The sequence below is a fragment of the Oryzibacter oryziterrae genome, from assembly GCF_021864535.1.
Classification (GTDB): Bacteria; Pseudomonadota; Alphaproteobacteria; order Rhizobiales; family Pleomorphomonadaceae; genus Pleomorphomonas; species Pleomorphomonas oryziterrae.
Window position 1 is genome coordinate 114,730 of record NZ_JAKJIC010000001.1, and the last position, 54,578, is coordinate 169,307.

At 63.3% G+C, this 54,578-nt stretch carries 55 protein-coding genes (2 of these 55 only partly in view); 33 read left to right on the forward strand and 22 right to left on the reverse strand.

Features of this window, described 5'->3' with window-relative positions; genetic code table 11:
* A protein-coding gene (gene topA, locus L2I41_RS00495; protein WP_237151536.1) for a type I DNA topoisomerase crosses the window boundary here: on the reverse strand, positions 1 to 126 show its start. The gene continues 2,568 nt to the left of window position 1, outside the view; only the first 126 of its 2,694 coding nucleotides appear in the window; its start codon is at positions 124 to 126; its stop codon lies off the left edge, out of view.
* A gap of 381 nt (positions 127 to 507) precedes the next feature.
* Here topA and L2I41_RS00500 point away from each other — a divergent pair, with 381 nt between their 5' ends.
* Positions 508 to 744, forward strand: coding sequence for a hypothetical protein (locus L2I41_RS00500; protein WP_237151537.1), 237 nt, complete (start codon positions 508 to 510; stop codon positions 742 to 744).
* Positions 745 to 811: 67 nt separating this feature from the next.
* Here L2I41_RS00500 and dprA read toward each other — a convergent pair whose 3' ends face one another.
* The 4 genes from dprA to L2I41_RS00520 all read right to left on the reverse strand — a co-directional run bounded on the left by dprA (position 812) and on the right by L2I41_RS00520 (position 4,913).
* Complete coding sequence (dprA, locus tag L2I41_RS00505) at positions 812 to 1,927, reverse strand: DNA-processing protein DprA (RefSeq protein WP_237151538.1); 1,116 nt, start codon at positions 1,925 to 1,927, stop codon at positions 812 to 814.
* Between the two features lie 18 nt (positions 1,928 to 1,945).
* Entirely contained in the window at positions 1,946 to 2,551 is a 606-nt protein-coding gene (gene plsY, locus L2I41_RS00510) for a glycerol-3-phosphate 1-O-acyltransferase PlsY (protein ID WP_237151539.1), read from the reverse strand.
* Between the two features lie 86 nt (positions 2,552 to 2,637).
* On the reverse strand, positions 2,638 to 3,948 hold the full coding sequence (gene pyrC / locus L2I41_RS00515) for a dihydroorotase (RefSeq protein WP_237151540.1): 1,311 nt from the start codon (positions 3,946 to 3,948) through the stop codon (positions 2,638 to 2,640).
* Positions 3,948 to 4,913, reverse strand: coding sequence for an aspartate carbamoyltransferase catalytic subunit (locus L2I41_RS00520; RefSeq protein ID WP_237151541.1), 966 nt, complete (start codon positions 4,911 to 4,913; stop codon positions 3,948 to 3,950). The genes pyrC and L2I41_RS00520 overlap by 1 nt, the downstream gene beginning before the upstream one ends.
* A gap of 240 nt (positions 4,914 to 5,153) precedes the next feature.
* Here L2I41_RS00520 and L2I41_RS00525 point away from each other — a divergent pair, with 240 nt between their 5' ends.
* Positions 5,154 to 6,230 (forward strand): AbrB family transcriptional regulator, encoded by a 1,077-nt coding sequence (locus tag L2I41_RS00525; protein ID WP_255720052.1) that lies wholly within the window; start codon positions 5,154 to 5,156, stop codon positions 6,228 to 6,230.
* A 4-nt stretch (positions 6,231 to 6,234) separates the two neighbouring features.
* Here the strand turns inward: L2I41_RS00525 and L2I41_RS00530 are convergent, their stop codons facing one another.
* Both L2I41_RS00530 and L2I41_RS00535 read right to left on the reverse strand, forming a co-directional pair.
* A complete protein-coding gene (locus tag L2I41_RS00530) occupies positions 6,235 to 7,719 on the reverse strand; it encodes a protein adenylyltransferase SelO (RefSeq protein WP_237151543.1) in 1,485 nt (494 codons plus the stop codon).
* A 548-nt stretch (positions 7,720 to 8,267) separates the two neighbouring features.
* Positions 8,268 to 9,683 carry an aminotransferase-like domain-containing protein gene (locus tag L2I41_RS00535; protein ID WP_237151544.1) on the reverse strand — a complete coding sequence of 472 codons (1,416 nt, stop codon included), beginning with the start codon at positions 9,681 to 9,683 and terminating at the stop codon, positions 8,268 to 8,270.
* Positions 9,684 to 9,815: 132 nt separating this feature from the next.
* Between L2I41_RS00535 and L2I41_RS00540 the strand changes: the two genes are divergently transcribed.
* Together L2I41_RS00540 and L2I41_RS00545 are read left to right on the forward strand one after the other, a co-directional pair.
* Positions 9,816 to 10,676 (forward strand): DMT family transporter, encoded by an 861-nt coding sequence (locus L2I41_RS00540; protein WP_237151545.1) that lies wholly within the window; start codon positions 9,816 to 9,818, stop codon positions 10,674 to 10,676.
* A 107-nt stretch (positions 10,677 to 10,783) separates the two neighbouring features.
* Positions 10,784 to 11,341 carry a LysE family translocator gene (locus L2I41_RS00545; RefSeq protein WP_237151546.1) on the forward strand — a complete coding sequence of 186 codons (558 nt, stop codon included), beginning with the start codon at positions 10,784 to 10,786 and terminating at the stop codon, positions 11,339 to 11,341.
* Positions 11,342 to 11,369: 28 nt separating this feature from the next.
* Here L2I41_RS00545 and L2I41_RS00550 read toward each other — a convergent pair whose 3' ends face one another.
* Positions 11,370 to 11,738 carry a 4a-hydroxytetrahydrobiopterin dehydratase gene (locus L2I41_RS00550; protein WP_237151547.1) on the reverse strand — a complete coding sequence of 123 codons (369 nt, stop codon included), beginning with the start codon at positions 11,736 to 11,738 and terminating at the stop codon, positions 11,370 to 11,372.
* 96 nt (positions 11,739 to 11,834) lie between these two features.
* Here L2I41_RS00550 and L2I41_RS00555 point away from each other — a divergent pair, with 96 nt between their 5' ends.
* The 5 genes from L2I41_RS00555 to L2I41_RS00575 are packed head-to-tail and all read left to right on the forward strand — an operon-like array spanning position 11,835 to position 16,764.
* The gene (locus L2I41_RS00555) at positions 11,835 to 12,824 is read left to right on the forward strand and encodes a beta-ribofuranosylaminobenzene 5'-phosphate synthase family protein (RefSeq protein WP_237151548.1); all 990 of its coding nucleotides are present in this window, start codon (positions 11,835 to 11,837) and stop codon (positions 12,822 to 12,824) included.
* 23 nt (positions 12,825 to 12,847) lie between these two features.
* Positions 12,848 to 13,753 (forward strand): NAD(P)-dependent methylenetetrahydromethanopterin dehydrogenase, encoded by a 906-nt coding sequence (locus L2I41_RS00560; RefSeq protein WP_237151549.1) that lies wholly within the window; start codon positions 12,848 to 12,850, stop codon positions 13,751 to 13,753.
* Positions 13,753 to 14,874, forward strand: coding sequence for an ATP-grasp domain-containing protein (locus L2I41_RS00565; protein WP_237151901.1), 1,122 nt, complete (start codon positions 13,753 to 13,755; stop codon positions 14,872 to 14,874). Before L2I41_RS00560 ends, L2I41_RS00565 begins: the two co-directional genes overlap by 1 nt.
* The gene (gene mch, locus L2I41_RS00570) at positions 14,871 to 15,848 is read left to right on the forward strand and encodes a methenyltetrahydromethanopterin cyclohydrolase (RefSeq protein ID WP_237151550.1); all 978 of its coding nucleotides are present in this window, start codon (positions 14,871 to 14,873) and stop codon (positions 15,846 to 15,848) included. The genes L2I41_RS00565 and mch overlap by 4 nt, the downstream gene beginning before the upstream one ends.
* Entirely contained in the window at positions 15,832 to 16,764 is a 933-nt protein-coding gene (locus tag L2I41_RS00575) for a RimK family alpha-L-glutamate ligase (RefSeq protein WP_237151551.1), read from the forward strand. The genes mch and L2I41_RS00575 overlap by 17 nt, the downstream gene beginning before the upstream one ends.
* 375 nt (positions 16,765 to 17,139) lie before the next feature.
* Here the strand turns inward: L2I41_RS00575 and L2I41_RS00580 are convergent, their stop codons facing one another.
* On the reverse strand, positions 17,140 to 17,814 hold the full coding sequence (locus tag L2I41_RS00580) for a hypothetical protein (protein ID WP_237151552.1): 675 nt from the start codon (positions 17,812 to 17,814) through the stop codon (positions 17,140 to 17,142).
* A gap of 202 nt (positions 17,815 to 18,016) precedes the next feature.
* Here L2I41_RS00580 and L2I41_RS00585 point away from each other — a divergent pair, with 202 nt between their 5' ends.
* Entirely contained in the window at positions 18,017 to 18,853 is an 837-nt protein-coding gene (locus L2I41_RS00585) for a triphosphoribosyl-dephospho-CoA synthase (protein ID WP_237151553.1), read from the forward strand.
* A 269-nt stretch (positions 18,854 to 19,122) separates the two neighbouring features.
* Positions 19,123 to 19,629, forward strand: coding sequence for a formaldehyde-activating enzyme (gene fae / locus L2I41_RS00590; protein ID WP_237151554.1), 507 nt, complete (start codon positions 19,123 to 19,125; stop codon positions 19,627 to 19,629).
* Positions 19,630 to 19,674: 45 nt separating this feature from the next.
* Here fae and L2I41_RS00595 read toward each other — a convergent pair whose 3' ends face one another.
* Positions 19,675 to 19,884, reverse strand: coding sequence for a hypothetical protein (locus L2I41_RS00595; RefSeq protein WP_237151555.1), 210 nt, complete (start codon positions 19,882 to 19,884; stop codon positions 19,675 to 19,677).
* A 33-nt stretch (positions 19,885 to 19,917) separates the two neighbouring features.
* On the opposite strand from L2I41_RS00595, the gene L2I41_RS00600 reads away from it, so the two are divergent.
* The gene (locus L2I41_RS00600) at positions 19,918 to 20,511 is read left to right on the forward strand and encodes a LysE family translocator (RefSeq protein WP_237151556.1); all 594 of its coding nucleotides are present in this window, start codon (positions 19,918 to 19,920) and stop codon (positions 20,509 to 20,511) included.
* On the opposite strand, the gene L2I41_RS00605 is transcribed toward L2I41_RS00600, so the two are convergent.
* Complete coding sequence (locus L2I41_RS00605; RefSeq protein WP_237151557.1) at positions 20,504 to 21,202, reverse strand: HisA/HisF-related TIM barrel protein; 699 nt, start codon at positions 21,200 to 21,202, stop codon at positions 20,504 to 20,506. The genes L2I41_RS00600 and L2I41_RS00605 overlap by 8 nt on opposite strands.
* Before the next feature lie 22 nt (positions 21,203 to 21,224).
* Here L2I41_RS00605 and L2I41_RS00610 point away from each other — a divergent pair, with 22 nt between their 5' ends.
* Together L2I41_RS00610 and L2I41_RS00615 are read left to right on the forward strand one after the other, a co-directional pair.
* Positions 21,225 to 22,289 (forward strand): hydantoinase/oxoprolinase family protein, encoded by a 1,065-nt coding sequence (locus L2I41_RS00610; protein ID WP_237151558.1) that lies wholly within the window; start codon positions 21,225 to 21,227, stop codon positions 22,287 to 22,289.
* A gap of 504 nt (positions 22,290 to 22,793) precedes the next feature.
* Positions 22,794 to 23,555: a tetratricopeptide repeat protein gene (locus L2I41_RS00615; RefSeq protein ID WP_237151559.1), complete on the forward strand. Its 762-nt coding sequence runs from the start codon at positions 22,794 to 22,796 to the stop codon at positions 23,553 to 23,555.
* A 205-nt stretch (positions 23,556 to 23,760) separates the two neighbouring features.
* Here the strand turns inward: L2I41_RS00615 and xth are convergent, their stop codons facing one another.
* Entirely contained in the window at positions 23,761 to 24,543 is a 783-nt protein-coding gene (xth, locus tag L2I41_RS00620; protein WP_237151560.1) for an exodeoxyribonuclease III, read from the reverse strand.
* 198 nt (positions 24,544 to 24,741) lie between these two features.
* On the opposite strand from xth, the gene L2I41_RS00625 reads away from it, so the two are divergent.
* The 3 genes from L2I41_RS00625 (at position 24,742) to L2I41_RS00635 (ending at position 29,094) form a co-directional block, all read left to right on the forward strand.
* Positions 24,742 to 25,038 (forward strand): hypothetical protein, encoded by a 297-nt coding sequence (locus L2I41_RS00625; RefSeq protein ID WP_237151561.1) that lies wholly within the window; start codon positions 24,742 to 24,744, stop codon positions 25,036 to 25,038.
* 193 nt (positions 25,039 to 25,231) lie between these two features.
* Positions 25,232 to 28,696, forward strand: coding sequence for a DNA polymerase III subunit alpha (gene dnaE, locus L2I41_RS00630; RefSeq protein WP_237151562.1), 3,465 nt, complete (start codon positions 25,232 to 25,234; stop codon positions 28,694 to 28,696).
* A gap of 11 nt (positions 28,697 to 28,707) precedes the next feature.
* A complete protein-coding gene (locus L2I41_RS00635; RefSeq protein ID WP_237151563.1) occupies positions 28,708 to 29,094 on the forward strand; it encodes a tautomerase family protein in 387 nt (128 codons plus the stop codon).
* A 141-nt stretch (positions 29,095 to 29,235) separates the two neighbouring features.
* Here L2I41_RS00635 and L2I41_RS00640 read toward each other — a convergent pair whose 3' ends face one another.
* From L2I41_RS00640 to L2I41_RS00655, 4 genes are all read right to left on the reverse strand, one after another.
* The gene (locus L2I41_RS00640; protein WP_237151564.1) at positions 29,236 to 29,688 is read right to left on the reverse strand and encodes a deoxycytidylate deaminase; all 453 of its coding nucleotides are present in this window, start codon (positions 29,686 to 29,688) and stop codon (positions 29,236 to 29,238) included.
* A gap of 321 nt (positions 29,689 to 30,009) precedes the next feature.
* A complete protein-coding gene (locus tag L2I41_RS00645; protein ID WP_237151565.1) occupies positions 30,010 to 30,573 on the reverse strand; it encodes a GNAT family N-acetyltransferase in 564 nt (187 codons plus the stop codon).
* Between the two features lie 375 nt (positions 30,574 to 30,948).
* The gene (locus L2I41_RS00650) at positions 30,949 to 31,509 is read right to left on the reverse strand and encodes a GNAT family N-acetyltransferase (RefSeq protein WP_237151566.1); all 561 of its coding nucleotides are present in this window, start codon (positions 31,507 to 31,509) and stop codon (positions 30,949 to 30,951) included.
* A 205-nt stretch (positions 31,510 to 31,714) separates the two neighbouring features.
* Positions 31,715 to 32,383: a DJ-1/PfpI family protein gene (locus L2I41_RS00655; RefSeq protein WP_237151567.1), complete on the reverse strand. Its 669-nt coding sequence runs from the start codon at positions 32,381 to 32,383 to the stop codon at positions 31,715 to 31,717.
* A gap of 93 nt (positions 32,384 to 32,476) precedes the next feature.
* Here L2I41_RS00655 and L2I41_RS00660 point away from each other — a divergent pair, with 93 nt between their 5' ends.
* On the forward strand, positions 32,477 to 33,436 hold the full coding sequence (locus L2I41_RS00660; RefSeq protein ID WP_237151902.1) for a GlxA family transcriptional regulator: 960 nt from the start codon (positions 32,477 to 32,479) through the stop codon (positions 33,434 to 33,436).
* Positions 33,437 to 33,511: 75 nt separating this feature from the next.
* Here L2I41_RS00660 and L2I41_RS00665 read toward each other — a convergent pair whose 3' ends face one another.
* Positions 33,512 to 33,760 carry a hypothetical protein gene (locus L2I41_RS00665; protein ID WP_237151568.1) on the reverse strand — a complete coding sequence of 83 codons (249 nt, stop codon included), beginning with the start codon at positions 33,758 to 33,760 and terminating at the stop codon, positions 33,512 to 33,514.
* 30 nt (positions 33,761 to 33,790) lie between these two features.
* Between L2I41_RS00665 and L2I41_RS00670 the strand changes: the two genes are divergently transcribed.
* The 5 genes from L2I41_RS00670 to L2I41_RS00690 all read left to right on the forward strand — a co-directional run bounded on the left by L2I41_RS00670 (position 33,791) and on the right by L2I41_RS00690 (position 37,513).
* Complete coding sequence (locus tag L2I41_RS00670) at positions 33,791 to 34,708, forward strand: LysR family transcriptional regulator (RefSeq protein ID WP_237151569.1); 918 nt, start codon at positions 33,791 to 33,793, stop codon at positions 34,706 to 34,708.
* A gap of 179 nt (positions 34,709 to 34,887) precedes the next feature.
* Positions 34,888 to 35,541 (forward strand): alpha/beta family hydrolase, encoded by a 654-nt coding sequence (locus L2I41_RS00675; RefSeq protein WP_237151570.1) that lies wholly within the window; start codon positions 34,888 to 34,890, stop codon positions 35,539 to 35,541.
* A gap of 221 nt (positions 35,542 to 35,762) precedes the next feature.
* Positions 35,763 to 36,383 (forward strand): TetR/AcrR family transcriptional regulator, encoded by a 621-nt coding sequence (locus L2I41_RS00680; RefSeq protein ID WP_237151571.1) that lies wholly within the window; start codon positions 35,763 to 35,765, stop codon positions 36,381 to 36,383.
* Positions 36,380 to 36,700, forward strand: a complete 321-nt coding sequence (locus tag L2I41_RS00685) for a DnaJ family domain-containing protein (RefSeq protein WP_237151572.1) — start codon at positions 36,380 to 36,382, stop codon at positions 36,698 to 36,700. The genes L2I41_RS00680 and L2I41_RS00685 overlap by 4 nt, the downstream gene beginning before the upstream one ends.
* 285 nt (positions 36,701 to 36,985) lie before the next feature.
* Positions 36,986 to 37,513, forward strand: coding sequence for a GNAT family N-acetyltransferase (locus L2I41_RS00690; RefSeq protein ID WP_237151573.1), 528 nt, complete (start codon positions 36,986 to 36,988; stop codon positions 37,511 to 37,513).
* 8 nt (positions 37,514 to 37,521) lie between these two features.
* Here L2I41_RS00690 and L2I41_RS00695 read toward each other — a convergent pair whose 3' ends face one another.
* Positions 37,522 to 38,400: a LysR family transcriptional regulator gene (locus L2I41_RS00695; RefSeq protein ID WP_237151574.1), complete on the reverse strand. Its 879-nt coding sequence runs from the start codon at positions 38,398 to 38,400 to the stop codon at positions 37,522 to 37,524.
* Between the two features lie 134 nt (positions 38,401 to 38,534).
* On the opposite strand from L2I41_RS00695, the gene L2I41_RS00700 reads away from it, so the two are divergent.
* Positions 38,535 to 39,452 carry an NAD-dependent epimerase/dehydratase family protein gene (locus L2I41_RS00700; RefSeq protein ID WP_237151575.1) on the forward strand — a complete coding sequence of 306 codons (918 nt, stop codon included), beginning with the start codon at positions 38,535 to 38,537 and terminating at the stop codon, positions 39,450 to 39,452.
* Between the two features lie 6 nt (positions 39,453 to 39,458).
* On the opposite strand, the gene L2I41_RS00705 is transcribed toward L2I41_RS00700, so the two are convergent.
* Positions 39,459 to 40,106: a uracil-DNA glycosylase gene (locus L2I41_RS00705; RefSeq protein ID WP_237151576.1), complete on the reverse strand. Its 648-nt coding sequence runs from the start codon at positions 40,104 to 40,106 to the stop codon at positions 39,459 to 39,461.
* On the opposite strand from L2I41_RS00705, the gene L2I41_RS00710 reads away from it, so the two are divergent.
* The gene (locus tag L2I41_RS00710; RefSeq protein WP_237151577.1) at positions 40,105 to 40,248 is read left to right on the forward strand and encodes a hypothetical protein; all 144 of its coding nucleotides are present in this window, start codon (positions 40,105 to 40,107) and stop codon (positions 40,246 to 40,248) included. The two genes, L2I41_RS00705 and L2I41_RS00710, sit on opposite strands and share 2 nt — an antisense overlap.
* A 158-nt stretch (positions 40,249 to 40,406) precedes the next feature.
* On the opposite strand, the gene L2I41_RS00715 is transcribed toward L2I41_RS00710, so the two are convergent.
* Positions 40,407 to 40,979 carry a LabA-like NYN domain-containing protein gene (locus L2I41_RS00715; protein WP_237151578.1) on the reverse strand — a complete coding sequence of 191 codons (573 nt, stop codon included), beginning with the start codon at positions 40,977 to 40,979 and terminating at the stop codon, positions 40,407 to 40,409.
* A gap of 950 nt (positions 40,980 to 41,929) precedes the next feature.
* Here L2I41_RS00715 and rpoZ point away from each other — a divergent pair.
* From rpoZ to L2I41_RS00755, 8 genes are all read left to right on the forward strand, one after another.
* Entirely contained in the window at positions 41,930 to 42,313 is a 384-nt protein-coding gene (rpoZ, locus tag L2I41_RS00720; RefSeq protein WP_237151579.1) for a DNA-directed RNA polymerase subunit omega, read from the forward strand.
* A gap of 701 nt (positions 42,314 to 43,014) precedes the next feature.
* Complete coding sequence (gene parC / locus L2I41_RS00725) at positions 43,015 to 45,276, forward strand: DNA topoisomerase IV subunit A (RefSeq protein WP_237151580.1); 2,262 nt, start codon at positions 43,015 to 43,017, stop codon at positions 45,274 to 45,276.
* A 369-nt stretch (positions 45,277 to 45,645) separates the two neighbouring features.
* Complete coding sequence (locus tag L2I41_RS00730) at positions 45,646 to 47,004, forward strand: septal ring lytic transglycosylase RlpA family protein (protein WP_237151581.1); 1,359 nt, start codon at positions 45,646 to 45,648, stop codon at positions 47,002 to 47,004.
* A gap of 188 nt (positions 47,005 to 47,192) precedes the next feature.
* Entirely contained in the window at positions 47,193 to 48,296 is a 1,104-nt protein-coding gene (locus L2I41_RS00735) for a D-alanyl-D-alanine carboxypeptidase family protein (protein WP_237151582.1), read from the forward strand.
* A 97-nt stretch (positions 48,297 to 48,393) separates the two neighbouring features.
* Complete coding sequence (gene tmk, locus L2I41_RS00740; protein WP_237151583.1) at positions 48,394 to 49,047, forward strand: dTMP kinase; 654 nt, start codon at positions 48,394 to 48,396, stop codon at positions 49,045 to 49,047.
* 1 nt (position 49,048) lies between these two features.
* Positions 49,049 to 50,101, forward strand: a complete 1,053-nt coding sequence (locus tag L2I41_RS00745; protein WP_237151584.1) for a DNA polymerase III subunit delta' — start codon at positions 49,049 to 49,051, stop codon at positions 50,099 to 50,101.
* Positions 50,102 to 50,184: 83 nt separating this feature from the next.
* Positions 50,185 to 51,729: a methionine--tRNA ligase gene (metG, locus tag L2I41_RS00750; protein ID WP_237151585.1), complete on the forward strand. Its 1,545-nt coding sequence runs from the start codon at positions 50,185 to 50,187 to the stop codon at positions 51,727 to 51,729.
* Between the two features lie 620 nt (positions 51,730 to 52,349).
* Positions 52,350 to 52,562, forward strand: a complete 213-nt coding sequence (locus L2I41_RS00755) for an alkylphosphonate utilization protein (protein WP_237151586.1) — start codon at positions 52,350 to 52,352, stop codon at positions 52,560 to 52,562.
* A 92-nt stretch (positions 52,563 to 52,654) separates the two neighbouring features.
* Here L2I41_RS00755 and L2I41_RS00760 read toward each other — a convergent pair whose 3' ends face one another.
* Both L2I41_RS00760 and rimO read right to left on the reverse strand, forming a co-directional pair.
* Positions 52,655 to 53,194 (reverse strand): hypothetical protein, encoded by a 540-nt coding sequence (locus tag L2I41_RS00760; protein WP_237151587.1) that lies wholly within the window; start codon positions 53,192 to 53,194, stop codon positions 52,655 to 52,657.
* Positions 53,195 to 53,281: 87 nt separating this feature from the next.
* On the reverse strand, positions 53,282 to 54,578 hold the 3' portion of the coding sequence (gene rimO, locus L2I41_RS00765) for a 30S ribosomal protein S12 methylthiotransferase RimO (RefSeq protein ID WP_237151588.1). 29 nt of this gene lie beyond the right edge of the window; only the last 1,297 of its 1,326 coding nucleotides appear in the window; its start codon lies off the right edge, out of view; its stop codon occupies positions 53,282 to 53,284.

Sequence of the window (54,578 nt, forward strand, 5' to 3'; positions counted from 1 at the left end):
CACCGAACCGTCCTTGGCGGGAAGGTCTCGGACATGACCGTAGGACGCGAGGACCGTGTAGTCGCGGCCAAGGTACTTGTTGATGGTTTTCGCCTTGGCGGGCGATTCAACGACTACAACATTCATAGGGTCCGCCGATCTCTATGGCCTCTGTGCAACGGCCCTCTTTAAGAGCGTGGTTGGTTTTGTGCAAGAGCAAGTCCGGTGCGCCTGTTGCGAGAAACACGCTGGGAGCCCTGCGATTCGCAATTGCGCTCATGCCACGCTTGGGAAAAGTTGCAACAACTTGCAGCTATGAGTTGCTTTTCGCTCTCTGGTTCAGGCCCTCCGAGGCGATCAAGCTCGTTCATTCCAGCGATCCTTGATGCGATTTATCGCCTATTGATAGTTGCTGTTGCCGCTTAGCAATTAAATGGCGTATGTTGACTTTCGGTTGTGGTGACTTGGTGGTGGGGTGAATTTCCACGGTGTATCGTCATTCCGGTCGATCATTCATTGAGGGGTGGAATGAAAATGTTTAACAGTGGAGACGGTTCAGTGCAGACGCCGAACGAGAAGGCTGAGTTTATTGGGCGCATGAGTCAGGAACTTAGCCGATTGGCCAATGGAGCCGGATTTCCGTTTCTGGCCTTCATCTTGGACATGGCAGCCGAGGAAGCAGCGCTCTCACGCTCGTCCAACCGCTTGCAGGTGCGCAGCAAGCAGGGTGAGAATGTTGATATTCAGAGGCTCATTACACGCTGAGCACCAATCAAAAAATTGGTTCCGGAAAATCTGGTTGTATCGGATGCGGTAGAAGCGGCCTTGACCTTCAGTCTATGAGCGAAACGAGTTGATTTCCGTGACGCTCAAGTCGCCCGGCCAGATCGAGCTCCAGTAGAATGATTGATACAACCTTTGATTTAAGTCCGGTGTGCAAAATGATGTCGTCCACTGCAACCGGCGTCGGGCCCAGAGACGAAATGACCAGATTGCGTGCTTCCATGTCGATGGCGTCAGGCAATTCTTCGTCTCCCGCCGGTTCTTCGACATGTCCCCGGGACGATATGTCTCTGTGCATTTGCGGCCCAAGCACGGACAGCACATCGGCCGCCGATGTTACCAAAGTTGCGCCGTCGCGGATCAACCGGTTGGTGCCCTCGGCCCGCGGATCAAGCGGTGAGCCTGGAACGGCAAAGACCTCGCGGCCCTGATCGAGTGCAAAGCGCGCGGTGTGGAGCGTGCCTGAGCGGGCTGCAGCCTCAACGACGACGACACCCAGGCTCATGCCCGAGACGATGCGATTGCGCCGAGGAAAGTCCTTGGCTCTCGGGGCCCAGCCGAAGGGCATCTCCGTGAGAATGGCTCCGCCTGCGGCGACGATTTCGTCGATGAGCCCACGGTGCTCCTCGGGATAGACGTGATCGATGCCACCGGCCACTACCGCGATCGTTCCCCCCGTCAGCGAAGCCCGGTGGGCAGCGGCGTCAATACCGCGCGCCAATCCCGACACGACGACGACACCGGTATCGGCAAGGCCGCGACCGATCCGCTCGGCCATCTTCTGACCGGCGATGGAAGCATTGCGCGAGCCGACGATGGCGACGGTGGCTCGGCTCACAAGTTCCACCGAGCCGCCCTGCAGGGCGATCAATGGCGGTGGTGCGGCGATTTCCTTGAGATAAAGGGGGTACAGCGGTTCCCCAATTGCGACGATGCGTGCGCCGAAGCGAGCCGTCGTGTCCATCTCGCGCTCGGCATCCGCCCGAGAGGGTATGGAGATGCCGGAGTGCGCTCCGCCACGGCGGGCCATGGCGGGGAGGGCGTCAAGTGCGGCCTCTGCGGAGCCAAAATGGTTGATGAGGCTGCGGAAGGTTGCCGGACCGACATTCTCGGACCGGATGAGACGAAGCCAGGAGACCCGTTGGTCGTGAGACAGTTCAACCATGAGGCCTCCTGGATTGAATCATGATTTCTTGCCGATCTTGCCTTCGGTCCCGGCGAGAAGCCGCTCTATGTTGGCCTTGTGCTTGACCCAGACAATGATGGAGAGAATGCCGAACATGACGGCCATGCGAGGCTCGCCAAGTCCCCAGAGTGCAACCGGAATGACGACGGTGGCCGTCAACGCGGCCAGCGAGGAGTAGCGGAAGAAATAGGCCATGCCGAGCCAGACGCCGGCGAAGATCAGCACAGCAGGCCAGAACAGGCCGAGCAGGATGCCGATATAGGTGGCAACGCCCTTGCCGCCTTTGAATCCGAGCCAGATCGGAAAAAGGTGGCCGAGGAAGGCGCCGAAACCTGCGACAATGGCAAGGTCCATGCTGAACTGACGGGCGATGAGAACCGCGGCGGTGCCCTTGAAGGCGTCGAGCAGCAGCGTGGCAGCGGCGAGGCCCTTGCGCCCCGTGCGCAACACGTTGGTGGCACCGATGTTGCCCGAACCGATCGCGCGAACGTCGCCCAGCCCTGCCGCCTTGGTCAGCAGCAGCCCGAAGGGAATGGATCCCAGCAGATAGCCGCCTGCGAGGGCCAGGAGCAGAAAGGTCAGGGGTTCAGAGAACTCGAACATGGTTGCCTCAAGCAATCGAGAATAGAAATATCCGATGCACGGTTGTGTGTCACGGGAAATTGCAACGCACTTCCGGCTGCGAATGGTCAGCGCGCATAACGCTGGACCCCGCCAACGAATGTCCGCCGGACACGCCCGGTAAAGCGCGCGTTCTCATAGGGCGTATTCTTGGCGCGCGAGATGATGTCGCGGCTGGTCAGAACCCAGGGCTCTTCGGGATCGACGACGATCACGTCGGCCGGGCTGCCAACCTTCAGCGTGCCAGCATCGAGCCCCGCCAGCGCGGCAGGACGGGTGGCCATCGCTTCAATCAGGCGCGACAAGGTGAGGTCGCCCGCGTGAACCAGTCGGAGGCCGGCGGCCAGGAAGGTCTCCAGGCCAATGGCTCCGTCAGCGGCTTCGGCAAAGGGCAGGCGCTTGGTCTCGACGTCTTGCGGATCGTGGCCCGAGACGATGATGTCGATGGTGCCGGAGGCAACCGCTTCGACAAGCGCCTGACGGTCGTCCTCGCTGCGCAACGGTGGCGACAGTTTGAAGAAGGTGCGGTAGGCCCCGATGTCGATCTCGTTGAGCGTCAGGTGAGCGACGGAAACCGAACTGGTTGCCCTGATACCGGCATCCTTGGCCCAAGCCATCAGGGTAGGGGCCTCTGCCGTCGACAGCAGCGAAGCGTGGTAGCGCCCACCGGCAAGGCGCGCGATGCGCAGGTCACGCGCGAGTACCGTGGTTTCCGCTTCTGAGGGAATGCCGCCCAGTCCCAGGCGTACGGCAGCTTCCGACAGGTTCATCACGCCCGAGCCCTTGAGGTCCTGATCCTCCGGGCGATTGCAGATCAGGGCATTGAAGTCCTTGCCATAGGTCAGGGCGCGCCGCAGCACCTGGGCATTGGACACAGTGCCCCGCCCGGAGGTGAAGCCGACCGCCCCGGCCTCGCCAAGAAGGCCGAACTCGGTCAGTTCGCCGCCCTCCTGCCGCTTGGTGAGGGCTGCCATGACGCGGACGCGTGCGGCTGAGGTTTCCTGCGCACGGGCCTGAACGAAGTTGACGAGCGCAGGATCGTCGATGCACGGCTCCGTATCGGGCTGCACGACCATGGTGGTGATGCCGCCTGCGACCGCCGCACGACCTGCGGACGCTAGGGTTTCGCGATGCTCGTGGCCCGGCTCGCCCACATGGGCGCAGAGATCGACCAGACCGGGGGCGACCACCATGCCCTGGCAGTCGATCACTTCGGCTCCCTCGGGGGCGCCGTTGTTGAGGGCGCCTGCTCCGACGGCAACAATGCGACCGTCTTCCATGAGAAGGCCGCCGGGACCATCGAGATTCTGCGAGGGGTCGACGATGTGGGCGTTCGTCAGGAGAACGGGGCGGGTATCTGTTGTGCGCTGTCCAGCCATCACAGGGCCTCCCCGCCATTGCCGCTTGAGTGCACGACGGCACCGAGCACGGCCATGCGCACGGCAACCCCCATTTCCACCTGTTCGCGAATGAGGCTTTGCGGGCCATCGGCAACCGCAGGATCAATCTCGACGCCGCGGTTCATCGGGCCAGGGTGCATGACGAAGGCATCGGGCTTGGCATAGGAGAGCTTCTTCTCGTCGAGGCCCCAGTAGCGGAAGTACTCGCGCACCGACGGCACGAAGCTGCCTTGCATGCGCTCGCGCTGCAGGCGCAGCATCATGACGATATCAGCGTCCTGCAGCCCTTCCTTCATGGAGGTGGTGACTTCCAGCCCCATATCGCGGAAAGCGCCGGGCACCAGGGTCGACGGGCCGATCAGGCGAACGCGCGCGCCGAGGGCAGTCAGCAGAAGAATGTTTGAGCGGGCTACGCGGCTGTGGGCCACGTCGCCGCAGATGGCGACGGTCAAGCCTTCGATACGTCCCTTGTGTCGGCGAATGGTCAAGGCATCGAGCAGGGCCTGGGTCGGGTGCTCGTGGCTGCCATCACCGGCGTTGACGACCGAGCAGTCTACCTTCTGCGCCAGCAGTGCGACGGCGCCGGAGGCATTGTGCCGCACCACGATGACGTCGGGGTTCATGGCGTTCAGTGTCACGGCGGTGTCGATCAGGGTTTCGCCCTTCTTCACCGAAGAGGAGCCGACCTGCATGTTCATGACGTCGGCGCCGAGCCTCTTGCCCGCCAGTTCAAACGAGGACTGCGTCCGCGTCGAGGCTTCGAAGAACAGATTGATCTGCGTCCGCCCTCGAAGAAGATCGCCCTTTTTCTTGGGCTGGCGGCCGAGTTCGATGTTTGCTTCGGCTCGGTCCAGAAGGTCGAGCAGTTCAAGCTTCGACAGGCCTTCGATCCCGAGGAGATGCGGGCGGTTGAAGCCATAGGGGTTTGGCGCGGATTTCGTCATGAGTGAGCGTGATAGATGCCTTTGGCATCGGCGGCAAGCTGGCGCAAATCCCTTGAACAGAATTCTTGTCCGCGGGGACGAGTCCTGCGCCGGCGGAAGATCCGCTCGGCGCAATCGCCACTGGTTTGCAACAATGCTTGCGCTATACCGGATGCAGTCGGTGTTCGCCAGAGCGAGTGCCGGACGCCCTTCCTCGCTGGCGCAGTGCATTGCGCCGGCTCTGCCTTTGAGAATGCGGCCATGTCGATCGATCTGCCTAAGATTGGCAGTCCTTCCCCTCTGTTGCGCTGGTTGGTCTTGCTAGTGGGGTCGGCCCTGCTGGCGGGGGCACTGGAGTTTGTCCAGTTGCCTGCAGCCTTGTTGCTCGGCCCGATGCTGGTCTCCGTCTTTCTCAGTACGCGAGACATGGGCGTCGTGGTTCCGCGGCCTGTCTTCTTCATCGCGCAGGGCATCGTCGGAACCATGATCGGGCGGGCCATGCCTCCGGCCGTCTTTGGCGAGATCTTCAGCATCTGGCCCATCATTCTGACCGGCGTGTTGTTCGTGGTTGTCGCAAGCAACTTGCTTGGCTGGTTGATCGCAAGGTCGCAGGTGCTGCCGGGCACGACGGCGATCTGGGGGGCTTCGCCAGGAGCGGCGACCGCCATGGTCATCATGGCCGAAGCCTACGGCGGCGACATGCGGCTTGTGGCGATGATGCAATATCTCCGCGTGATCATGGTGGCGAGTGCGGCAAGTCTCGTGGCGCGCCTTTATCTTGGCGGTTCGCTGGCAGCACTGCCGTCGGTGAACTGGTTTGGTCCGGTCGACTGGCCAAACTTCGCCCTGACGATGGCGGTGATCGCCGCGGGGCTGATCCTGTCCAGGCTGCTCCGTATGGCCACCGGGCCAATGATCCTGCCGATGGCCCTTGCCATCGCCTTGCAGTACTTCGGTCTGGTCAAGATCGAGCTGCCGCCCTTGCTGCTCGCGCTCTGCAACACGGTGATCGGCTGGAGCATCGGCATGCGTTTCACGCGCGACATACTCGGCTATGCCGCGCGAGCGCTCCCAACGATGATCCTCTCCATCGCGGTGTTGATCGCAGTCTGCGCCTTGTTCGGCTGGGGGCTGGCGCATTGGGCCAACGTGGACCCTCTGACGGCCTATCTGGCTTCGAGCCCGGGGGGCGCCGATTCCGTCGCTATCATCGCGGCCTCCATCAAGGTCGACGTTCCCTTCGTCATGGCCATGCAGACGATGCGCTTCTTTGTCGTGCTGCTGACCGGTCCAGCGCTGGCCCGCTTCATTGCCGGGCGGGTTGCGCCGGCGGAATAGCCGGTCAGGTGCCGCAGAAGGTGGCCATGACGCGTTCGTGCGGCTTGGGCGGCATGGCCTGTCGTTCCGCATCCGGCTGATCCTCAAAGGGGCGGGACAGGATCTGGTGCAGCCGGTCGAAGGGCGCAAAGTCGTCGCGCTCTATGGCCGCCTCGATGATTTCTTCCAAGAGGTGGTTGCGTGGAATGAAGGCGGGGTTGATCCGCCGCATGGCCCTGCGGGTCTCTTCGGCGGAGCGCTGCTGGCCGGCAAGACGGTGACGCCATGTGTCAAGCCACGGAGCTATGGCGTCTCGACTCTCGAAAAGGTCGAACAGAGCACCGTCGGCGTCGGAGGCGACGGCGCAATCAGCCAAACGCCGGAAGGCGAGCGTGAAATCCGCATTGCCGGTGCGCATGGCTTCGAGCCAGACCTTGACGAGATCGAGGTCACCCTCCTGAGCCTCCGTCAGGCCGAGCTTTTCGCCAAGACCGTTCTGGTAGCACTGCTCGAAGGTAGAGGAGTAGTCGTTCAGAATCTCCATGACGGCGTCCATCGCGGGCTTCTCGCCAAGTGCCGGCACGATTAGCGGCAGCAAGCACTCTGCGAGACGGGCGAGGTTCCACTGGGCGATTCTGGGCTGATTGCCGTAGGCATAGCGGCCGCCCTGATCGATGGAGCTCAGCACCATCGAGGGATCGTAGGCATCCATGAAGGCGCAGGGGCCGTAGTCGATGGTTTCGCCGGATATGGCCATGTTGTCGGTATTCATGACGCCGTGGATGAATCCAACATTGATCCAGCGGGCAATCAGATCGGCCTGACGCGTTGCGATGGCCTTGAAGAGCGCAAGCGCCGGCACGGCTTCACTGGCAGCTTCTGGATAGAGGCGGGCGATCACGTGATCGGCCAGTAGCCCCAGCGCTTCGGTATCCTTGCGGGCCGCAAAATACTGGAAGGTGCCCACTCGAACATGGCTGAGGGCGACGCGGGTGATCACGGCGCCGGGCAGGACACGCTCGCGGTAGACTGAAGAGCCGGTCAACACCGCGGCGAGGGCGCGTGTCGTTGGCACGCCGAGTGCGGCCATGGCTTCGCTGACGATATATTCGCGCAGCACCGGGCCGAGTGCCGCCCTGCCATCGCCCCGGCGGGAGAAGGCTGTGCGGCCCGCGCCCTTGAGTTGGATGTCGCGCCGTTTGCCATTGCGGTCGATGATCTCGCCGAGCAGGATCGCCCGTCCGTCGCCGAGCTGCGGCACGAAGTTGCCGAACTGGTGGCCGGCATAGGCCATGGCAATCGGCTCCGAGCCCTCGAAGATCTGATTGCCGGAGAGCATCGCCAGACCCTGCTCAGACTGCAGCGCATCCGGATCAAGCATCAACTCCTGAGCCAGCGGCCGGTTGAGTGCGACGAGGCGCGGGGAGACCGCGGGTTCGGGGATTGCGGGCGCGAAGAAGCGATCAGGCAGTCGGACATAGGTGTTGTCGAAAGCGACCGAGAGCGTCATGCAACCCAACTCCGCAACATGGTTAAAATTCAGGCTTGCCAAAGCAGCCTCGGATTCCCTAGGTTCTTCAACGTATCACGGATGATTTGCGGGTATAGGCGAACCTTTTGGGCAGCCAGGAGGCTTTGAGGGATTCTGACTAAAATCTGATTGCTAAAACAACGTGTTGTCTGGCTATGAGCCGTTTGCGCCTTTTGCCTTCGATAACGCAGATTTGTTGGGCCAAGCTTGGCTTGGCTGAGGCAGTATTGTCGTCGATTTGCCGGGCTCTAGTGCTGGAAGTTGAGCTTCCACGTTAGCATGAGCGCATTGATGTTTTACATCAATACTTTAGCTGCTCGATACAACTCATTGATAAATAAATATAATTGCTTTTTGCTGTGATCTTGGTTGATATCAGCAGAATGCCGATTTTCTTTCCCCAAAATGCCATCGGCACACCGACGTTTTGGCCGATGTCTGGTCCGACTCCCTATACGTGATTTTCTGTAGCATATCCTTCGGCGAGGCCGCTGTTTCCTGAAGCCAGCTGGGGCATGGGCGGGGGCCTAGGCTGCGCGCCCGACCTCTTCCAGTGCTCGTCCAAGTACGTCGAAGATGCGGGGATCAGTGCATTGGGCGACATTGAAGCGCATGAAGCTGCTGCAGTCCTTGGCGAGGCTGAAGACGTTTCCGGGCGCAAAGACGACGCGCTGGGCGAGGCCAACCCGGGCCACTTCCGCAGCGTCGATGCCGCCTGGCAGGCGAGTCCACAGGAAGATGCCGCCACGCGGTTCGATCCATGGCACGACGCCGAGGGCGGCGAGCCGGCGGACGGTTTCCCCCGTCGCTTCGGCGAGGCGAGCCTTCATGGACTCTACATGGCGACGCCAAGCGTTGTCGGTCAGGATTGCATAGACGAGGGCTGCGCCGACGCGGGAGTTGCCGAAGCTGGTGGTCACCTTGAGGTCGATGAGCGGTTCAATCCAGCTTTCCTTGACGATGACATAGCCGGTACGGACTGCGGGCGTGATCGTCTTTGAAAAGCCGCCGACCTGGATCACACGATCGAAGCCGTCGAAGGTGGCGAGGCGCGGTGTCGGGGTGGTTTCGAAGGACGCGAAGATCTCGTCCTCGACGATCAGCAGCTCATGTTCCGCCGCCAGCTTCAACATGCGGTGCGCCACGTGAGGGGCGATGGAGGCGCCGGTAGGGTTATGGAACACCGAGTTTGTGAGATAGAGCCTCGGTCGGTTCTCGATCAGATTGCGCTCGAAGGCGACGAGGTCGGGGCCGGTAGGGGTGAAGGGTGTGCTGACGACGCGGACGCGATGGGCTTTCAGCGTGGCCAGGAAGTTGAAGTAGCAAGGGTCGTCGACGAGGACGGTGTCGCCGGGTTCCAAGAGGAAACGGCAAACCAGATCGATGGCCTGCGAGCCGGAGTCCGTCAGGATCACCTGGTCGGGTGATACGGTGACGCCACGTTCCACCATGCGCCTTGCGATCGACTGGCGCAGCGGTGGCAGGCCTAGCGGCTGATCGTAGTCGGACAGATTGAGGGAGGTGTCCCGGGACAGGGCGCGCATGGCCTTGCGGATTTCCGTTTCCGGGGTCCAGCTGGCGGGCAACCAGCCGCAGCCCGGTTTTAGCGATTCCTCGCGCGAATCCAGGGATTGGCGGGACACCCAGAGCGGGTCGACAGCGCGATCGAGTTTCGGACCGATGTCGGCCAGCGAGAGGGGTGGCATATGGCCGGCCACATAGAAGCCAGAGCCCGGACGGGCGGTGATGACGCCTTCGGCAACGAGCCGGTCATAGGCTTCCACCACGGTCGATTTGGAAATGCCAAGGCGGTCGGCGAGGGCCCGGATGGAGGGAAGGCGTGCGCCAGGAGTGAGGGATCTCGAGGAAATGCGGTCTCGAATTGAGTCTCCAACCCGCTCCACAAGGGTTTTTTCCTGTGGTGTCGACACTTTGTCCCGCATGTGTACTGCTCTTGTCTTGGTACAGTTTAATCGGACTGTATTGAAGTATACCTCGACGGTAAAGGTCGGACATGACACCTCTCGGCCAGGGTAGCCTCGGGAAAAATCCTGAGCGGGCAAAGTGAGGCAGCCATGGATGACGGTCGGAGCGGGTTTCTGAACGGATTGACGGGGGTGGCGATCTTTTCCGGGTCGCTGCCAGCGACACGAGTCGCGGTGCAGGCCTTCGACCCGTTATTTTTGACAGTTGCGCGGGGATCCATCGCCGCGCTTCTGGCGATCTCCTTTCTGGTCGTGACGCGCGCCAGGCGGCCCACGGGACCGCAGTTTGCGCTGCTGGCTGTGGTGTCCATGGGGGTGGTGATTGGCTTTCCGCTGCTGTCGGCGCTGGCGCTTCGCCATGTGACCTCGGCGCATGCCATGCTGTTCATCGGACTGTTGCCGCTGTCCACCGCGGCCTTTGCGGTTCTGTTCGGCAAGGAACGGCCGCAACCCGCGTTCTGGCTGTTTTCGCTCATGGGCAGTGCCCTCGTCGGAGCCTATGCGTTGCGCGATGGCTTCTCGGGATCGATGGTGGGGGACGGTGCCATGCTGGCCGCCGTCGTGGTCTGCGGTCTCGGCTATGCCGAAGGTGCCCGCCTGTCGCGTGAACTCGGCGGGACAGAGGTGATCTCCTGGGCACTCGTCCTGGCACTGCCGGCGATGGTGCCCTTGGCTTTGTACTTTGCGCCTGCCAGCCTCGATGTTCCCGCTTCCGCCTGGGTCGGCCTTGCCTATGTGTCTGTATTCTCGATGTTTGTCGGCTTTCTCTTCTGGTATCGCGGTCTGGCGCAAGGCGGGGTTGGACGCGTCGGGCAACTGCAGTTGCTGCAGCCCTTCATGGGACTGATCCTTGCTGCCCTGCTGCTGGGAGAGCAGGTGGGCTGGGCCATGGTGGCCGTGACAGCGGGCGTCGTGCTATGCGTGGCCGGCGCGCGTCGGTTCGCGGCCTGACGCCGGCCAGGGTCCGTTGAACTTCTTAGGGTGGCGCAAGTGACTTGATTGCGAAGCTTCGGCCCGTCTATCAAGCGAGAAAGTGGATTGCCTGCCGGAGGAATATGTTGGTCACGCTTGCCTTCGTTACAACCTCCCTGGTTCTGCTGCTGACCCCAGGGCCGACGAACACGATGCTGGCGACGTGTGGCGCGACCCTTCGCTTTCGCCATGCAGCCCTGATGCCTTTTGCCGAGGCCATCGGTTATGTGATTGCGATCTCGTTCTTTTTCGCGCTTGCGACCATCGTGCACGGCAACCCGATGGCCTATTCGGTGATGAAGCTGCTGGCGGCCTCATGGCTAGCCTACTCGGCCGTGAAGCTCTGGCGGACACCGTTTGAGGCGGTGGGGGCGTCGCCGGTCGGGGCGTTTGGCCGGGTGTTCCTGACCACGATCCTCAATCCGAAGGCCATGATCGTCGGCACGCTGTTCATCCCCGCGCAGCCTTTTGCTTCCGCTTCTGCCTGGATCGTCGTCTATGCCTTGCTGTCCATTTCTGCCGGCTTTGGCTGGGTGTTCCTGGGCGCGATGCTGCCTGCGGCGATCCGTCGCCACTCCTACAAGGGGGCGGCGGTGGTGTTGACGGGCTTCTCGATCGCCGCAGTGGCGAGTGTCGTGGGCTGATCGCAGCCGCGCTGAGGCGAGCGTAAGGTCAGTCGTATTTCACATAGGCAAAGCGCAGATCGGATTGTGGTGTCCCTTCAAGGCCTTTGCCCTCCTTGGCAGGTTGCCACTGCACGACATCCTCGATCTTGGCGGCCAGCGCGAAGTCCTTGTCAGTGATGCCTTTGGCCGAATGGGTCATCAGCCGCACCTCCACCCAGGCGTAGGAGGCGGTGATATCTGGATGTTGCCACGCCGCCTCGGCCAGATGGCCGACGGTGTTGATCACCATCATCGTGCCCTTCCAGGAGTTTGTCTTGTAAGTGCGGCGGATCCAGCCGTCGGAGTAAGCCCATTTCGGCAGCTCCTGCGCGAGGCGGAGGCTGATTTCCGTTTCGGAATAGGTGCGTTCGGGCATGATGGCTCCTTTCACGGTCGCCGACCGCGCGCTTGTGGATCGCGCGGAATGTTGATCATATAGCGCATCATTGTGGCGTGGGAGCAGCGTGGGCAGATGGACGGCAACGGTTTGGCTGAAACCCGGGCAATCGAGGCGATCCGAATCCATGCCCCGGCCAGGCTCCATCTCGGCCTGATCGACATGAACGGCAGCCTGGGGCGCCGCTTCGGCTCCATCGGGCTCGCCATTGATGCACCGGCGGTCGATGTGGAAGTACGCCGCGCCGCCAGCATGACAGCCAGCGGGCCGGAGGCCGATCGAGCGCTCCGTTATGCCCGCAACTGCGCGGAGATGTTCGGGTTCGGCGGCGATTACGCGATTGTCGTCAACGAGGTGATGCCGGCGCATGCGGGCTTCGGATCGGGGACGCAGATTGCCTTGGCACTGGCCGAGGCGCTTAGTCGGTTGAGTGGAAAAGCCATTGATTTGCGCAAGGTTGGCTCGCGTCTAGAGCGAGGTGCACGCTCGGGAATCGGAGTGGCGAGCTTTCTCGATGGCGGCTTCGTGGTCGATGGCGGCCGAGGGCCCAAGGGAGAAGTGCCGCCGGTGATTGCACGGCATCCCTTTCCCGAGGATTGGCGGTTGCTGTTGATCATCGATCCGAACATGGAGGGTGTGCATGGGCCGGAGGAGGCCGAGGCCTTCCGGCGTTTGCCGCAGATGCCCGATGCCGAAACCGCCCATCTCTGCCGTCTGGTGATGATGCAGCTGCTGCCTGGTTTGGTGGAGGCTGATATCAGCTCCGTCGGAGCGGCCTTGACCGAGATCCAGGCGCGTCTGGGCGATCATTTTGCGCCGGCACAGGGTGGCAGGCGATTTGCGAGCGCCAGGGTATCCGATTGTCTTGCCGAGGCTTTTTCGTCCGGGGCGGCGGGTGTCGGGCAGAGTTCGTGGGGGCCGACCGGCTTTGCGCTGGTTGGCTCGGAGGCTGAGGCCGAGGCGCTTCGAGAGCGCCTTGTGCGCAACTGTCACAGTGCCGAAGGGTTGAGATTCATCACGGCGCGCGGCAGAAACCGGGGAGCAACGGTGATCGTGAATCCCTGATCTTGCCGCGTTGGAGACGTAGAATGTCCAAGTCGATATTGCACATGATCACGCCGCTCAAGCATATGAGCCCGTTTGACGTGAACATGGCCGCCGATGCTGGCTATGATGTCATTGCAACTTATACAAATGTTACGCCGGATGAAGTGCGTGGACTTGTGCAGGACGCGATTTTCTCGCGTTCGCCGGCCGATGCTGTCCGGACCGGGTTTTTCATTGCCGGCAAGAATGCCGGGGCGTCGCTGGATATGCTGAAGACCATGGTGGACAGCTTCGTGCCGCCGTTCGAAATCAATGTGTTTGCCGATCCGGCCGGGTCTTTCACCACAGCGGCAGGCATGGTGGCTTCGGCAGAGAAGCTGCTGAGTGACAAATTCGCCAGCGATCTCAAGGGCAAGAAGGTTGTCATCTATGGGGGCACCGGCGTGGTTGCCTATTCGGCAGCGGTGATTTCGGCGCTGCAGGGTGCGTCCGTGACCATCACCGGCTATGACGGATTGAAGCGCGTTTCCGCCATTTCCGAGGATATGAAGCGCCGCTTCGGCGTGGATGTCGTACCGGCGGATGGTTCGTCGGCGGACATGAACTTCCAGGCGGCCGAGGGCGCGGAAGTGATCTTTTCGGCCGGGCCTGCGGGGGTGCAGATCCTCACGGAAGCGCAGATTCGCGCCATTCCGACGTTGCTGGTAGCCGCCGATGTGAATGCGGTGCCGCCGGCCGGGATTGCCGGGGTAGATGTTTTTGCCAATGGAGCGGGGATACCTGGGTCCAAGAATGCGGTGGCTCTCGGAGCCCTGGCGATTGGCAATGTCAAGTATCAGGCGCAGAACCGGTTGTTCCGGCGGATGCTGGAAACCGACCGTCCGCTGGCACTCGATTTCCGCCATGCCTTTGAAGAAGCTCGCAAATTCATCGCCGATGGCGCGTGATGGAGGGCTTGGGGGACAGGCCGGTTCTGGTGGTTGCCCAGTCGGCCCGCGCCCTGGCGGCTGCGGGGCGAAGGGCAGGGCAAGATATTGTTACCATTGACTTTTTTGCAGACGACGACACTCAGGCGCTGGCCCTTGAGGCGGTTCGTTATGAGGGGGACTGGGGCGAAGGGTTTAGGGCTGACCGGTTGCTGCCGCTGATCGAGGCGGTTGCCGCCCGGCGGGGGCCGCTTGCCGGCGTGGTTCTTGGGTCCGGCTTTGAAGATCGCCCGGAAGTGATTGATATAATAGCGAAAAGCTACCCGCTTTTCAGCATGACTGGCGCGGCGGTGCAGGCCGTCAAGGCGCCCGAGGTGCTGAGTGAGGCCTGCCGGGAGCTTGGTGTGCCCTTTCCCGAGGTCGCTCGCGAGGTGCCGGATGCGGGGTGCTGGGTGGTCAAGAAGGTCGGCGGAACGGGCGGCGTGCACGTCACAGTTAGGTCGCACGGGCCCATAGAACATGACGCATATGCCCAGAGATATGTCGCGGGATGTCAAATGGCCGCTCTCTGCCTCGGGAGCGGGGATAGCGCGGTCGTCATCGCCTTCAGCGAACAGTGGCCGGACCCGACACCCGAGATGCCGTTCCGCTTCGCCGGGGTGCTCGGACCGGTCGCGCTTGCAGAGCGAACTGCCGCAGAGGTTGCCGGTGCGGCTAAGGGTCTCGCCCGCCGCTTCGGCCTCAGGGGACTGTTCACGCTCGACCTGATGGTGGGCGACGGAGAATGGTGGCTGACGGAGATAAATCCGCGGATCGGCGCCTCGATCGACGTGCTCGACCATTTCGAGGTGCCCTTGTTCGCGGCCCATGTCGCGGCCTTCCAAGACAAGCCGGTGGTAATTGGTGCAGGTGATGCGACAATTCGCGCGAGCCAGGTGGTTTTTGCAAATGCATCCGTTCGCGTCATAACCGTGGACGACTGGCCGGAGTGGGTGAGGGATCGCCCGAAGTTTGGGTCGAGCATCGAGGCCGGGGCGCCGGTGGCGACGGTGGTTGCCGAAGCGCCGACGGCGGCCGAGTGTCGGCGGTTGCTCGACGAGCGAGCCCGGTGGCTGAAGACGATTGCAGGGGGAATGGAATGAGCGTCAGCACAGACAGGCCGAGCGTCGGCAGACAGGTGGAGCCGCTGGTGGAAGCACTGGTGGCGGACGCCACGGCGTTGCGGCTCAGGGTGTCGAGCGGCCCGCTTGGTTGCCGGCTGGTGGACGCTGGCGCGACGGTGCGCGGCGGCCTCGAGGTGGGGCGCCGGCTCACGGAGATCTGCCTCGGCGGTCTCGGCCAGGTGTCGATCGTGCCGTCGCTGCCTGAGCTCGGCGATTGGCCCTATTCGATCCAGGTGGGCTCGGCCGATCCGGTGACGGCCTGCCTCGGCTCGCAATATGCCGGCTGGGCGCTGGCCGGCGGCGAGGATGATCCCAACTGGTTTGCGCTCGGCTCCGGCCCTGGCAGGGCGACGGCCGCCGTGGAGGAGCTCTATGGCGAGCTCGGATACAAGGATGCGTCGGAGACCATCACGCTGGTGCTGGAAGCGGCCGCCCCGCCGCCCGAAAGCGTGGTGCGCAAGGTGCTGGACGCCACGGGCGTCGCGCCGAACAAGCTGACCTTCATCTACGCGCCGACACAAAGCCTTGCTGGCGCCACGCAGGTGGTGGGCCGCGTGCTGGAGGTGGCACTGCACAAGGTGCATACGCTGCATTTCCCGCTGGAACGGATCATCGACGGGATCGGCCTGGCACCGCTGTCGCCGCCGATCCCGGATTTCGTATCGGCCATGGGGCGCACCAATGACGCGATCATCTATGGCGGCAAGGTACATCTCTATGTGAGCGGCCCGGACGACGAGGCCGAGCAACTGGCCAAGGATCTGCCGAGCTCGAACTCGCGCGACTATGGCGCGCCCTTCGGCGAGGTGTTCAAGACGTTCAACGGCGATTTCTACGCCATCGACGGGGCGCTGTTCTCGCCGGCGGAAGTGGTGGTGACAGCGGTGGAAAGCGGGCGTAGCTTCCGCGCAGGTTCAATCGCCCCCGATCTCGTCAATGCCTCATTCAAATGACACCGCGCCGCTGCTGATCTTCACCGATCAGGCGGATTGGCACCTGAGAAAACTGAAGGCCGCGCTTACCCGGCGCGGCCTGAAGCCCGTTGTCGCATCGCTGCGCGACGTGGCCTTTGACAGCGCGCTGGCCTCGGGCCTCGCCATTCCCGGTCTGGACGGGCGGCTGCCTGCCACCGTGATGGTGCGCGGCATCGCCGCCGGGTCCTTCGAGGCGATCACGCTGCGGCTCGGCGTGCTGCACGAGCTGGAGGCGCGGGGGATACCGGTGTGGAACCCGCCGCGGGCGATCGAACGCTGCGTCGACAAGGCGGCGACGACGGCGGCGCTGGTGCGCCGGGGCATTCCGACGCCGCTGACGCTGGCGACCGAAAACACCGAGCGGGCGCGCGACTTCGTGGTGCGCGAGTGTGCGGCGGGCCATGAGGTGGTGGTGAAGCCGCTGTTCGGCAGCCAGGGCAAGGGCATCGTGCGCATCGCCCGGCTGGAGGATCTGCCGGAGCCGGAAGCCGTGCACGGCGCCTATTATCTCCAACGCTACATCGCGCCGCGCGACGGCCTGTTCCGTGACTTCCGGGTGTTCGTGTCGGCGGGGCGCGTGGTGGCGGGCATGATCCGCGCGTCGGGCACCTGGATCACCAACGTGCACCAGGGCGGGCGGCCGGAAGCGCTGGCGGTGACGGCCGAGGTGGAGCGTCTGGCGCTGGCGGCTGCGGCGGCGGTGGGGGCTGCCTTCGCCGGCGTCGACCTGATCGTCAACAGCGAGGGCGCATTCGAGGTGCTGGAGGTGAACTCCATGCCAGCCTGGACGGGCCTGCAGAAAGTGGCGCCCTGCGACGTGGCGGACGTGTTGGTGGGTGACTGGCTGCGCGAGACCGTGCCGGCGCTGGCGGTGGAGGGGACGGGCAGGGGGTGAGGTTTGCTCGTGGCTGCCGCGAGGCGAGGCGGTTGTCTGGGACTTTGCCGGTTTTGTTTTTTGTGTGATCGATGAGGGGCTGACCAAGTCGCGGGGTGACCTCTCGTCTTCCGGAGGGGCGCCTGGGGCGGATCTGCCAAAGCCCCTGGTTTTCGGTGGTTTACCCCTCTCTCCCCCTCTCCCCCGCAAGGGGGGAGAGGGCCTGTTGGAGGTTCCGTTCAGAGCCTTGAAGGTCAGTCGCCAGCGCAGTTTTCCAAACGGGAGTTGAGGATTTGGGGGAGGCGATCGGCGCTCTCTCTCCTTGCGGGAGACAGGGGGGCGACCCTGGTGATGAACTTCGATATCCGGTAGGCCGCCATCCGGCGAAGGCCGCTATCAGCTCTGGGTGCTCCGGCTTTTCACGCGCTGCTCGAGCCACCAGTCATTTTGCCAGTCTTCATAGCCTAGCAATGAGCCTTGAAGGCGCTCCAGATCATCATCCCAATCACGCGTGCGGTGGATGATCTGGTCTATGTACGCATCGACGCGCCATTCTTCTCCTGGAAGCGCGAAGAACACAGTTCTCATGCCTTCAAGGTCAGGGCGGTGCTGCTTGAGATGAGGCATAGGGACTTCGATGATCCGGCGGAGTATCTGGCCTGAAGCCACGAAGCGGTTGAATGGAGCGAGCAACTCTTCGAGCCAATCGGATGGGTAGCCATCCTCAAACACGGCCAAGGGCTTGCGGCCTTCCAGCATGAGTGGCAGTTCCAGGTTCGTATGGATCAAATACGGTACTTTATCGAAGGCTTCGGACGGCCGGCAGAGCCCGGTGAAAATTGGGTCAGGTACGATGGGAGGAAGGCAAAGCTTGCCGATCTGCAGCATATCATTTGCCGATAGATCAGAATATCGACGCGCAAGGTCAGGGTCGCCATCGCTTTCCGGTGCCAGTATCGACTTGAGCTGATCCATATCGCCGATGCGGACACGCCATTCGGCGCTGACGGTTTCTGTGTCGGCGTCGAAAGCCTGAAAGACAAAGAGGGTGTCGCAGGCGTCTTCAGTCATTGTGGCAATGCCTTGAGTGGAACGTCCCGGCCAAACTATTACGTCGGCAAGAAAATGCGAACGGGGTCGGACTGCAAGATTGTTGGAACTTTCGTCAGGTCATTGCACCTTGCTGATGCCATGGTAACAGGTCACCGAGGCAGATACCTATGGCAAGATGCTCGGCGTCAACTCGTCTGCCTGATTCACGAAAGTCTCTCCTGTGTCCTTTGATCCCCGTATCTCCAAAGCCTTCGAGGCGGCCTGTCGGGCTGAACTGGCGGCGCCCAAGCCGGGTAATGTGCATGTGTTTGCCGATGGGCACCGCATGCGCGTGGCGGATTTTGAGCGCAGTGCGGCGGCCGCGGCGCCGTTTGTGGCGGCGCGGGGGGCGAGCGTCGGGACGCGAGTGCTTGGGGGCATGCAGGCGACCTGGGAGGCGGTGGGGACCAATACCAATCTCGGCATCCTCCTGCTGGCCGCACCCCTGGCGTTGGCGGCCGAACGGGTGGGGGCGGCGAGCGTGGATCGCCTGAGAGATGAGCTCGGCAAAGTACTGGCCGCGACGACGGTGGACGATTCGCAGGATGTGTTCGCCGCGATCCGCCGGGCGTCGCCGGCGGGCCTCGGAGGGGCGGCCGAAGAGGACGTTTCGGGGGGAGCTTCGCTGCCCCTGATCGACGTGATGGGCCTTGCCAGGGAGCGCGACCGCATTGCGCGACAATACGTCACGACCTTCGAAGACGTGTTCGAAATCGGCTTTTCGACGCTTCTGACGGCGCGTGAAAGAGGTGCCGACCCGGCTTTTGCGACCGCTTCGGTCTATGTGAATTTCGCGTCAAGATTGCCGGATACGCATATCGAACGCAAATATGGTGCTGGGCTTGCGGAGGAAATTCGCCGGAAATTTGCGGAATTTGGGGCGATTGTCACGGCGGGCGATTTGCCTCGACTGCTGGCCTTCGATCAGGAGTTGAAAGGGCGTGGCGTCAATCCGGGGACGTCTGCGGACCTGACGGTGGCGACGGAATTCCTGGCCAGGCTGGTCGGGGACTTATGAAAATACGTAAGTGGAATGTCTTGCTCGCTTCATCTGCCCGCATTAGGCTCCCAATCCGTCTAGAGCCTTCGTCGACCGCGTTGCAGGACTTGGTTGGCGATCGAAGGTTCAAGATTTCAGACTTTGAGCAGCCGCGGCTGCTCGGGCAGTCCTCGTGTCCGGCAAACCGGTTTGGCGCTTCCAAACGCTGAAAACAAGGAAGAACGGGGGGAGTGGCGGATAAGACGGCCGTCACGCGTTCGGGTTTATTTTTTTGGGAGGTTGGACCTATGGCAAAGATTAACAAGGTTATGGTTGGCGAGGCTCTGGTCGGCGACGGCAACGAAGTTGCTCATATCGATCTGCTGATCGGACCGCGCGGCTCGGCTGTCGAGACCGCCTTCTGCAACAGCCTGACGAACAACAAGGATGGCTTCACGTCGCTGCTCGCGGTCATCGCGCCGAACCTGCCGTGCAAGCCCAACACCTGCATGTTCAACAAGGTCACCATCAAGGACGCCCGCCAGGCTGTCCAGATGTTCGGACCGGCCCAGTATGGCGTTGCCAAGGCCGTTCAGGATTGCGTTGCCGATGGCACCATTCCGGCCGCTGAAGCCGACGACGTCTTCGTGATGGTTGGCGTGTTCATTCACTGGGAAGCGGCTGACGACGCCAAGATCCAGCAGTACAACTACGAGGCCACCAAGCTGTCGATCAAGCGCGCCGTGGAAGGCAAGCCGACCGCTGCTGAAGTGACCGCGCAGAAGGACAGCGCCAAGCACCCGTTCGGTGCGTAGATCCGGGACAACCCTGGGCAGGCTTCTGCTCCGGCGATGCCGCGGTCACTGCTCCAGCGGTTGTTGGCCAAGTTCTTCGGCTGATGCCATGGCGCTGCCTTCGGGTGGCGCCGGCATTGCCTGAAAGAGGATCAGCGGGCGACGCAAGTCGCCCGCTTTTTCGTTTGTCGCGAGGGGCAGGAACCGCCCTTGCATCAATGGCTGGCATGAGCAGGTCAAATCTATTGATTGGACGTGGATGAGATAGGTCAGCATTATTGACCTTGTATCTCTCTCATCGGATGTGCCATGTCCATCGAAGTCCTCTCGGCTCTGATCGTTTTCGCTTTCGTCTCATCGGTGACGCCTGGTCCCAACAACATGATGCTGCTGGCGTCCGGAGTGAACTTCGGCTTTCGCCGGACCATTCCGCATATCTGCGGCATCGAACTCGGTTTTGCCGCCTTGGTGGCCGCGATGGCTTTCGGCCTCGGCGCTCTGTTCGAACTGGTGCCTGTGCTGCACACGCTGCTCAAGGTGATTGGCGGGGCCTATCTCGTGTGGATCGCCTGGAGCATAGCGTCCTCGCGCAGCCTTGGGCAGGGCGAAGGGGCGGGGCGGCCGATGAGCTTCTGGCAGGCCGCCGCGTTCCAATGGGTCAATCCGAAGGCCTGGGTGATGGTGATCTCGGCCATCACTGCCTATGCCGGGCCGAGCCCCAACCTGCTGGTGACGGGGCTGCTGGTCGCGGTGTTTGCCGGTGTCGGCTTTCCGGCCGTGTCGATCTGGGCGGCCTTCGGAGCGTTGCTGCGCGATTGGCTGGCAGACCCGCGTCGGCTCAAGCTGTTCAATCTGACCATGGCGGCGCTGCTGCTGGCGAGCCTCTGGCCGGTCCTCAGGTAAGGTCAAGGTGGCGGGCGATGTCGTCCGCGCTCAGGCGGCCGTCGTGCAGGGCGGAGGCGACGAGGATGCCGGCGATGCCCATGGCCGCGAGGGTGTCGAGATCGGCGGCATGGCGCAGGCCGCCGGCGGCGTAGACGCGGCGATCCGGTCCGGCGTGCGCCTGGATCGCCGTGAGGCGGTCGAAATCCGGGCCGGCGTCCATGCCGACGCGGGCGAGCGTCATGACGATGACCTCGCGCGGCCAGAGATCGGGGCGGGCGAGGAGGGCGGGCGGCCCGACGAAGCTGTCGCCACGGAAATCCAGCGAGAGCGGGGTGAGATCGGTGCAGGGCTGCAGGTCGTCGCCGGTTAGGGATTCGCTGCCGAGAACGGGGCGAGCCCGGTGGCTTTGCGCCCAGGCGGCGGCGTCGGTGGGGGCAGGCAGGCCGTTGTCGATCCAGAGGTCGATGTCCGGGAAGGCGGCGGCGAGAGCGTCGACGGTGGCGTCGTTGGCCGGGCGGCCTTCGATGGCGTCGAGATCGGCGATGTAGAGAACCGGAAAGGGTGCCAGCGACGCGAGGCCGCGGGCGACATTGAGCGGTGAGGAATCGGCACTGAGCGGTGTATGGATGGGGGCATAGCTCCGGCGGTCGCCGCGCCGGGCGCGCACGACCAGACCGTTCTTGATGTCGAGGACCGGGATGAGGCGCATGATGTCCCTCGGGGAGGTGTGAGTGAGTGCTTCTATAGACCAGGATGTGGTGGGTTGGGATATCGGCGGCGCACATCTCAAAGCGGCAAGAGCGCGCGGGGGCGTGATCGTCGAGGTGGTGCAAGTGCCCTGTCCGCTGTGGAAGGGGATGCATGAACTGGACGCAGCCTTCGCGGCGGCCGAGGCTGTGGTGGGGCGCGAAGGCCGGCATGCAGTGACCATGACGGGCGAGCTGGTCGATTATTTCGACAGCCGGGCAGCGGGCGTCGCCGGGCTGGCGGCGGCAGTGGCGGCGCGGCATCCGGACGCGGAGATCTATGCGAGCGGCGCGGGCTTCGTGTCCGCACCGGCGGCCGCGGGCCTGGTGGACGCGGTGGCCTCGGTGAACTGGCACGCGACGGCGGCCTGGGCAGCGCAGGCGCTCGGCGAGGGCGTGCTGATCGACATGGGCAGTACGACCACGGATATCGTGCCGTTCAAGGGCGGTCGCGTCGGCGCGCGCGGGCAGACGGACAGCGAGCGCATGGCGGCGGGCGAGCTTGTCTACACAGGCGCGACGCGGACGCCGCTGATGGCGCTGGCGAGCCGGGCTCCGGTGCGCGGCGCCTGGGCTGGGGTGATGGCCGAGTGGTTCGCCAATATCGGCGACGTCAACCGCATCCTGGGACTGATCGGTCCCGAGGACGACCAGCATCCGACGGCGGACGGCAAGGACAAGGGCGGCGTCAACGACGTGCGCCGGCTGCTGCGCATGGTGGGGCGCGACGTGGGCGATCTCAGCCAGGAAGAGGTGCGACTGCTGGCCGGCTGGTTCTCTGAGGCGCAGATACGGGCGGCGAGCGATGGGCTCGGGCTGGTTCTGTCGGTGGCGGGACTGGCCGCCGACGCTCCGGTGGTGGCCTGCGGCACCGGTTCGGCTGTGGTTGCCGAGGTCGCGCGGCGGGCCGGGCGGGCGCTCACGGACTGGAGTGCTCTGATTCCCCTGTCGTCCAGCGCTGATGAGGGATTATGGCGCCGCGCCTCGATTGCGGCACCGGCGGTGTCGGTGGCGCTGCTGCGGCAGCTGGGGAAAAACTCCCAACCTTAATCATTGGTGGACGATCTTGGTTAATATTCGGTAAGTTTTTGATATTGAAGGTTAATTTTAAGCAGAAATCCTTAACGTTCGGGGCTCTTGGCGGAGTTTCTGTGACGATTCCGCAACAGCAAGGCCAATCTCGCGAGGCAAGGATACGTTAGGCATAATTTGCCGCTATTCAGCCATAAACAAACCTGACCTTACTGCCATTGATACGGTGCTGGAGAAAAGGTCTCGTAAGTGGGCGTCGCGTTGCGATGCTTGCAAACGCCGAATTTACCAGTGCCCTATAGAAGAGCTGTCGAGGAGTGCGGCGTCTTGCGTGGTCAGCGGTTTCATACCCTGTGCGTCCAGGCGTCACCGAAAGTAAAAATGTCGATCGTCACGCGTGTCTATTTTGTCGGCAGGATTGCGCTAGGTCTCGCGGCTTCGACGCTGGGCGGGCAGTCCGTATTTGCTTTCGATCCTTCCGCGTCGTCGCAAGACGCGGGCGGATGTTGCGACGAAGCGACCTTGTCGACGCTTCGCGAGGCCACCCGAGCCTATTACGCCGGCGACAAGCAGGAAGCGGTGAGCGGCCTGATGTCTGCGGCCCAGAGCGGCCATCCGGCGGCGCAGTGGAAGCTCGGGCGCATGTTTGCTTCGGGCGACGGCGTGGCCGAGGACGACCTCAAGGCCTTCGAATTCTTCAATCAGCTGGTGGCGAGCCACGGCACCGATGCGCCGTCGTCGCCGGATGCGCCCTTCGTGGCCAACGCCTTCGTCGAGATCGGCTCCTATTATCTCAAGGGCATTTCCAACTCGGCGGTGACGCCGAATGTGGACCGGGCGCGCGAGATCTTCTCTTATGCCGCGTCCTATTTCGGCGATGCGGTGGCGCAGCTGCAGCTGGGCAAGATGTATCTGGAAGGCCTCGGCGGCGACCAGGACCCGCGCCAGGCGGCGCGCTGGTTCCAGCTGGCGGCCCGCAAGGGGCAGGTGGACGCCCAATATCACCTCGGCCAGATGCTGGTGAACGGCGACCAGATCGATCCCAACCCGGTGCTGGGCCTGATGTGGCTGACCGTGGCGCTGAAGCATGCCGACCTGTCGCGCGGCGACGAGGCGGCGATCCGTCAGGCCCATGAGGAAGCCTTCTCGCTGGCAAGCCTCGATGAGCGGCGCAAGGCGATTGCGCTGGCCGAGCAGTGGCTCGCGGACAATCGCGCGCTCTATGCCTCGCCGAATGCCAACATGCTGGCGGTGACCGAACAGGCGTCTGCCGTGGGGCAGTGACGGCGTAGAGGCTTATAACCTGTTGATGAATGACGCGGTGCCCAAGCGAGCGCCGCGTTTTTCGTTCGGGCTGTGCCTCGATACCGCAGCTGCCCAAGATGCTGACCCATCTGGTCATGGCGAGTCTTTCGAATTTCTCGTCCGCTTCAATGGCATGCGACAATCGAAAGCGGGGTGCCGAGGTCATTTTCAATGACGCTCGGTATCAGAGGTCGAAGGTGCCCACCACAGGGACATGGTCCGAGGGCTTGTCCCAGTCGCGCACATGATCCTCGATGGCGACGCCACGCAGCCGGTCGGCAGCCTGGGGCGAGGCGAGGATATGGTCGATGCGGATACCCCAGTTCTTCTGGCGCGCGCCGGCCTGGTAATCCCAGAAGGTATAGCGGCCAGGCCGGCCGTCGACGGCGCGCAGGCAATCCGTCCAGCCGTCGTTGAGCAGGGTGCGCCAGGCGGCGCGCGATTCCGGCTGGTAGAGGGCGTCGCCCATCCAGGCGCGCGGATCGAAGCAATCCTCAGGCTCGGGGATCACGTTATAGTCGCCGCAGAGCAGCGTGCGCTCCTCAAGCGCCAGCAGGCTGGCGGCATGGGCGCGCAGGCGGCGCATCCAGGCGAGCTTGTAGGGGAACTTATCGGTGTCGATGGGGTTGCCGTTGGGCAAGTAAATGGAGGCGACGCGCAGGGCGCCTTGCGGCGTAGAGACGACCGCCTCGATGTAGCGCGACTGAACGTCGGTGTCGTCGCCCGGCAGGCCGCGCGTCACCTCGTCGAAGGGCAGCTTCGACAACAGCGCCACGCCGTTGAACCCCTTCTGTCCGTGCGTCACCACATTGTAGCCGAGCCGCTCGAAGGGTTCGGCCGGGAAAGCCTCGTCCACCGACTTGATCTCCTGAAAGCAGACGATGTCGGGGCTGCTCTCGGCAAGCCAGGCCGGGGCGGTTTCCAGGCGGGCCTTCACGCCGTTGATGTTCCAGGTGGCGATACGCATCGAGATCTCCCTCACAGGCTTGCGAGCATACATGAGACCGCAGGGAAACCAACTCGCCGGATGGTCACCGGCCGGGGTTATCCGCAGGGAACATAAGGAAAACACCAAGAATTTGATTTAGGTTAAGTTGCCGCTTGACTCGTGAACAAGAACAGAACATGATGTGTTTATAAAGGGAACATGGAGGCGGATATGTCAATGGTGCGCGCCGTTCTGAAGGTTGGGGAGTTCGAGTTCGTCGTGGGTGGCCGCCGCGCGCGGGCATCGCAACCCTGGAACAAAGGGGGTACGGTGCAATTCGGGGCTTCCGTGGTCGCCTGGCGGGATCGCGACGAGTTGCCCACCGTGCGCGACTTCACGCAGCCGCCGGCCCAGCGCCTGGCTCAGGCCATCGCCTCGGCGGCCATCGTGCGCGATGTGGCTGCACTTGGGGCTCTGGTGCTGTTCGGCACCATGCTGGCTCTGGTGCTGACCTCGGGTAATTCCATGATCTGATGGTTTTGAGCCGGGTGGTTCGGGCTGCCCGGTGGCGTGAAGCGCCGAGCGTGTTTTCCACAAGGGGGGAGGCTCGCAGGCGGCTTCAGGGTTGCGTGGGCTCTGTGCTGCGGTAGGTTGCCGGAAAGATGCGTGCTGGGGGCTTTGGCCTTCTCGGCGGGCATGTCTCCTTCGGTAGAATCGGAACTGCGCGATGATCGGCGATCTGGGCTTCATCCATCTCCGGGTACACAGCGCCTATTCCCTGCTGGAGGGAGCGCTGCCGCTCGGCAAGATCCTGAAACTTGCCGACGCCGACGGTCAGCCGGCGGTGGCGATCACCGATACGGGCAATCTGTTCAGCGCGCTGGAATTTTCCGAGAAGGCGACGGAGAAGGGGCTGCAGCCCATCATCGGCTGCGAACTGGCGCTGGATTTCGGCGACGAACCGCCTGATCGGCGGCGCCCCGGTGGCGGCGGTCATGGGGGCAGCGGCTCCTTTCCCTCGGTGGTGCTGATCGCAGCGACGCAACAGGGCTTCGACAATCTGACGATCCTGGTGTCGCGATCCTTCATGGAGACGGAGACGGGCGTCCGTTCGCATGTACCGGTGGACCGTCTGGAGGGCATGACCGACGGCATCATCGCTCTGACCGGCGGGCCGAACGGTCCGCTCGACCGGGCGATTACCGGGGGGATGGGCCATCTAGTCGGCGAGCGGCTGTCGCGGCTCGAAGCGGCGTTCGGCGACCGGCTCTATGTTGAGCTGCAACGGCACGGCACGCCGGGGGAGGCGCAGACCGAGCCGCAGCTTCTGGATCTTGCCTATGCACGCGGCTTGCCGATCGTGGCGACCAACGAATGCTATTTCCCGGCGCGCGGCGATTATGAGGCGCATGACGCGCTGATTGCCATCGCCGAGGGGCGGGTGATCGCCGAGGACGACCGGCGGCGGCTGACCGAGGAGCATTATTTCAAGTCGCGGGCCGAGATGCAGGCGCTGTTCGCCGATCTGCCGGAAGCGCTGCAGACCACCCTCGAGATTGCGCAGCGTTGCTCCTACCGGCCACGCAAGCGCAAGCCGATCCTGCCGCGCTTTGCCGGCGCCGACGTGGATGACGTGGAGAAGGCGGAGGCGGCCGAGTCGGCGGAGCTGGAACGGCAGGCCTGGGAGGGGCTGGAGCGGCGTCTTGCGGTGCACGGGACGGCGCCGGGGCTGACCGAGAAGGATTATCACGACCGGCTCGCCTTCGAGCTCGGCATCATCCAGAAGATGAAGTTTCCCGGCTACTTCCTGATCGTGTCGGACTTCATCAAGTGGGCCAAGTCGCAGAATATTCCGGTCGGGCCGGGGCGCGGTTCGGGCGCGGGCTCGCTGGTGGCCTTTTCGCTGACCATCACCGACCTCGACCCCTTGCGCTTTGCCTTGCTGTTCGAGCGCTTCCTCAACCCCGAGCGCGTGTCGATGCCGGACTTCGACATCGACTTCTGCCAGGATCGCCGCGAAGAGGTGATCCGCTATGTGCAGGGCAAGTACGGCCGGGCGCAGGTGGCGCAGATCATCACCTTCGGTACGCTGCAGGCGCGCGCCGTGCTGCGCGACGTCGGTCGCGTGCTGCAGATGTCCTACGGCCAGGTGGACAAGCTGTGCAAGCTGGTGCCGCAGAACCCGGCCAATCCGGTGTCGCTCGAACAGGCGCTGATCGACGAGCCGCGCCTCAAGGAGGCGCGCGAGGATCCGGTGGTGGACCGGCTGATCGACATGGCGATCAAGCTCGAAGGCCTGTACCGCCACGCGTCCACTCATGCGGCGGGTATCGTGATCGGTGACCGGCCGCTCGAGAAGCTGGTGCCGCTCTATCGCGATCCGCGCTCGGACATGCCGGTCACCCAGTACAACATGAAATGGGTGGAGAGCGCCGGCCTCGTTAAGTTCGACTTCCTCGGCCTCAAGACGCTGACGGTGCTGCGCACGGCGGTCAACCTGATCGAACGCCGCGGGATCAAGATCGACCTGTCGGCCTTGCCGCTCGACGACCCCAAGAGCTACGAGCTCCTGGCCAAGGGCGAGACGGTGGGCGTGTTCCAGCTTGAATCCATGGGCATGCGCAAGGCCATCTCCGACATCAAGCCGGACCGTTTCGAGGACATCATCGCGCTGGTGGCGCTCTATCGTCCCGGTCCCATGGCCAACATTCCGGTCTATGGCGCGCGCAAATACGGGCTGGAGAAGCCCGACTACATGCATCCGTCCATCGAGCCGGTGCTCAAGGAAACCTATGGCATCATCGTCTACCAGGAACAGGTGATGCAGATCGCGCAGATCCTCTCGGGCTATTCGCTCGGCGAGGCCGACCTGTTGCGCCGCGCCATGGGCAAGAAGATCAAGTCGGAAATGGACGTGCAGCGCGTCCGCTTCGTCGATGGTGCCGTGGAGCGCGGGGTCGATCGCGCGCTGGCCGATACCATCTTCGATCTGCTCGCCAAGTTCGCCGACTATGGCTTCAACAAGAGCCACGCGGCCGCCTATGCGCTGGTTGCCTATCAGACGGCCTATCTCAAGGCCAACTTCCCCGTGGAGTTCATGGCGGCGTCGATGACGCTGGACATGACCAATACGGACAAGCTCAACGATTTCCGCCGCGAGGCGCTGCGGCTCAACATCGCGGTGGATCCGCCGTCGATCAACCGGTCGCACGTGGCTTTCGAGGTGGAGGGCAACCGCATCTTCTATGCCCTGGCGGCGGTGAAGGGCGTTGGCCAGCATGCGGTCGAGCATATCGTGGAGATGCGCGGCAACCGGCCGTTCCGCTCGGTCACCGATTTTGCCGGGCGGATCAATCCCAAGGCGATGAACAAGCGCATTCTCGAAGCGCTGGTGGCGGCTGGCGCCTTCGACGAGCTCGAACCCAACCGGGCGCGTCTGTCGCAGGGGCTTGACCAGGTGATGGCGGTGGCCACCCATCGGCTGGAGCAGGAGGCGAGCGGGCAGAACGAGCTGTTCGGCGGGGGCGGCGAGCCGGAGCCGGTGCGGCTGCCGAAGGTGGACAACTGGCTGCCGGAGGAGAAGCTGCAGCGCGAACATGCGGCAATCGGCTTCTACCTGTCGGCCCATCCGCTCGACGCCTATGCGCCCATGCTGGGGCGCTTGCGCGTGCAGACCTGGGCGGCCTTTTCGGCCGGCGTCAAGCGTGGGGCCACGGCCGGGCGGCTCGCGGGCACCATCGTTGCCAAGCAGGAGCGCAAGACGCGCACCGGCAACAAGATGGGCATCATCGGCATTTCCGATCCGACGGGCCAATATGAAGCAGTGATCTTCTCGGAAGGGCTGGCGCATTTCCGCAGCCAGCTGGAGCCGGGCCAATCGGTGATCCTGCTGGTCAACGCCGAAGACAAGCCGGAGGGCATTTCGGTGCGCATCGATTCCGTGTCGCCGCTCGATCAGGAGGCGAGCCGGCTGCAGCAGACGCTGCGCATCTTCCTGCGCACCGCCGATCCGGTGGACAGCATTTCCAAGCGCCTCGTCCGGGGTGGCGAAGGGGATGTGTCGCTGATCGTGCTGGGCGACGGGCGGCGCGGCGAGGTGGAGGTGAAGTTGCCCGGTTCCTACAAGGTGTCGCCGCAACTGGCAGGCGCCGTGCGGTCCATCCATGGCGTGGTGGACGTTGAACTGGCCTGACGGAGAGGACCATGCCGGCGACCCGGATCGATACGCGCAAGGGCTGGGTGGGAGACCGGCGCGGAGCTCTGCTCGAGGCGGTGCAGCGGGCGCTTGTCGTCGGGCTGAAGATCCCGGAGGACGATCGCTGCATCGTGCTGAGCGAGCATGACGCGGAGGCGATGCTGGTGCCGCCGACCAAGGGCGCGGAGTATCTGGTGATCGAAATCCGGCTGTTTTCCGGTCGTTCGCTGGAGGCCAAGCGGCGGCTCTATGCGGCGCTGGTCGAAGAGCTTGCCGCCTTCGGCGTGGCGCGGAGCGACGTCAAGGTCATCCTTGTCGAGGTGCCGCAGGAAAACTGGGGTCTCGGTGGCCGACCGGCCAACGAGATTGACCTCGGCTTCAAGGTGGACGTCTAGAGAGCCGCTGATCCTGTTGCGAGGGCAGGATCGAGAAGCGGCCGCTCAAGCCTCTGGAACCGGGGCGCTTGGGTGAGACGGAGCCTGGAAGAGAGGGGCGGACAGTTCGGGGCGGAGATGCGCGGGGGAGATGTGGAGGCGTCAGGCCTCCACTGGCTCGCAGCGAATGCCGGCCTCGCGGAACATGTCGCGGCCGGCCTCGAACTCGGCCTCGGGCATGGAGGTGGTGCCGTCGCCATGCAGCACGCGGGCGATGCCGGCCTGGATCAGCGTGCGGGCGCAAGCGGCGCAGGGGGCGTGGGTGACGAAGACCGTGCAGCCCTTGGTGCGGATGCCCTCGCGGGCGGCAAAGGCGATCAGGTTGGCTTCGGCGTGGCTGGCGAAGAGATACTTGGCCGGGCGAACGAAGCGCTCGGGGATATCTGCGACGCCGCGCGGCGGGCCATTATAGGCGGTGAGGCGCACTTCGCCCTCGGGGCCGACGAGCACGGCGCCGACCTTGGTGCTGTCCTTGGACTTGCTGGCGGCGTGGCGGGCGAAGCCCATGAGATAGGTGGTCCACGAGAGGCTGCGCTCGTCGGTGGCGTCGGTCATCTTCGGGTCTCTGTGCCGGGGGAGGCCCCCGCGTTGGTGAAGGGGCGCCATGGACGGCGCCGGGTGCGTGTCGGCCATCAGGTCCGGGGCTGGCGCCTGGATTGTCCGGCTTCTGGGGTCGAGCATGTGCCGTTGTTCTGTACGGTTGGGATGGGCGAGGTCAAGGCCTTTGATGACCGCGCCATGGACCACCTTTCGAAGGGGATGCGGCAAGTGCCCCCTTTGCGGGGCGGCACCGTTCAGGCCTAGGCCTTTGGGGGCACCGTCTTCAGGTGTTGAAGACGGTGCGCACCGGAGAGCGGAAGGCTGTGCCCCCGCGCTTTACGGGTGACTGTCTGCCGACTTGGCCCAGTCGGGCCTGAGCCGCGCCATGGCGAAGACGTCGGCATATGCGCCGTTGCGAAAGGCGAAGGCGCGGTGCAGGCCTTCGCGCTCGAAGCCGAAGCGCTCGTAGAGGCGAATGGCCGGCGTGTTGTCGGTGAAGACGGTGAGTTCCAGCCTGACGATGTCGAGCCAATGGTCGGCGGCGTCGACGAGGGCGGCGAGGAGCGCGCTGCCGACGCCCTGGCCGACGTGGTCGTCATGCACGCCCATGCCGATGCCGGCGGTGTGGCGGCGGCGGCCTTGGTGACGGTCGATGCCGGCATTGCCGATCACTTCGCCCCTCAGCTCTGCGACGATATGCAGGCCGTCGGCAGGCAGGGCGTCGAGCCATTTGCGTGTGACGTCAATGCGCTGGAAGGGCTGGCGCAGGGTGCCGGCTCGGTAGCCCGGCAGGTTGGCGAGACGGGTGATGGCCTCGGCATCGTCGGGGCGGACGGCGCGCAGGATCAGCTCAGCTGCGGCCGGAGGCTTATGGGGTGGGCAAGGGGAGGCGTCGTTCATCTTGGGCTCTCGGTTGGTTGGGGGGAGAGCCGTGGAGCATGCTGCCGTCCTGCTCTCGCCCCGGTCGGGGTGGGCAGGACAGTCAGGGATCAGAGCAATGCCCTTCGTCCGCCCCGTGACCGGTGCGTCGATACGAGCATGAGGGTTGCGCCTGCGTGTGCCATGGAGCGAGTGTGCCCCAGTCTGTCGGGCGGTGCAAGCCGTGGGATCAGGCGATGCGGGCGAGGATGGCTTCGCGCTCGCGTTTGCTGGCGGCGATGCGGTTCCGGGCGGCGGCGAGGACTGCGGCGGAGGCTTGGCCCGCCTGCTGACCGCACCGGCCTCCGGTGGTGAGGACGTTTTGCGCTGGCGGGCGGCGAGGGGTGCCGCCGAGCATTATGGGTGGCTGCTTGTCGATTTGACCCAGTCGGGCCTGAGCCGGGCCATGGAAAGCGCGTCGACATAGCGGCCGTTGCGATAGGTGTCTGCGCGATGCAGGCCTTCGTGCTCGAAGCCGAATCGCTTGTAGAGGCTGAGGGCAGGCTGGTTGTCGGGGTATACTGTAAGTTCGAGCCGGACGATGTCGAGCCAGTTGTCGGCCGCCTCGATCAACGCGGCGAGGAGTGCGGTGCCGATGCCGCGACCGACATATGCATCATCGACGCCCATGCCGATGGAGGCAACATGGCGGCGGCGACCGCCGTGACGATCGAGAACGGCATTGCCGACAATGGTGCCGTCGAGCTCGGCGACCACATGCAGATTGTCGGGCGGGAGGTTTTCGAGCCTGCTTCGTGTCCTCTCCACGGGTTGGAAAGGCTGGCGCAACGTGCCGGCCAGGTATCCTGGCAGATTGGAAATGCGGGTGATCGCTGCGGCATCATCGGGGCTGGCAGCGCGCAGGACCAAGTTGCCGACGACCGGCAGTCTCTCGACTATGGGCGGGGTAGGACTCATGTTCAGACTCTTCTTGAAAGGAAGAGCCGTGGGCTTAAGCTGCCGTCCTGCTCTCCCTGGGCTTCAGGTGGGCAGGACAGGCAGGGATTACCGCAATGCCGCTCGTCCGCCCGGAAACCGGTGCGTCGATCGGAGCATGAGGGTCACTTTAGCCTGTGCCATGGCGAGAGTGTGCCTCAAGGTAGCGGTGAGCGCAACCATCCAATCAGGCGATGCGGGCCAGGATGGCTTCGCGCTCGCCTTTGCTGGCGGCGATGCGGTTCCGGGCGGCGGCGAGGACTGCGGCGGAGGCCGTGTCCGGTGTGCCGGCGTTGAAGGGCGGGGCGGGCGCATATTCCAGCGCAAGCTGGATGGTTTCAGCGGCTTGCTGACCAATGAGGTCGGCGGCCAGCGTCAGGGCGAAATCGATGCCGGAGGTGATGCCGCCGGCAGTGATCAGATTGCCGTCGCGCACCACGCGGCCAGCGGTGGGGATGGCACCGAAGCGGGATAGGAATTCGACCGCATTCCAGTGGCTTGTGGCGCGCTTGCCCTTGAGGAGGCCGGCGGCGCCGAGCACCAGCGAGCCGGTGCAGACGGAGGTGACGTAGCGGGCGCCGGCAGCCTGATGGCGGATGAAATCGAGGGTCTCTTCGTCTTCGAGCAACGCGTTGACGCCGGCACCGCCGGGGATGCAGAGCACATCGAGCGGCGGGCAATCCGCGTAACCCATGGTGGCCTCGAGGGTGAGGCCGGTGGCGGTGGGGATACGTCCGGGCTGCTTCCAGATGAGATGCACGCGGCTGTCGGGCAGCATGGAGAAGACTTCATAGGGGCCGGTGAGGTCGAGCTGCTGCAGGTTGGGGAAGGCGAGGAGGCCGATTTCGAGGGGCATTGCGTTTGATCTCCAATGGACAGAATGCAGCCTAGCGGCTAGCGTTGTGGCGTAGTGGCCAATCTCCCCTCGTTTCCCGCCAACACCCTGATCATGCAGCGTCACATCGAAATCCTGGCTTTTCCCAACGTGCAGATCCTGGACGTGACGGGCCCCATGCAGGTGTTTTCCACAGCCAACGACATGGCGGCGGCCAAGGGGCAGGCGCCGCATTATCTCATCGAGGTGGTGGGGGAAGCTGCGGAGACGCGGGCATCGTCGGGGCTGTCCTTTGCCAGCCGGGTGCTGCCGGATCTGGCGAGCCCGCTCGACACGCTGATCGTGGCCGGCGGCCGTGGCGTCAACGCCGCCGCGGAGCGGCGCACGCTGGTGGATTGGGTTCGGGCCCGCGCAAAGCGCGCCCGTCGCGTCGCCTCGGTATGCAGCGGCGCCTTCCTGTTGGCGGAAGCCGGTCTCCTGGATGGGCGCCGCGCGGTGACGCACTGGAGCCGTATCCACGAGTTTTCCACAAGGTTCCCACAGGTTTTCCTCGAAGCGGACCCGATCTTCATCCGCGAGGGCAAGGTGTGGACCTCGGCCGGCGTGACGGCGGGCATCGACCTGGCGCTGGCCCTGGTGGAGGAAGACCTCGGCCACGCCGTGGCGCTGGCCGTGGCGCGGGTACTCGTGGTGTTCCTCAAGCGGCCGGGCGGCCAGTCGCAATATAGTGCGACGCTGGCGCTGCAGGCGGGCGACGGTCGCTTCGACGCGCTGCACGCCTGGATCAACGACAATCTCAAGGGCGATCTGACGCTCGCCAGGCTCGCCGCCGAGGCCGGCATGAGCGAACGCAGTTTCTCGCGCCACTATCGCGCCGCCACCGGCAAGACCCCCGTGCGGGCCGTGGAGGATCTGCGCACCGAGGCGGCGCGGCGTCTGCTCGAACAGGGCTATTCGGTGGGCGAAGTGGCGCGACGGGCGGGCTTCGGCTCGGACGAGACCATGCGTCGGGCGTTCGTCAAGCTGGTGGGCGTGGCGCCGCAGGCCTATCGGGAACGGTTTTGCCGGGTGTAGGGGCGTCGCAAAGGGGCAAGGCAGTGGTTTCCCCGCGCCTTGCCCGGGGCTTACGCCCCGAAGGCGCGACGCGGTTCATGTCTTGCCGCAGTCAAGCTCCTTGCAGGATGATCCGGCGTCAAATCTTGCCAAGCCACGCCCCAGACGAGCGAGGAAGCGACCGAGCCGGATCATGGCCTTGAAGGGTAATGCAATCGGTGACAGCAACGCGTAAAGTTCGTCACCGTTGTTCTCCTTGTAAAAGCGGTCCTCGGCACCCGGTCGATTGCGCTCCTGCTTTGTGAGTGCGTGGTCGGTGTGGTGATTGGCGGGATAGACAAACATGGCGATGCTCCGTCAGGACGTTGGCATCCCTTGTTTTATGCATCACATTTGCGTTTACATAGGGCGATAAATGAGCTTTATCGTTCAGTTATGAAAGACATTTCCTGGGACCTCTATCAGCATTTTCTGGCCGTCGCGCGTCATGGCGGGCTCGCGGGGGCTGCTGAAGCCATGTCGGTCAGCTCTGCCACGATGGGGCGGAAAATCCTGGAGTTGGAGACACTTGCCGGCGAAGTCTATTTCTTGCGCTCGCAAGCCGGCTATGAGCTGAATGCCAGGGGACAGGCCTTGCTGACTGCGCTGCTGGAGATGGAAGGCGCGGCGCGCAAGGTGGCGGCCACCCATGGCGCTTCGACAAGCTTCAGCCGGATCCGCATCACGGCAGGAACGTGGAACACGCTGTTCATGACCGATCATATCGGCCTGATCTGCACCGAGACCGACCCGTTTCTGATCGATTTCAACGTGACCGAAGAGAGAGCGCGTCTTGCCCATCGCGAGGCCGATCTTGGCATCCGGGCCGTGCAGCCGGACGAACCCAATCTCGCGGCACAGAAACTGCCCGATGTGTGCTATGGCATCTATCGCGCCCGCAATGCCCGCGTGCCGGAAAGCCGATGGGTGGCCATTTCGGAGGAGCAGGCTGTTTCAGCCTATCTGCGCTGGCCGCATCACAACCGGAAGGCCAGCATTGCCCTCACCGCCAGCCGGCCGACGACCATGCGCGACCTGATTGTTTCAGGCGCAGGCTATGGCGTGCTGCCCTGCATTTGCGGGGAGCGTGAAGCGGGGCTGGAATCGGTCGATCTCGTGCCGGAGCTTGGTCACGAACAATGGCTGGTGATGAACCAGGATGACCGCCACCGGCCAGACATCCGCACCGTCATTACGAGGATCGTCAAGCTGTTCAAGCGGCATGCGGACATCGTAAGCGGGGGGCGGGGGTGAGGAAAGCGATGGGCATCCGATGTTTTCCGGCTGCCTCTTGAGACGCTGACGGCAATGAGCTTAGATGGACTGGTCAGGTCGCCGGCAGAGGGATTCTGGCGCGCTCCACTGTCTGCTTGCAAGGCATGGGCAGCTTGGTGGCGGCACCCTTTCGATACCTCTCATCAAGAACACCGTTGATGTCGCTGGACAGCACAATCTTCATTTATCTCTCCGGGGACTCCTATCCCTCCGACAGGTACATCGAGGCAGCCTTGGGTGAGCGCTTCAGGTCGGCCGGTGCCAGGTTTCTCGAACAACACGACGTCTGCGGTCAGGAGACGAAGTTTGAACCGCGCAAGACCGCGCTGCTCTCCACCCTCGCGTCCCTGGAAGGTGGACGGGTCGTGGCCATCGGGCGCTCATCCGGAGGTCGCATCCTGTCGTTGGCGGCCGCGGAAGGGGCGCCGATCGAGGCGGTCATTGCCCTCGGCTATCCGTTTCGCCATCCCAAACGCGACGAGGAGCCGGAGCGCACGCTGCATCTGGCAACCACTGTGGTGCCGACCCTGATCCTTCAAGGCGCTAACGATCCCTATGGGACCAAGGAGGGCGCGGAAGGCCGCTATCGTCTTTCCAGCGCGGTCCGCATCGTGGAACTGCCGACCAATCACGAGTTTCGTTGCAAGCCGGAACTCTGGGATGAGATTGCGCGGATGATCACCGAGTTCGTGGAGGCTGTCGAGCGTGCGAAGTCAGCTGGCGGCGATGGTTCGGAGGGGGCCTCGGGATGGGGACGCGTCAAGCGGCTTGTCGGTTGGGTGAGAGGTCTGGGGTGGCGCCATGGGGCCTGAGGCGAGGCAGGGGCTGGAGGATTGACGAGGGGGAGGCGGTCAAGGACGTTGGCCTGCTCCGACCCGACAGTGGCCTGGGAGACGGCTCCGGGGGGCTGGCGCTTGGCCGCAAAACCTCATCTCGGATGCATATGGAACTGGTGTCCTGATCTGGAACCGGCGCAATTCGGCGCGGTGACTTTGACTTGCAAAGTTTGAAGAATCGATCATATGATCGATTTATGGAAAAGAGCACTTCACTCCAGCATTACGTGCGGGGGCCGCATCGCCGCGGCGAAATCGCCAAGGCGGCGCGGACGCTGATTGTCGAAAAGGGTTATGCCGCCCTGCGGACGCGCGACGTTGCAGAGCGCGTGGGAATCAGCCTCTCGACGATGCATTTTCATGTGGCGACCAAGAGCGACCTCGTCGCCCTGGTCGCGGAAACGACCATGGACGCTTTCCTCAGTCTGCTGCCGCCCGCGCCCAGCCCGGACATGCCGGCGCAGAAGCAGCTCAGAACGGAAGTGCAGGCCTATTACGACAGCTTGCTGGAACATGGCGAACTGGCTGCCTGCTATGTCCAACTGACCCAGGCCGCCAGCGATGAACCTCGCATTCGCCCAATGCTGGAGGCGTTTGAGCAGGGGTGGAGCCAGCGGTTTGCCGACATTCTCCACATTGGTCGGGAGCAAGGCGTGTTCCGCGCCAACGTTTCGCCGCTGCCTGCGGCGCTTGTGATCACCGGTGCGCTCACCGCCTTCGGCACGCGCGGCCCCGGCAAACTGGAGATGTTCTGGCCCGTTTTCGATGAGATCGAACGCGGTCTCTTGGCCATCGATCCAAAGGGGAAAGACACATGAAGTTCTCTGATCTTGCCGAGAGGCAAATCCTGAAGGCGCAAATGGAGGGGCAGTTCGACAATCTCAAAGGCGCGGGAAAGCCCCTTGATCTGGACGAGAGTGCGGGCAGCGCTGATGCCGTCGGCTTTCGCATCATGGCCGAGGCAGGGGTCGTGCCGCGCGAAGTGGCGTTGCTCAAGGCCGTCGAGCAACAAACGGCTGTCTGGAGGGACGCGGTTGGCGAAGACGAGCGCAAGCGGGAGGCCAGGAAGCTTGCCGAACTCCAGCTGCGGCTCGATATCGAACAGGAAGCGCGCCGACGCTTTGGTCGCGTCTAGCACTACAGTTGCAATATTTGTGATGCCGGTCTGCAAGAGGCAATTTTCTGCGCTTCGGTGCTCACGTACTCAAATGTACGCTCCGCTCCGATGCTCGAAAATCACCCCTTTCGCCACGGACTGACAAATCTGCAACTGTAGTGCTAGGCAGGAACGGCTGAATTTGCGCAAAGGTGGCCAGGCCGTCCTTGCTTGTGCTCCGCCCGGACATAGCCGGTTGCCTGTGCCGACAATCCACTATAGTATCCATTCAACGCAATATAATGGACCAAGTGGAGCCATCCGATGCAGATCCGCGCCGCCGTTTCCGGCGATATGGCCGCTATCGCCGATATCTATAATCATGCTGTCACCCATACCACCGCGATCTGGAACGAGCAGACGGTGGATGCGGCCAATCGGGCTGCCTGGCATGCGGAGCGGGTCCGGCTTGGCTATCCGGTGCTGGTTGCGGTGGATGCGTCGGGGGCGGTGCTGGGCTATGCGTCGTTCGGGGATTGGCGGGCGTTCGATGGCTATCGGCACACGGTGGAGCATTCTGTTTATGTGCGCCATGACGCGCGCGGGCGTGGGACTGGCGAGGCGTTGATGCGCGCGCTGATCGCCGAAGCGCGGTCGCTCGGCAAGCATGTGATGGTGGCGGGGATCGAGGCGGGGAACGTGGTCTCCATTCGCTTGCACGAGAAGCTTGGCTTCACACGCGTCGGCCTGCTGCCACAGGTCGGGACCAAGTTTGGCACGTGGCTCGATCTTGCCTTTCTGCAGTTGCTGCTGGATGAGCGGGCGTCGCCGGAGGCTGTTGGCGAGACTTGAGGGGTGCGTCAGCCCAGTCGCCCCAGGAGGCCGGAGGCGAGGTGGTCGGCGACGTGCCGGATGCGGCGGTTGTGGCGCAGGTCCTCGTGCATGACCAGCCAGAGGGGCATTTTGGGCAAGGCGACCTCGGGGAGAAGGCGGAGAACCTCCGGGTCGCGGTCGGCGATGGGGACCTGGGCGAAGCCGATGCCGGCACCGGCGCGCAGCAGTTCCCACAGGAGCGGGTGATCGTCGCTGCGCAGCGGGAACCAGTCACGGGTGACGGTGTGGCCCATGGCGGCGAAGCCGCGGATGAGATCTTCCTGCCGATCGAAGCCGATGACATCGTGGTGGAGGAGATCGTCGAGCTTGGCCGGGGCGCCGCGCCGGGCGATGTAGCTTCTGGCGGCGTAGATGCCCAGGGGGATATCGGTGATCTTGCGGCGCACCAGCTGGTTCTGGGTGGGGTCGACCATGCGGAGGGCGATGTCGGCGTCGCGGCGCAGGAGGTTCTGCGTGACGTCGGTGGCGTCGATCTCGATGGCAATGTCCGGCTGGTCATGGCGCAGGGCGGCGATGACGGGCGGCAGGAGATGAAGTGCGACCATGCGGCTGGCGGTGATGCGCACCGGGCCGGTGAGACGTTCGTCCTGGCCGGCGACCTTGCGGGCGAGAGCCTCGGCAGCGTCGCCCATGCGGCGGGCATCGTCGATGAGGGGCAGGGCAGCAGGCGTGGGCTCGAGCCCGCGCGGCTGGCGGCGGAAGAGCGGGAAGCCGAGCGCCTGTTCCAGCTCGCGAATGTGCCGACCGACGGTCGGCTGGGTGCTGCCGAGCCGTTCGGCCGCCACCGAAAGGGATCCGGCGTCGACGACGGCGAGGAAGGAGCGGAGAAGAGACCAGTCGAGCATGGGTGTCCTATACGAATATGCATAGATACTATCAGAACTTCAGGAATATTCATGCGAATTCGTATTTCGTAGAGTAGCGTCATCACAAGGAGGCGGCGCCGATCGGAAGCCGTCTGATTTCAAGGAGATGACAGATGGCGGGTCGGATTCTGGTGCTGGGCGCACTTGGCGGGGTTGGTGGCGCGGTTGCCCGCGCCTTTCATGAGGCGGGTTGGCAGGTGTCCGGTCTGGTCCGTCCGGGCCGGGGCGGCGAGCTGCCGTCCTTCTGTCGGGCGGTGGAGGCGGATGTGTTCGACGCGGCCGCGGTGGTGGCTGCGTCCAGCCCGCAGGACGTGGTGTTCAACGGGCTGAACGTGCCCTATCACCGCTGGCGGGAGATGGCGATGCCGATCCAGCGCGCGGCGCTGGAGGTCATGGCCCGGCTGGGTGCGCTGCATCTCTTCCCGGGCAATGTCTATAACTTCGGTGCGGGCATGCCGGAGCGACTGACGACGGACGTGGTGTTCCGGCCGACCAGCGAGAAGGGCCGCATCCGCGTGGAGATGGAGGCGATGTTCGCCGCGGCGGCGCGGGATGGTCGGCTCAGGACCGTGGTGTTGCGCGCGGGGGATTTCTTCGGACCCGGCGCCGAGCGCAGCTGGGTGGGGCAGCTCGTGGCGGCCAAGCTGAAGGCTGGCATTCTGCAGGCGCCGGGCGCGGCGGAGACGGTGCACGCCTATGCCTATCTGCCGGATCTGGCGCGCGCCTTTGTGGCGCTGGCGGATGCGCGGGAGCGGCTGACGCCGCCGTTCGAAGTGTTCCACTTCGAGGGGCACAACGTGTCCTTCCGCGACATGACGCAGGCGGCAGAACGGCAGCTCGGACGATCGGTGAAGGTGCGGCGGTTCCCGCGCCTGCTGATGACGCTGGCGGGCTTGTTCAACACCCAGATCCGGGCGGCCGGCGAGATGATGTATCTGTGGGACGTGCCGCACGCCCTGGTGGACCGGCGAATGGGCGAGCTGATCGGCACCCTGCCGAAGACGGAGCTCGGCGTCGCGCTGCTCGCCTGATCCCGATCAGCCGAGGTCGGCCTTGATGGCGGCGAAGACGGCGTGGAACATCTCGGGGGTGAGCACGCCGGTATTCGTGTTGTAGCGTGAGCAATGGTAGCTGTCATAGAGGCGGACGCCGGGCAGGGCGGCGATGTCGTGCACGGCGCCGTGCTCGAACTTGTGCCGGACCAGCGGTGTCGCCAGCGTGCGCAGGATCTGGTCATGGGCGATCTTGCCGAGGGCAACGATGGCGCGCAGGTTGCGGAAGCCCTTGAGCGTGGCCGCGAAATAGGGGCGGCAGGCGTGGATTTCCTCGGTCGTCGGCTTGTTTTCCGGCGGCACGCAACGGACGGCGTTGGTGATGGCGGCGTCGATGAGCTGAAGGCCATCCTTCGGATCGGCGCGGTAGGTGCCCTTGGCGAAGCCGTAGGTCAGCAGCGTCTCGTAGAGAAGATCGCCGGCATAGTCGCCCGTGAAGGGGCGACCAGTGCGGTTGGCGCCGCGCAGGCCCGGGGCGAGGCCGACGATCATCAGGCGCGCGTCCGGATGACCGAAAGTGGGGACGGGGGCGTTGTGCCAGTCGGGCTCAAGGGCGCGGTGGTGCTGGCGAAAGGCCATGAGACGGGGGCACAGCGGGCAATCGCGCGATGGTTCGGTGGGAGCGTTGGTCATGCGCCTTGTTGGCACGGACGCGCCCTTTGATCAACCGGTTCCGGCGGGCGACAACTTCAACAATCGCGGCAATACCGGAGGACTTTCCGATCAGGTGGAACCACCCGATCGACAAGAAAACGCTCCAGATTCAAAAGTTTGAACAGCCGCTTTTCGATCAGGCTGTTTCAACATGATCGGCGGGTGCTCCAGATCAAGCCCGGATTGCGGCGGTCAAGACGGGGCATGGATCGGCTACCCCTGAGGCAGGGGCAAACCCGGGGCCGGCGGATGAGGCCGCTGTGGTCCCGGGCCTGGCAGTCAATCTTCTTCGTTGTGCGGGCGCTCGGCGCGGACCGGACGCTCGTTCGGATCGCGACCGATCCGATTGGCCAGATTGGCCAGATCGATGAAGTGGTCAGCCTGACGGCGCAGTTCGTCGGCGACCATGGCCGGCTGCGTCTGAAGGGTGGACACCACCGAGACCTTGCGGCCCTTGCGCTGAATGGCTTCGACCAGGGAGCGGAAGTCGCCGTCGCCCGAGAACAGGACGAGATGATCCACGTGCTCGGCCAGTTCCATGGCGTCAACGGCCAGTTCGATATCCATGGAGCCCTTCACCTTGCGGCGACCGGTGGAATCAAAGAATTCCTTCGTCGGCTTGGTGACGACCTTGTATCCATTGTAATCGAGCCAATCGATCAGCGGACGGATGGACGAGTATTCCTGATCTTCTGCCAGAGCAGTGTAGTAAAGCGCTCTGAGCAGATATCCCTTCGCGCTGAACTCCTTCAGCAGACGACGGTAATCGATGTCAAAGCCAAGTGCCTTGGCTGTGGCGTAAAGGTTGGCTCCATCGATGAAAAGGGCGATTTTTTCGCGTTCGTCAAACATTACCTATTCATACCTCATAATATGCTCGGCTTTTTTGTTTTATTTTATTGGCCTAGCCGCCGACGCCAGGTCCGCTTTTCGTATTGTTAAATGAAATGCCGCATTTTCATGGCTTGGGGATATACCAACGGCGATTTCCAATCGGCCTATAGCAACTTTTTTGCCTCATACCAAGTTATTTTGGATGTCATCAAAATATTGCCCACGGCTTTATGTTGCTTACTGCCAAAGCGCTCGGATGGCTGAAATCAGCCTCCATATTGCCCGTAGAGGGGACGTTTGGCAAGACATTGATTCAAGAGGAATTATGCCGGGAATTTTGCAAGGAAAAATAGGGCTGGGCATCGATATTTTTCACTAGATTTTCAGCTATGGAAACAATCGGATACACTCGGCACTCTCAAGGTTGATCACGATTATTTCTCTAGCGGTGACGTACCTGATTACTTTTCGTGATCGCTTGTTGATCTCTCAATGCATGCAAATTGATATTGCGAGCCTATCTCAAAGACTTAAGTCGGCTCCAACGCGATTCATCCATTTGATAGGCGAACTATTTTCGCTTGGTGCGGGTTGATGATGGTAGCGTGAGGCGTGGGGAGTTGCTTGCGAGAGCAGGTGCCTGCTTCAATGAACATGCTGGATCGATGCTTCTCGCTGCCACTTGCATGTCGGTTGGGTTTGGCCGGGCGTGTAATTTGTTCGGTGAAGGCGAGGGTAGATCTTCGCATTCATGGTGCCGTTGGCTGCAGCGACCGGCGGCTTGACAGGTAAATCTCGACTTGCCTTCGCTTCGGTGTCGTTCTAAGGAAGAACCCAGAGATTGGTTCCCATGTGGTTTGCGAACTGGTGGGAATCGAGAATCGGTGCACTGCCTGCGCTTCACGGATTGGCTCATGCCTCTGCCGAAGAAGCGCTGTCTGTGTTGTCGATGAAGCAGGAGTTGGACAATGGCCCGCGTCACGGTCGAAGATTGCATTGACAAGGTCGACAATCGGTTTGAACTGGTTCTTCTGGCGAGCCATCGCGCCCGGATGATTTCCTCGGGCTCGCCGCTCACAGTCGACCGCGACAACGACAAGAACCCTGTCGTTGCTCTGCGCGAGATCGCCGATACCACCATTTCGACGCAGGACCTGAAGGAAGACCTCATTCACTCGCTGCAGAAGTATGTGGAAGTGGATGAGCCCGAGCAGGAGCCGGTTGCCGGCCTGATCGGCTCGTCGGCCGAAGCGCGCGATGATGACGAGATCGTCTTCGACCAGATGTCGGAAGAGGATCTGCTGCGCGGCCTCGAGAGCATGGTGCCGCCTGAGAAGGTTGAGGATATCTGATCCTTGCTGGGCCCTGCCCATTGATCGACGCGTCGCCTGACCAAGGCGGCGCGTTTTCTTTTGCGGGCAGGACGCAGACGCAAAAGCCCCGGGGCGCGGACTTGCCGAGCGCGGGGCGATGTCGGTTCGGATCGGGGGTGTTTGAGCCAAGGGCTCATGAAGGAGCGGTCGACCGGCGGCGGGTCATCGAGGAGGCCACTCTATCCGCCACCGGTCGACCAACCCAGCGATTCCAGGAGATGCGGCGGACCTGGGACCGTCGGGTTTCTTGTACGCTCAGGCTTCTTGCAGTGAGCCGGCGTAGATCAATTTCAAAATTTCGTGCCCAAGCACAGACAAAGGCAAACGCCGATCCGTGGGGCATGAATTCTTTAACGGCTGCCTCTCGTTTCCGTTAATTCTTGATTAAATATGTAGATCAGCTTTTCAGCTCCGGCAATATATAAACCTTCCTGTCATCTTTGTTGTTTCATTAACGATGAAAAATTAACATTAACTCTTGCGAGTTAACCTTAAGTGTCGTCGCTTTTGGGAGTAGCTGGGTGGCGCACAAGGGTGAAGCCTTGGCCAAGGCGGGAGGGCAGCGGCGGCCGATACGCCATCCACAGCCAAGCGCATGAATACGGGGAAAACAGGGGGCGGAGGGCTTGCGGGCCGAATCTCGTGTTGCCTCACCGCAAGGGTGATTCTACCAGAAAGCCATGGGCAAGGAACTGATTCCAGGCGGGGGCATCGAGCCGATCAATTTGCGGGAAGCGCTGGAAGAGCGCTATCTCGCCTATGCGCTTTCAACCATCATGCACCGGGCGCTGCCGGATGTGCGCGATGGTCTGAAGCCGGTGCATCGGCGCATTCTCTATGCCATGCGCCTGCTGCGCCTCGATCCCGGCCAGGCCTTCAAGAAATGCGCGCGCGTCGTTGGCGACGTCATCGGTAAATACCATCCGCATGGCGATCAGGCGGTCTATGAGGCGCTGGTTCGCCTCGCTCAGGATTTCTCGCAGCGCTATCCGCTGGTGGACGGCCAGGGCAACTTCGGCAACATCGACGGCGACAACGCGGCTGCCCAGCGCTACACCGAAGCGCGCCTGACCGAAGTGGCGCGCCTGATCCTCGACGGGCTGGACGAGGATGCGGTCGATTTCCGCGAGACCTATGACCAGGCGGACAAGGAACCGATCGTTCTGCCGGGCGCCTTCCCGAACCTGCTCGCCAATGGCTCGGCGGGCATCGCGGTGGGCATGGCGACCAACATCCCGCCTCACAATGCCTATGAGCTGTGCCAGGCGGCGATCAAGCTGATCGACAATCCGGAGGCGACGACCGAGGATCTGGTGAGCCGCGACAATGGACCGATCCGCGGCCCTGATTTCCCGACTGGCGGCATCCTGGTGGAGAGCCCGCAGTCGATCCTGGAATCCTACAAGACGGGCCGGGGCGGCTTCCGGGTGCGGGCGCGCTGGCATCGGGAGGATCTCGACCGGGGCGCCTGGCAGGTGGTGATCACCGAGATCCCCTATCAGGTGCAGAAGGCCAAGCTGATCGAGAAGATCGCCGAGCTGATCACCGACAAGAAGGTGCCGCTGATCGACGACGTGCGTGACGAGAGCGCCGAGGATGTGCGCGTGGTCATCGTGCCGAAGTCGCGCAATGTCGAAGACAAGCTGATGATGGAAGCGCTGTTCAAGCTCAGCGAGCTTGAAAGCCGCATTCCGCTCAACATGAACGTGCTGTCGCGCGGGCAGGTGCCGAATGTGCTCGGCGTGCGGCAGGTGCTGGTGGAATGGCTCGACCATCGGCGCGAAGTGCTGGTGCGCCGGTCGCAGCATCGGCTCGACCAGATCAACGCCCGCCTGGAGCTGCTCGACGGCTTCATCATCGCCTATCTGAATCTCGACGAGGTGATCCGGATCATCCGCGAGGAGGATGAGCCGAAGAAGGAGCTGATGGCTGCCTTCGGCCTCAACGAGGTTCAGGCGGACGCCATCCTCAACATGCGCCTGCGCAATCTGCGCAAGCTCGAGGAAATGGAAATCCGCAAGGAACACGCGGCTCTGTCGAAGGAAAAGGCGGAGATCGAGGCGCTGCTGGCTTCCGAGAAGAAGCAGTGGAAGACGGTGCGCTGGCAGATCTCGGAAGTGGCCAAGGACTTCGGGCCGGAGACCAAGCTGGGCAAGCGTCGCACCGACTTTGGCGAAGGCGCTACCCATGACGTGGGTGACGTGACGCAGGCGCTGATCGAACGCGAACCGGTCACGGTCATCGTGTCGGAAAAGGGCTGGATCCGCGCGCTGAAGGGGCACATTTCCGATGTGTCGGGCGTGCAGTTCAAGGCCGGCGATCAGCTGAAGCTGTTCTTCAAGGCGGAGACCACCGACAAGCTGATCATCCTCGCCGACAATGGCAAGGTGTTCACGCTCGGCGCCGACAAGCTGCCGGGCGGCCGTTCGACCGGCGAGCCGCTGCGGCTGATGGTGGACATGGACGACGGCGCCGACGTGGTGGACGTGTTCGTCCATCATGCCGAACGCAAGCTGCTGGTGGCCTCCACCGACGGCTATGGCTTCGTGACGGCAGAAGTCGACCTGATCGCCACGACGCGCAAGGGCAAGCAGGTGCTGAACCTCGGCCCGGGGCAGAAGGCCAAGCTGATGGTGCCGGTGGAGGGCGACATGGTTGCCATCATCGGCGAGAACCGCAAGTTCATGGTGTTCCCGCTTAATCAGGTGGCGGAAATGGCGCGCGGCAAGGGCGTTCGCCTGCAGCGCTACAAGGATGGCGGCCTGTCGGACATGCGCGTGTTCGTCGCCGAAAAGGGGCTCACCTGGACCGATACGTCGGGTCGTGTGTTCCTCAGGACCATGACGGATCTGGCCGATTGGGTGTCCGACCGTGCCATGGCCGGACGGCTACCGCCCCTCGGCTTCCCGAAATCGAACACTTTTGGCCCGCGCGGACTTTGAGTCGGGCGGCGGGCTATATCGATTAACCTCAACATGTAGTATTGCGGCGTCATCACAGGCACAATGGGCTGTGTCTTTACGGAAAAGGTCAACAAAGGTACAAATTGCTCACGGGCGACAGTGCGTTTGCATCTGTCGTGGAGTTACTTTGGCAGGGTATCAAACGGGGCATTCAATCCGCCTTTTAACAAGAGGTTAGGGTTGAGGTCGTATTATTCCCATCGGCTCAGGGGCAGAATGGGAATGGTCGACGACGGCGGGGACTTGTGTCTTATTGCCAGTCGGATGTGCCGATGATGCTTGGTTGACAAGGCGCAGATGATGAAATTTGAGCGGCCTGGTTCGCGCAAGCTTACGAGCAAGTCCCTGATGGCCGTATCCGTGGCGGCTGTCGCCATGGCTGTCGGTCTTGCGGGTTGTGGCTCGGTGGACAAGCCGCGCCTGCGCACTTCCCAAGTCGATCCCAAGCTTGGCGTATCGCCCAGCCCGCGCGTTGTCGCTGACGGGCAGCCGGTTCCCAAGGGGGGCGGTCGCAGCTTGCTTGGTTCGTCCTATGTGATCGGTGGCAAGCGCTATACCCCGCGTATCGATCCCAGCTACAAGGCCGTAGGCCTCGCCAGCTGGTATGGGTCGGACTTCCATGGTCGTCGCACGGCCAATGGCGAAGTGTTCGACCGTTACAGCATTTCCGCCGCGCATCCGACCATGCCGCTGCCGTCCTACGCTCGGGTGACCAGCCTGACGAGCGGGCGCAGCATCATCGTGCGCGTCAACGATCGCGGCCCCTATCATTCCAACCGCGTGCTCGACATGTCGCAGCGCGCGGCCGAGATGCTGGACATTCGCCGCGCTGGCGTTGCCAAGATCAAGGTCGAGTATGTTGGCCCGGCGCCGCTGCAAGGTGACGACACCCGCTATCTGATGGCGTCCTATCGTGGTCCGCGCGATTTGCCGGCGGACGATTCCAGCCCGAACATCATGGTGGCCGCTGCCGAGTCCATTCCTGGCGTTTCGACGCTGGTGCGTGCCATCGGCGGTGGTTCGGACGCTCCGGCGCGTGCAACACCGGTTCGCCCGGCCGCCGCTGCTGCGCCCATGGTCGTGGCCGACAACAGCCTGCTCGACGCACCGAGCGCGCCGCCGATCAACGTGGTGCCGCCAGCCCGACCGGTGGAAACCTTCGAATATGTGTCGATTGCCTCGGCTGATCCGGCCGACATCCTGCTGGGCACCCAGCCGGTGACCGTGGCGTCGGTGAACACCGTTGCGCCGCCGTTGAGCTATAGCGCGCCGCTGCCGGCCCCCGCGGCGGCGTCGCCGACGGTGATGTTCGGCAACACGGTTCTGCCGCCGCTGCCGCCGCAGGTTTCCGGTTATGCCGAAACGCGCGTGAGCCAGGCTTATGATGCGTTTGACAATGTGGACGCTGGTGTCGGCCTGACGGATCTGGCGCACAAGCTGGGTTCGATGAAGGTCGCCGCGCCGGCCAAGGTTTCGTCGGCGGCGATCACCGGGCCGATGATCCAGGTGGGCGTGTTCGGCAATCCGGACAATGCGGCCCGCGTTGCCGCGGGCCTGGCAGGATATGGCACGCCGGTCACCGATGAGGTGACCATCAACGGCAAGGCGATGAAGCGCGTGCGCCTCACCATGCTGTCGGTGTCGCCCGAGGCGGTGATCGATGCCGCCACCGGAATGGGTGTTGCCGGAGCGCGACTGCTGCGCTGATCGGTCCCACTGCTGGATCATCAAGATTTTGAGGGCGTGAATCCGATGGGTTCGCGCCCTTTTTCATTGTGATTCCGAATGTTGATGAATTGAATGGAATCTTATGCATAGATTGGTGAAAGATCGGGCTACAACCCATTGGGCGGAAGATGCTGCGTCTGTTTCTGGTTTTCTCGTGGGTTCTCGCGATGACCTTGGCGGCAGATGCGCTGGAGAGCGCGGCGCCGCGGGTGATCCTGTTCGAGGAGTCGTCGCAGACCAAGCTGCTGGCCGCGGGCGATCAGACGCGGATCGCGCCGGGTAACTTCGCCAAGCTGCTGACAGCCGGTGTGGTGTTCGAGGCACTGGACAAGGGCGAGATCACCGAGGCGACCACCTACAAGATCAGCGAGCACGCCTGGCGGTTGGGCGGGGCACCGGCGGGCGTCACCACCATGTTTGCGGCGGTGCGCTCCGAGGTGTCGGTCGGCGATCTGCTGCGTGGCTTGGTGATCGATTACGCCAATGACGCGGCGATCGTGCTCGCAGAGGGCATGGCGGGCTCCGACGCCGCCTTCGCCGCCCGGATGAACGCTCTGGCGGCGCGGATCGGCATGAAGGACAGCCACTTTGCCAATCCGACCGGTTTCGTGGACCCGTCGGCGCATACGACACTCGACGATCTCCTGAAGTTCACGCGCTGGCTGCAAGCGACCTATCCCGAGCGGTACCGGCTCTATGCGCAGCCGGATTTCCTCTGGAACAAGATCACCCAGACCAACAAGACGCGGCAGCTGAAAGAGATCGCCGGCGCAGACGGCTTGATGCTGGCCTATGACGAGAAGGACGGCTTTGCGGCGGTGATCTCGATCCTGCGCGAAGGGCGGCGCGTGACGCTCGCGGTGAGCGGGCTCAAGAGCGCAGCGGAGCGCGACAAGGAGTTGAAGGCGCTCGCGGACGGGGCCTTCACGGAATATGCGCGGGTGGAACTGTTTCCGGCGGCGGCTGAGGTGGGAAAGATCCGCGTGTTCGGCGGCGCGGTGGGCCGGGTCGGGGTCGGCGGTGTGGATGGCGGACCGGTGGCGATGACCTTGCCGACGGGTGACCGGTCGGCCTTTCACATGCAGATCGTGTTCGACGGGCCGGTGCCGGCGCCGGTGCACAAGGGGCAGGTGGTGGCGCGGCTCGAAATGCGCGTCGACAATCGCGTCTATCAGACGCTCCCCCTCGCTGCTGTGGCGGATGTGCCCGAGGGGGACATTCCGCGCCGTGCTCTCGACGGCTTCATGGAACTGCTGTTTGGCTGGTGGTGACGCGCATTTGTGGGTATAGCTTCCAAGCCTTTGCCGGATCGCCCCAGATGAAAAGGGGCCGTGGTGGAGGCTGTTCGAGTTTCGGAGCGATCAGGGCGTGGCGCGCGGCAAGTTCATCACATTCGAAGGCGGCGAAGGTGCCGGCAAGTCAACGCAGGTCCGGCGTCTGGCGGAGCATTTGCGCGCGCTGGGGCTCGATGTGGTGGTGACGCGCGAGCCGGGCGGGTCGCCGTCGGCCGAGGCCATTCGGGGCTTGCTTCTGTCGGGCCGTGTGCGGGCGCTGGGCACGCTGGGCGAAGCCTATCTGTTTGCCGCGGCGCGCATGGATCATATCGCCGAGACCATCGAGCCGGCGCTCGAGCGTGGCGCCTGGGTGATCTGCGACCGTTTTGCCGACTCGACCCGTGTCTATCAGGGCGCTGCGGACGGGCTGGATGTGGAGATCGTCGACGATCTCGAGCGGATCGCCGTCGGCAATTGCCGGCCGGATCTGACGATCGTGATCGATCTGCCTGTGGATGTCGGCCTCGCCCGTGTGGCCGGTCGATCGGGCAATGGCACCGGTGACCGCTTCGAAGCGGAGGCGGTGGCGGTGCACGAGGCGCGGCGGCAAGGCTTTCTAGGCGTGGCCGCAGCCAATCCGGACCGCTGCGTGGTGATCGATGGAGCGCGGGAGGCGGATGCGGTGACGAGCGACATCGCGGCGCTGGTGACCGGGCGTTTCGGTCTCGCGATCGGCGGGAGAGCCTGACGTGGCTTTCGAGGTGGATCATTCGGTCGAGGCCGACTGGATCGAGGGGCTGCCGCTGCCGCGCGAGCAGACGGCGCTGATCGGCCATGCGGCTGCGGCCGAGGAGCTGCATGAGGTCTACCGATCGGGGCGCATGCACCATGCGGTGCTGCTGACCGGCCCCAAGGGCATCGGCAAGGCGACGCTGGCCTTTCGCTTTGCGCGTTATGTGCTGAGCCATCCGGATCCGTTCAAGGCGCCGGAGGCGGGGGCAGGGCTGTTGCCGGCGAGCCCGCGCGTGCAGGCGCAGGTGGCGACCGGCGCCCATCCCAATCTGTTGCATCTCAAGCGGCCCTATGACGACAAGGCCAAGAAGGTGAAGACGCAGCTGACCGTCGACGAAGTGCGACGGACGGTGAGCTTCTTCGGCAATGCGGCCGGCATGGACGGCCATCGCATTGCCATTGTCGACGCCGCCGACGACATGAATGCGAGTGCGGCCAATGCTCTGCTGAAAATGCTGGAAGAGCCGCCGAAGCGCTCGCTGTTCCTGGTGCTGAGCCACGCACCGGGGCGCCTGCTGCCGACGATCCGGTCGCGTTGCCGGCGGGTCAATCTGGAGCCGCTGTCGCCTGACCAGCTGGACGAGGCGCTGGAGACGCTGGACATCGACGTGAACGAGGCCGACAAGCCGGCGCTGACGGCGCTGGCGGAAGGCTCTGTGCGGCGGGCGATCGAATGCATCGAGCGCGAGGGGCTGATCCTGCATGGACTGTTCCGCTCGCTCATGGACACGCTGCCGCGGCTCGATCGCGGCCAGCTCTACCGCTTTGCGACGGCGGTAGCCGGGCGCAAGGGGGCGGACAACTTCGACATTGCCGCCGATCTTGCGCGCGCCTGGCTGTCGGAGCAGATGCGGATCGGTCTGCGCGGCTCGATCACCGACCTCAACGCCTATGCGACGGCCTGGGACGAAGTGAACCGGATCGTGGCGGAGACCGACGGAATCAACCTCGATCGCCGGCAGGCGGTCGTTTCCTTGATGCAAAGCCTTGCGGGGACCGCCCGGAAATAGGTATTGCAGGGCGTCGCCAGATCATCGGCGGCGCGGACCGATGCCCCGAAGGGTATCCAACCATATCCAGAAGCGAAACGTTCATGAAACCGACCTTCTACATCACGACTGCCATCAGCTATCCCAATGGGGCTCCCCATATCGGCCACGCTTACGAGGCCATGGCGACGGACGTGATGGCGCGGTTCATGCGGCTCGACGGCTATGACGTGCGCTTTCTGACGGGCACCGACGAACACGGCATCAAGATGCTGCAGACGGCGCGCAAGGAGGGCATCACCGCCCGCGAACTTGCCGATCGCAACTCGGCCCGCTTCCAGGAGATGGCCAAGCTGCTGGGCCTTTCCAACGACGACTTCATCCGCACGACCGAAGAGCGCCATCGCGTCTCCTGCCAGGCGATCTGGAAGGCGATGGAGGCGAACGGCGACATCTATCTCAACAAGTATGCCGGCTGGTATTCCGTGCGCGACGAGGCTTATTACGCCGAGGAAGAGACGATCGTCTCCGACGACGGCATCCGCTTCGGACCGCAGGGCACGCCGGTGGAATGGGTGGAGGAGGAAAGCTATTTCTTCCGCCTGAGCGCCTATCAGGACAAGCTGCTGGCGCTTTATGAAGAGCACCCCGAGTTCATCGGTCCGGACGAGCGCCGCAACGAGGTGATGAGCTTCGTGCGGGGCGGCCTCAAGGACCTGTCGGTGTCGCGCACCACGTTCGACTGGGGCATTCCGGTGCCCGGCAACGACAAGCATGTGATGTATGTGTGGGTCGACGCGCTGACCAATTACATCACGGCGCTCGGCTATCCCGACATGAAGAGCGAGCTGTTCGAGAAGTTCTGGCCGGCGCTGCACATCATCGGCAAGGACATCGTGCGCTTCCACTCGGTCTACTGGCCGGCCTTCCTGATGAGCGCCGGCGTGCCGGTGCCCAAGCGCGTCTACGCCCATGGCTTCCTGTTCAATCGCGGGGAGAAGATGTCGAAGTCGCTCGGCAACGTCGTCGGGCCGCAGGAGATGGTGGACGCTTATGGGCTCGACCCGGTGCGCTATTTCTTCCTGCGTGAGGTTTCCTTCGGCCAGGACGGCAACTATAGCCACGATGCGATCGTCGGCCGGATGAACTCCGACCTCGCCAACAATCTGGGCAATCTCGCCCAGCGGTCCCTGTCGATGATCGCCAAGAATCTCGGCGGTGTGCTGCCGGTGCCGGCCGAGCTGACCGAGGCCGACAAGACACTGCTCGCCTCGGTCTATGGTCTACTGCCGGTCTGCCGCGAGGCGATCGAGACGCAGCAGATCCACCAGATGCTCAACGCCATCTGGGCGGTGCTGGGCGATGCCAATCGCTATTTCGACGGTGAGGCGCCGTGGACCGTGCGCAAGACCGACGAAGTGCGCTTCGGCACGATCATGTGGGTGACGGCGGAGCTGCTGCGCAATGTGGCGATCCTGATCCAGCCGGTGATGCCGGGTTCGATGGAGAAGCTGCTCGACCTCCTGGCCGTGGCGCCCGAGGACCGCGACTTCTCCAGGCTGGGCGAGGGCAGTGCGCTGAAGGGCGGCACCGCCTTGCCGGCGCCGGTCGGCATCTTCCCGCGCTATGTGGAGAAGGTGGAAGGCTGATCCATCCGGATGCACGAAATTGCCGGTGCTGGCGTTGATGACGCTTGCGCCGGCTTTTGTTTTTCTGCGTCTGCCTGAGGGAAGGGGCGGAGAGTTGAGACCTTCGTCCAGGGGCGGGCGACGCCGGCCCCAACTCTCCAAAAAATTACGGGGAGCCGAAACAGTGGGAATTTCCCGGCTCCCCGCCGAACGCAATTGTTCGGGAGTGATTGGTATGACTGCTTTCAAAAGAGATCCGATCGACCAATCCGTCGGGATCGAATTCGTTTTACGGTCTGCTTTTTTTGAATGTTTCCTGCCGGATTGCGACCGATCGTGTGATTTTCAGAAAACGATCGAATGAGGCGCCTTATTCCCGCAGTCTGCAAAAAAAAGACCGGATGCGCGCACACGCATCCGGTCGAAAATGGTCCGGCAAATGGCCGGTGAGGTCAGGAAATATCCCTACATCAAAGTGCGATCGTCGGCCTAAGGAGTGCCGGGATCGGGGGAAGATATACCCGGCGCTTGTAAGGGTTTTGTGACGAAAGCTTGTGGCATTGCCAGCCAATCAGCAGATGACAGCTGTGTGGTATCGGGGTATGTAACGCCTCCACACCACAACGATTGGAACTGAAGACATGGACGTCAAGGACGCAAACGGAAACATCTTGCAGAACGGAGATTCCGTTTCGCTCATCAAGGATCTGAGCGTGAAGGGGACGTCCGTGACGCTGAAGCGGGGCACGGTGATCAAGAGCATCCGCCTGACCGACGACCCCGAGGAAATCGAGGGCAAGAACGACAAGGTCAAGGGCCTGGTGCTGAAGACGGCCTTCGTGAAGAAGGCGTGAGTTGAGATAACAACAAGGCGGCCCGGGTCATTGATCCGGGCCGCCGTGCCAAGTAATCGGTCTTTTCTTGCGGAGGATGGCCGGCGGGGCGATCAGCGGTAAGAACGCCCGCGAACGATCAGCCATGGGTGATTAGTGCTATCGTCACAGCCAACGCTAGAGTCATAATTGTTGTTGGTGTAAGTATAAGCAGTAATCTTGCCGCCAGCCTTGCAAATCAGCGGAGCCGATTGGCTGTAAAGGTCCGACTTTCCTGCCTGCGCCACATAATAGTTCAAGTTGGCGGACACTGCGTTCGAACAATACAGTGCGATCATGCAGGTGCGACCGGGAGAAATAGCTCCGCCCCAAACAGTCACGTCATCCAGGTAGACCGTGGTTTTTGCCGGAACCGTATAAAGTGTAGTTGGGTTTGCCAGCGTGCCGACGTAATTCTGACCCGAAAAGTACCCGACCATTGTCGCTGCTGTTGTCCCGGCACGACTGGCGCCAGAAGACTGTTGAGTTTCTGCCGGGCTCAACAGGGTGACGCCGGACGATGGGGTTTGTGGCGGAGGAACCTTGGTGTCAGCGGCGAAAGCAAGCCCGCCGGTCGCCAATGTTACGAGGATGAAACAACTTGCCAATTTCATTTTTGAAACCTCATTTTGTGGCTAAATGCCAAATATAGCCACAAAATGATACGCGCAAACGCGTAGACTAACAAGGTTGAACTTGTCTCACCCCACCACGCCATAGAGATCGTAGGCATCCGCGCGTTCGATCTTGGCGGTGACGATGTCGCCGGCGCGCATGGGGCGGCGGCTCTGGAGGTGGACGACGCCGTCGATCTCGGGAGCGTCCCACTTGGAGCGGCCCTTGGCGACGGTGCCGTTGGCTTCGTCGATGATCACCTGGATGCGCTTGCCGACGCGGCGCTGCAAGAGTTTGGCCGAAATGCCCTGCTGGTGGGCCATGAAGCGGTGCCAGCGGCGCTCCTGCTCTTCGGGTGGCACGGCGGGCAGGCCGAGGTCGTTGGCGGTGGCGCCCTTGACTGGTTCGTATTTGAAGGCGCCGACGCGCTCTAGCTTCACGTCCGAGAGCCAGTTGAGGAGGATGTCCATGTCCTCGTCGGTCTCGCCGGGGAAGCCGACGATGAAGGTGGAGCGGATGGCGAGGTCCGGGCAGATTTCGCGCCACTTCAGGATGCGCTCGGCGGTCTTTTCCTGATGCGCCGGGCGGCGCATCGACTTCAGGACCGACGGGGAGGCGTGCTGGAAGGGAATGTCGAGATAGGGCAGGATCTTGCCGTCGGCCATCAGCTGGATGACCTCGTCCACATGCGGATAGGGGTAGACATAGTGCATGCGCACCCAGATGCCGAACTCTGACAGGGCGTCGGCCAGATCATAGAAGCGGGCCTTGACCTCGCGATCCCTCCACATGCCGGACTGGTACTTGATGTCGACGCCATAGGCGGAGGTGTCCTGGGAGATGACCAGCAGCTCCTTGACGCCGGCGTTGGCGAGGCGCTCGGCTTCACGCAACACGTCGACCACCGGGCGGGATACCAGATCGCCGCGCAGCTTGGGGATGATGCAGAAGGTGCAGCGATTGTGGCAGCCTTCGGAGATCTTGAGATAGGCGTAGTGGCGCGGGGTGAGCTTGACGCCCTGCGGCGGCACCAGATCGACGAAGGGATCGTGGGCCGGCGGGATCGCCGCGTGCACGGCGGTCATCACGCTTTCATAGGCCTGCGGGCCGGTGATGGCGAGCACGTCGGGGAAGGCGTCGCGGATCTGCTCGGGCTCGGCGCCCATGCAGCCGGTGACGATGACCTTGCCGTTTTCCTTCATGGCCTTGCCGATGGCGTCGAGGCTTTCGGCCTTGGCGCTATCGAGGAAGCCGCAGGTGTTGACGATCACCACGTCGGCGCCGTCATGCTTGCGGGCGATCTCGTAGCCTTCCGAGCGCAGGTGCGTGACGATGCGCTCGCTGTCGACGAGGGCCTTGGGGCAGCCGAGGCTGACGAAGGAG

What these genes read in the sequence shown, in the direction of transcription:
- L2I41_RS00500 (WP_237151537.1), top strand. Translation starts at nt 508, where the DNA reads ATGAAAATGTTTAACAGTGGAGACGGTTCAGTGCAGACGCCGAACGAG.
- dprA (WP_237151538.1), bottom strand. Translation starts at nt 1,927, where the DNA reads ATGGTTGAACTGTCTCACGACCAACGGGTCTCCTGGCTTCGTCTCATC.
- plsY (WP_237151539.1), bottom strand. Translation starts at nt 2,551, where the DNA reads ATGTTCGAGTTCTCTGAACCCCTGACCTTTCTGCTCCTGGCCCTCGCA.
- pyrC (WP_237151540.1), bottom strand. Translation starts at nt 3,948, where the DNA reads ATGGCTGGACAGCGCACAACAGATACCCGCCCCGTTCTCCTGACGAAC.
- L2I41_RS00520 (WP_237151541.1), bottom strand. Translation starts at nt 4,913, where the DNA reads ATGACGAAATCCGCGCCAAACCCCTATGGCTTCAACCGCCCGCATCTC.
- L2I41_RS00525 (WP_255720052.1), top strand. Translation starts at nt 5,154, where the DNA reads ATGTCGATCGATCTGCCTAAGATTGGCAGTCCTTCCCCTCTGTTGCGC.
- L2I41_RS00530 (WP_237151543.1), bottom strand. Translation starts at nt 7,719, where the DNA reads ATGACGCTCTCGGTCGCTTTCGACAACACCTATGTCCGACTGCCTGAT.
- L2I41_RS00535 (WP_237151544.1), bottom strand. Translation starts at nt 9,683, where the DNA reads ATGCGGGACAAAGTGTCGACACCACAGGAAAAAACCCTTGTGGAGCGG.
- L2I41_RS00540 (WP_237151545.1), top strand. Translation starts at nt 9,816, where the DNA reads ATGGATGACGGTCGGAGCGGGTTTCTGAACGGATTGACGGGGGTGGCG.
- L2I41_RS00550 (WP_237151547.1), bottom strand. Translation starts at nt 11,738, where the DNA reads ATGCCCGAACGCACCTATTCCGAAACGGAAATCAGCCTCCGCCTCGCG.
- L2I41_RS00555 (WP_237151548.1), top strand. Translation starts at nt 11,835, where the DNA reads ATGGACGGCAACGGTTTGGCTGAAACCCGGGCAATCGAGGCGATCCGA.
- L2I41_RS00560 (WP_237151549.1), top strand. Translation starts at nt 12,848, where the DNA reads ATGTCCAAGTCGATATTGCACATGATCACGCCGCTCAAGCATATGAGC.
- L2I41_RS00565 (WP_237151901.1), top strand. Translation starts at nt 13,753, where the DNA reads ATGGAGGGCTTGGGGGACAGGCCGGTTCTGGTGGTTGCCCAGTCGGCC.
- mch (WP_237151550.1), top strand. Translation starts at nt 14,871, where the DNA reads ATGAGCGTCAGCACAGACAGGCCGAGCGTCGGCAGACAGGTGGAGCCG.
- L2I41_RS00575 (WP_237151551.1), top strand. Translation starts at nt 15,832, where the DNA reads ATGCCTCATTCAAATGACACCGCGCCGCTGCTGATCTTCACCGATCAG.
- L2I41_RS00580 (WP_237151552.1), bottom strand. Translation starts at nt 17,814, where the DNA reads ATGACTGAAGACGCCTGCGACACCCTCTTTGTCTTTCAGGCTTTCGAC.
- fae (WP_237151554.1), top strand. Translation starts at nt 19,123, where the DNA reads ATGGCAAAGATTAACAAGGTTATGGTTGGCGAGGCTCTGGTCGGCGAC.
- L2I41_RS00595 (WP_237151555.1), bottom strand. Translation starts at nt 19,884, where the DNA reads ATGCTGACCTATCTCATCCACGTCCAATCAATAGATTTGACCTGCTCA.
- L2I41_RS00600 (WP_237151556.1), top strand. Translation starts at nt 19,918, where the DNA reads ATGTCCATCGAAGTCCTCTCGGCTCTGATCGTTTTCGCTTTCGTCTCA.
- L2I41_RS00605 (WP_237151557.1), bottom strand. Translation starts at nt 21,202, where the DNA reads ATGCGCCTCATCCCGGTCCTCGACATCAAGAACGGTCTGGTCGTGCGC.
- xth (WP_237151560.1), bottom strand. Translation starts at nt 24,543, where the DNA reads ATGCGTATCGCCACCTGGAACATCAACGGCGTGAAGGCCCGCCTGGAA.
- L2I41_RS00625 (WP_237151561.1), top strand. Translation starts at nt 24,742, where the DNA reads ATGGTGCGCGCCGTTCTGAAGGTTGGGGAGTTCGAGTTCGTCGTGGGT.
- dnaE (WP_237151562.1), top strand. Translation starts at nt 25,232, where the DNA reads ATGATCGGCGATCTGGGCTTCATCCATCTCCGGGTACACAGCGCCTAT.
- L2I41_RS00635 (WP_237151563.1), top strand. Translation starts at nt 28,708, where the DNA reads ATGCCGGCGACCCGGATCGATACGCGCAAGGGCTGGGTGGGAGACCGG.
- L2I41_RS00640 (WP_237151564.1), bottom strand. Translation starts at nt 29,688, where the DNA reads ATGACCGACGCCACCGACGAGCGCAGCCTCTCGTGGACCACCTATCTC.
- L2I41_RS00645 (WP_237151565.1), bottom strand. Translation starts at nt 30,573, where the DNA reads ATGAACGACGCCTCCCCTTGCCCACCCCATAAGCCTCCGGCCGCAGCT.
- L2I41_RS00650 (WP_237151566.1), bottom strand. Translation starts at nt 31,509, where the DNA reads ATGAGTCCTACCCCGCCCATAGTCGAGAGACTGCCGGTCGTCGGCAAC.
- L2I41_RS00655 (WP_237151567.1), bottom strand. Translation starts at nt 32,383, where the DNA reads ATGCCCCTCGAAATCGGCCTCCTCGCCTTCCCCAACCTGCAGCAGCTC.
- L2I41_RS00660 (WP_237151902.1), top strand. Translation starts at nt 32,477, where the DNA reads ATGCAGCGTCACATCGAAATCCTGGCTTTTCCCAACGTGCAGATCCTG.
- L2I41_RS00665 (WP_237151568.1), bottom strand. Translation starts at nt 33,760, where the DNA reads ATGTTTGTCTATCCCGCCAATCACCACACCGACCACGCACTCACAAAG.
- L2I41_RS00675 (WP_237151570.1), top strand. Translation starts at nt 34,888, where the DNA reads ATGTCGCTGGACAGCACAATCTTCATTTATCTCTCCGGGGACTCCTAT.
- L2I41_RS00680 (WP_237151571.1), top strand. Translation starts at nt 35,763, where the DNA reads ATGGAAAAGAGCACTTCACTCCAGCATTACGTGCGGGGGCCGCATCGC.
- L2I41_RS00685 (WP_237151572.1), top strand. Translation starts at nt 36,380, where the DNA reads ATGAAGTTCTCTGATCTTGCCGAGAGGCAAATCCTGAAGGCGCAAATG.
- L2I41_RS00690 (WP_237151573.1), top strand. Translation starts at nt 36,986, where the DNA reads ATGCAGATCCGCGCCGCCGTTTCCGGCGATATGGCCGCTATCGCCGAT.
- L2I41_RS00695 (WP_237151574.1), bottom strand. Translation starts at nt 38,400, where the DNA reads ATGCTCGACTGGTCTCTTCTCCGCTCCTTCCTCGCCGTCGTCGACGCC.
- L2I41_RS00700 (WP_237151575.1), top strand. Translation starts at nt 38,535, where the DNA reads ATGGCGGGTCGGATTCTGGTGCTGGGCGCACTTGGCGGGGTTGGTGGC.
- L2I41_RS00710 (WP_237151577.1), top strand. Translation starts at nt 40,105, where the DNA reads ATGCGCCTTGTTGGCACGGACGCGCCCTTTGATCAACCGGTTCCGGCG.
- L2I41_RS00705 (WP_237151576.1), bottom strand. Translation starts at nt 40,106, where the DNA reads ATGACCAACGCTCCCACCGAACCATCGCGCGATTGCCCGCTGTGCCCC.
- L2I41_RS00715 (WP_237151578.1), bottom strand. Translation starts at nt 40,979, where the DNA reads ATGTTTGACGAACGCGAAAAAATCGCCCTTTTCATCGATGGAGCCAAC.
- rpoZ (WP_237151579.1), top strand. Translation starts at nt 41,930, where the DNA reads ATGGCCCGCGTCACGGTCGAAGATTGCATTGACAAGGTCGACAATCGG.
- parC (WP_237151580.1), top strand. Translation starts at nt 43,015, where the DNA reads ATGGGCAAGGAACTGATTCCAGGCGGGGGCATCGAGCCGATCAATTTG.
- L2I41_RS00730 (WP_237151581.1), top strand. Translation starts at nt 45,646, where the DNA reads ATGGCCGTATCCGTGGCGGCTGTCGCCATGGCTGTCGGTCTTGCGGGT.
- L2I41_RS00735 (WP_237151582.1), top strand. Translation starts at nt 47,193, where the DNA reads ATGACCTTGGCGGCAGATGCGCTGGAGAGCGCGGCGCCGCGGGTGATC.
- metG (WP_237151585.1), top strand. Translation starts at nt 50,185, where the DNA reads ATGAAACCGACCTTCTACATCACGACTGCCATCAGCTATCCCAATGGG.
- L2I41_RS00755 (WP_237151586.1), top strand. Translation starts at nt 52,350, where the DNA reads ATGGACGTCAAGGACGCAAACGGAAACATCTTGCAGAACGGAGATTCC.
- L2I41_RS00760 (WP_237151587.1), bottom strand. Translation starts at nt 53,194, where the DNA reads ATGAAATTGGCAAGTTGTTTCATCCTCGTAACATTGGCGACCGGCGGG.